54 protein-coding genes, 1 tRNA gene, 2 pseudogenes and 1 riboswitch (1 of these 58 only partly in view) are annotated in these 56,805 nt (G+C 42.1%); of the genes and pseudogenes, 46 read left to right on the top strand and 11 right to left on the bottom strand.

The window, feature by feature from the left end:
* Positions 1-587 carry the 3' portion of a 2-amino-4-hydroxy-6-hydroxymethyldihydropteridine diphosphokinase gene (gene folK, locus ACIY19_RS04670; RefSeq protein WP_070656913.1) on the top strand. The gene continues 235 nt to the left of window position 1, outside the view, so only the last 587 of its 822 coding nucleotides appear in the window; its start codon lies off the left edge, out of view; its stop codon occupies positions 585-587.
* The gene (locus ACIY19_RS04665; protein ID WP_061426603.1) at positions 580-1,863 is read left to right on the top strand and encodes a hypothetical protein; all 1,284 of its coding nucleotides are present in this window, start codon (positions 580-582) and stop codon (positions 1,861-1,863) included. Before folK ends, ACIY19_RS04665 begins: the two co-directional genes overlap by 8 nt.
* 50 nt (positions 1,864-1,913) lie before the next feature.
* On the opposite strand, the gene ACIY19_RS04660 is transcribed toward ACIY19_RS04665, so the two are convergent.
* The gene (locus ACIY19_RS04660) at positions 1,914-2,231 is read right to left on the bottom strand and encodes a DUF960 domain-containing protein (RefSeq protein WP_409002808.1); all 318 of its coding nucleotides are present in this window, start codon (positions 2,229-2,231) and stop codon (positions 1,914-1,916) included.
* A gap of 203 nt (positions 2,232-2,434) precedes the next feature.
* Between ACIY19_RS04660 and ccpA the strand changes: the two genes are divergently transcribed.
* Positions 2,435-3,445: a catabolite control protein A gene (gene ccpA, locus ACIY19_RS04655; protein WP_001090635.1), complete on the top strand. Its 1,011-nt coding sequence runs from the start codon at positions 2,435-2,437 to the stop codon at positions 3,443-3,445.
* A gap of 53 nt (positions 3,446-3,498) precedes the next feature.
* Here ccpA and ACIY19_RS04650 read toward each other — a convergent pair whose 3' ends face one another.
* Positions 3,499-4,461: an asparaginase gene (locus ACIY19_RS04650; protein ID WP_001124808.1), complete on the bottom strand. Its 963-nt coding sequence runs from the start codon at positions 4,459-4,461 to the stop codon at positions 3,499-3,501.
* A gap of 65 nt (positions 4,462-4,526) precedes the next feature.
* Here ACIY19_RS04650 and ACIY19_RS04645 point away from each other — a divergent pair, with 65 nt between their 5' ends.
* Together ACIY19_RS04645 and ACIY19_RS04640 are read left to right on the top strand one after the other, a co-directional pair.
* The gene (locus tag ACIY19_RS04645) at positions 4,527-5,918 is read left to right on the top strand and encodes a Cof-type HAD-IIB family hydrolase (RefSeq protein ID WP_409002807.1); all 1,392 of its coding nucleotides are present in this window, start codon (positions 4,527-4,529) and stop codon (positions 5,916-5,918) included.
* Positions 5,919-6,415: 497 nt separating this feature from the next.
* Positions 6,416-8,395 (top strand): CAP domain-containing protein, encoded by a 1,980-nt coding sequence (locus tag ACIY19_RS04640; RefSeq protein ID WP_409002806.1) that lies wholly within the window; start codon positions 6,416-6,418, stop codon positions 8,393-8,395.
* 121 nt (positions 8,396-8,516) lie between these two features.
* On the opposite strand, the gene ACIY19_RS04635 is transcribed toward ACIY19_RS04640, so the two are convergent.
* Positions 8,517-8,969: a universal stress protein gene (locus ACIY19_RS04635; RefSeq protein ID WP_000079162.1), complete on the bottom strand. Its 453-nt coding sequence runs from the start codon at positions 8,967-8,969 to the stop codon at positions 8,517-8,519.
* Between the two features lie 166 nt (positions 8,970-9,135).
* On the opposite strand from ACIY19_RS04635, the gene ACIY19_RS04630 reads away from it, so the two are divergent.
* The 3 genes from ACIY19_RS04630 to rpmH all read left to right on the top strand — a co-directional run bounded on the left by ACIY19_RS04630 (position 9,136) and on the right by rpmH (position 11,073).
* Positions 9,136-9,435 carry a hypothetical protein gene (locus ACIY19_RS04630; RefSeq protein ID WP_409002805.1) on the top strand — a complete coding sequence of 100 codons (300 nt, stop codon included), beginning with the start codon at positions 9,136-9,138 and terminating at the stop codon, positions 9,433-9,435.
* A 144-nt stretch (positions 9,436-9,579) separates the two neighbouring features.
* Positions 9,580-10,794 (top strand): pyridoxal phosphate-dependent aminotransferase, encoded by a 1,215-nt coding sequence (locus ACIY19_RS04625; RefSeq protein ID WP_000657745.1) that lies wholly within the window; start codon positions 9,580-9,582, stop codon positions 10,792-10,794.
* Positions 10,795-10,938: 144 nt separating this feature from the next.
* Positions 10,939-11,073: a 50S ribosomal protein L34 gene (rpmH, locus tag ACIY19_RS04620; protein WP_000831902.1), complete on the top strand. Its 135-nt coding sequence runs from the start codon at positions 10,939-10,941 to the stop codon at positions 11,071-11,073.
* A 181-nt stretch (positions 11,074-11,254) separates the two neighbouring features.
* On the opposite strand, the gene ACIY19_RS04615 is transcribed toward rpmH, so the two are convergent.
* The gene (locus ACIY19_RS04615) at positions 11,255-13,099 is read right to left on the bottom strand and encodes an APC family permease (RefSeq protein WP_409002804.1); all 1,845 of its coding nucleotides are present in this window, start codon (positions 13,097-13,099) and stop codon (positions 11,255-11,257) included.
* A gap of 151 nt (positions 13,100-13,250) precedes the next feature.
* Here ACIY19_RS04615 and ACIY19_RS04610 point away from each other — a divergent pair, with 151 nt between their 5' ends.
* The 13 genes from ACIY19_RS04610 (at position 13,251) to pflA (ending at position 24,404) form a co-directional block, all read left to right on the top strand.
* Positions 13,251-14,027: a TatD family hydrolase gene (locus ACIY19_RS04610; protein WP_409002815.1), complete on the top strand. Its 777-nt coding sequence runs from the start codon at positions 13,251-13,253 to the stop codon at positions 14,025-14,027.
* On the top strand, positions 14,024-14,587 hold the full coding sequence (rnmV, locus tag ACIY19_RS04605) for a ribonuclease M5 (RefSeq protein ID WP_409002803.1): 564 nt from the start codon (positions 14,024-14,026) through the stop codon (positions 14,585-14,587). Before ACIY19_RS04610 ends, rnmV begins: the two co-directional genes overlap by 4 nt.
* An 11-nt stretch (positions 14,588-14,598) precedes the next feature.
* Positions 14,599-15,453, top strand: a complete 855-nt coding sequence (locus ACIY19_RS04600; protein ID WP_409002802.1) for an SDR family NAD(P)-dependent oxidoreductase — start codon at positions 14,599-14,601, stop codon at positions 15,451-15,453.
* 215 nt (positions 15,454-15,668) lie between these two features.
* Positions 15,669-16,004, top strand: coding sequence for a hypothetical protein (locus ACIY19_RS04595; protein WP_409002801.1), 336 nt, complete (start codon positions 15,669-15,671; stop codon positions 16,002-16,004).
* The gene (gene rsmA / locus ACIY19_RS04590; protein WP_247931582.1) at positions 16,001-16,873 is read left to right on the top strand and encodes a 16S rRNA (adenine(1518)-N(6)/adenine(1519)-N(6))-dimethyltransferase RsmA; all 873 of its coding nucleotides are present in this window, start codon (positions 16,001-16,003) and stop codon (positions 16,871-16,873) included. The genes ACIY19_RS04595 and rsmA overlap by 4 nt, the downstream gene beginning before the upstream one ends.
* 1 nt (position 16,874) lies before the next feature.
* Complete coding sequence (gene rsgA / locus ACIY19_RS04585) at positions 16,875-17,753, top strand: ribosome small subunit-dependent GTPase A (protein WP_409002800.1); 879 nt, start codon at positions 16,875-16,877, stop codon at positions 17,751-17,753.
* Positions 17,754-17,763: 10 nt separating this feature from the next.
* On the top strand, positions 17,764-18,420 hold the full coding sequence (rpe, locus tag ACIY19_RS04580; protein WP_143989937.1) for a ribulose-phosphate 3-epimerase: 657 nt from the start codon (positions 17,764-17,766) through the stop codon (positions 18,418-18,420).
* Positions 18,383-19,045, top strand: a complete 663-nt coding sequence (locus ACIY19_RS04575) for a thiamine diphosphokinase (RefSeq protein WP_409002799.1) — start codon at positions 18,383-18,385, stop codon at positions 19,043-19,045. The genes rpe and ACIY19_RS04575 overlap by 38 nt, the downstream gene beginning before the upstream one ends.
* Before the next feature lies 1 nt (position 19,046).
* The gene (gene rmuC, locus ACIY19_RS04570; RefSeq protein WP_409002798.1) at positions 19,047-20,303 is read left to right on the top strand and encodes a DNA recombination protein RmuC; all 1,257 of its coding nucleotides are present in this window, start codon (positions 19,047-19,049) and stop codon (positions 20,301-20,303) included.
* Positions 20,293-21,234, top strand: coding sequence for a 3'-5' exoribonuclease YhaM family protein (locus ACIY19_RS04565; RefSeq protein WP_096405988.1), 942 nt, complete (start codon positions 20,293-20,295; stop codon positions 21,232-21,234). Before rmuC ends, ACIY19_RS04565 begins: the two co-directional genes overlap by 11 nt.
* A gap of 104 nt (positions 21,235-21,338) precedes the next feature.
* Positions 21,339-22,166 carry a pur operon repressor gene (gene purR / locus ACIY19_RS04560; protein WP_002874197.1) on the top strand — a complete coding sequence of 276 codons (828 nt, stop codon included), beginning with the start codon at positions 21,339-21,341 and terminating at the stop codon, positions 22,164-22,166.
* A gap of 66 nt (positions 22,167-22,232) precedes the next feature.
* A complete protein-coding gene (locus tag ACIY19_RS04555; protein WP_409002797.1) occupies positions 22,233-23,489 on the top strand; it encodes a diaminopimelate decarboxylase in 1,257 nt (418 codons plus the stop codon).
* A gap of 120 nt (positions 23,490-23,609) precedes the next feature.
* The gene (gene pflA, locus ACIY19_RS04550) at positions 23,610-24,404 is read left to right on the top strand and encodes a pyruvate formate-lyase-activating protein (protein ID WP_001288281.1); all 795 of its coding nucleotides are present in this window, start codon (positions 23,610-23,612) and stop codon (positions 24,402-24,404) included.
* Between the two features lie 72 nt (positions 24,405-24,476).
* Here pflA and yidC read toward each other — a convergent pair whose 3' ends face one another.
* Together yidC and ACIY19_RS04540 are read right to left on the bottom strand one after the other, a co-directional pair.
* Positions 24,477-25,406: a membrane protein insertase YidC gene (gene yidC / locus ACIY19_RS04545; RefSeq protein ID WP_409002796.1), complete on the bottom strand. Its 930-nt coding sequence runs from the start codon at positions 25,404-25,406 to the stop codon at positions 24,477-24,479.
* A 77-nt stretch (positions 25,407-25,483) separates the two neighbouring features.
* Positions 25,484-25,762, bottom strand: coding sequence for an acylphosphatase (locus ACIY19_RS04540; protein ID WP_001174612.1), 279 nt, complete (start codon positions 25,760-25,762; stop codon positions 25,484-25,486).
* Positions 25,763-25,795: 33 nt separating this feature from the next.
* Between ACIY19_RS04540 and ACIY19_RS04535 the strand changes: the two genes are divergently transcribed.
* From ACIY19_RS04535 to ACIY19_RS04485, 11 genes and pseudogenes are all read left to right on the top strand, one after another.
* Complete coding sequence (locus tag ACIY19_RS04535; RefSeq protein ID WP_409002795.1) at positions 25,796-26,536, top strand: TrmH family RNA methyltransferase; 741 nt, start codon at positions 25,796-25,798, stop codon at positions 26,534-26,536.
* 54 nt (positions 26,537-26,590) lie between these two features.
* Positions 26,591-27,274: a Bax inhibitor-1/YccA family protein gene (locus tag ACIY19_RS04530; RefSeq protein ID WP_409002794.1), complete on the top strand. Its 684-nt coding sequence runs from the start codon at positions 26,591-26,593 to the stop codon at positions 27,272-27,274.
* 109 nt (positions 27,275-27,383) lie between these two features.
* Entirely contained in the window at positions 27,384-28,376 is a 993-nt protein-coding gene (gene asnA / locus ACIY19_RS04525) for an aspartate--ammonia ligase (RefSeq protein ID WP_049537752.1), read from the top strand.
* 64 nt (positions 28,377-28,440) lie between these two features.
* Positions 28,441-28,980 carry a 16S rRNA (guanine(966)-N(2))-methyltransferase RsmD gene (gene rsmD, locus ACIY19_RS04520; protein ID WP_125441574.1) on the top strand — a complete coding sequence of 180 codons (540 nt, stop codon included), beginning with the start codon at positions 28,441-28,443 and terminating at the stop codon, positions 28,978-28,980.
* On the top strand, positions 28,970-29,458 hold the full coding sequence (gene coaD, locus ACIY19_RS04515) for a pantetheine-phosphate adenylyltransferase (protein WP_409002793.1): 489 nt from the start codon (positions 28,970-28,972) through the stop codon (positions 29,456-29,458). The genes rsmD and coaD overlap by 11 nt, the downstream gene beginning before the upstream one ends.
* Positions 29,442-30,479, top strand: a complete 1,038-nt coding sequence (locus ACIY19_RS04510) for a SepM family pheromone-processing serine protease (protein ID WP_409002792.1) — start codon at positions 29,442-29,444, stop codon at positions 30,477-30,479. The genes coaD and ACIY19_RS04510 overlap by 17 nt, the downstream gene beginning before the upstream one ends.
* Before the next feature lie 55 nt (positions 30,480-30,534).
* A complete protein-coding gene (locus ACIY19_RS04505; RefSeq protein ID WP_409002791.1) occupies positions 30,535-30,765 on the top strand; it encodes a DUF1146 family protein in 231 nt (76 codons plus the stop codon).
* 23 nt (positions 30,766-30,788) lie between these two features.
* Positions 30,789-32,071 (top strand): annotated as a pseudogene (murA, locus tag ACIY19_RS04500) (UDP-N-acetylglucosamine 1-carboxyvinyltransferase).
* Positions 32,058-32,252, top strand: coding sequence for a DNA-directed RNA polymerase subunit beta (locus tag ACIY19_RS04495; RefSeq protein WP_000739701.1), 195 nt, complete (start codon positions 32,058-32,060; stop codon positions 32,250-32,252). Before murA ends, ACIY19_RS04495 begins: the two are co-directional and overlap by 14 nt.
* Positions 32,253-32,292: 40 nt before the next feature.
* A complete protein-coding gene (locus ACIY19_RS04490) occupies positions 32,293-33,117 on the top strand; it encodes a DNA/RNA non-specific endonuclease (protein WP_084881324.1) in 825 nt (274 codons plus the stop codon).
* A 135-nt stretch (positions 33,118-33,252) separates the two neighbouring features.
* Positions 33,253-34,584: a hemolysin family protein gene (locus ACIY19_RS04485; protein WP_084944893.1), complete on the top strand. Its 1,332-nt coding sequence runs from the start codon at positions 33,253-33,255 to the stop codon at positions 34,582-34,584.
* Positions 34,585-34,718: 134 nt separating this feature from the next.
* Here ACIY19_RS04485 and ACIY19_RS04480 read toward each other — a convergent pair.
* Positions 34,719-34,789 (bottom strand) — tRNA-Cys (locus ACIY19_RS04480).
* A gap of 298 nt (positions 34,790-35,087) precedes the next feature.
* Here ACIY19_RS04480 and ACIY19_RS04475 point away from each other — a divergent pair.
* From ACIY19_RS04475 to ACIY19_RS04455, 5 genes are all read left to right on the top strand, one after another.
* The gene (locus ACIY19_RS04475; RefSeq protein ID WP_044020208.1) at positions 35,088-37,067 is read left to right on the top strand and encodes a peptide ABC transporter substrate-binding protein; all 1,980 of its coding nucleotides are present in this window, start codon (positions 35,088-35,090) and stop codon (positions 37,065-37,067) included.
* 66 nt (positions 37,068-37,133) lie between these two features.
* Positions 37,134-38,630: an ABC transporter permease gene (locus ACIY19_RS04470; RefSeq protein WP_000759891.1), complete on the top strand. Its 1,497-nt coding sequence runs from the start codon at positions 37,134-37,136 to the stop codon at positions 38,628-38,630.
* Positions 38,630-39,556 carry an oligopeptide ABC transporter permease OppC gene (gene oppC / locus ACIY19_RS04465; RefSeq protein ID WP_000103692.1) on the top strand — a complete coding sequence of 309 codons (927 nt, stop codon included), beginning with the start codon at positions 38,630-38,632 and terminating at the stop codon, positions 39,554-39,556. The genes ACIY19_RS04470 and oppC overlap by 1 nt, the downstream gene beginning before the upstream one ends.
* Positions 39,557-39,564: 8 nt before the next feature.
* The gene (locus tag ACIY19_RS04460; protein WP_409002790.1) at positions 39,565-40,632 is read left to right on the top strand and encodes an ABC transporter ATP-binding protein; all 1,068 of its coding nucleotides are present in this window, start codon (positions 39,565-39,567) and stop codon (positions 40,630-40,632) included.
* A 10-nt stretch (positions 40,633-40,642) separates the two neighbouring features.
* Positions 40,643-41,572: an ATP-binding cassette domain-containing protein gene (locus tag ACIY19_RS04455; RefSeq protein ID WP_001291308.1), complete on the top strand. Its 930-nt coding sequence runs from the start codon at positions 40,643-40,645 to the stop codon at positions 41,570-41,572.
* An 88-nt stretch (positions 41,573-41,660) separates the two neighbouring features.
* On the opposite strand, the gene ACIY19_RS04450 is transcribed toward ACIY19_RS04455, so the two are convergent.
* Positions 41,661-43,100, bottom strand: a complete 1,440-nt coding sequence (locus ACIY19_RS04450; RefSeq protein WP_049505181.1) for a TrkH family potassium uptake protein — start codon at positions 43,098-43,100, stop codon at positions 41,661-41,663.
* 3 nt (positions 43,101-43,103) lie between these two features.
* Positions 43,104-44,453 carry a Trk system potassium transporter TrkA gene (trkA, locus tag ACIY19_RS04445; RefSeq protein ID WP_049505180.1) on the bottom strand — a complete coding sequence of 450 codons (1,350 nt, stop codon included), beginning with the start codon at positions 44,451-44,453 and terminating at the stop codon, positions 43,104-43,106.
* 399 nt (positions 44,454-44,852) lie between these two features.
* Between trkA and ACIY19_RS04440 the strand changes: the two genes are divergently transcribed.
* From ACIY19_RS04440 to pheT, 5 genes are all read left to right on the top strand, one after another.
* On the top strand, positions 44,853-45,356 hold the full coding sequence (locus ACIY19_RS04440) for a tRNA (cytidine(34)-2'-O)-methyltransferase (RefSeq protein ID WP_049505179.1): 504 nt from the start codon (positions 44,853-44,855) through the stop codon (positions 45,354-45,356).
* Between the two features lie 40 nt (positions 45,357-45,396).
* Positions 45,397-45,631, top strand: a riboswitch (FMN riboswitch).
* A gap of 153 nt (positions 45,632-45,784) precedes the next feature.
* Positions 45,785-46,348: an ECF transporter S component gene (locus ACIY19_RS04435; protein ID WP_049505178.1), complete on the top strand. Its 564-nt coding sequence runs from the start codon at positions 45,785-45,787 to the stop codon at positions 46,346-46,348.
* A complete protein-coding gene (locus ACIY19_RS04430) occupies positions 46,338-46,988 on the top strand; it encodes a phosphatase PAP2 family protein (RefSeq protein ID WP_254734024.1) in 651 nt (216 codons plus the stop codon). Before ACIY19_RS04435 ends, ACIY19_RS04430 begins: the two co-directional genes overlap by 11 nt.
* A 272-nt stretch (positions 46,989-47,260) precedes the next feature.
* Complete coding sequence (gene pheS / locus ACIY19_RS04425) at positions 47,261-48,307, top strand: phenylalanine--tRNA ligase subunit alpha (RefSeq protein ID WP_000103743.1); 1,047 nt, start codon at positions 47,261-47,263, stop codon at positions 48,305-48,307.
* 117 nt (positions 48,308-48,424) lie between these two features.
* Complete coding sequence (pheT, locus tag ACIY19_RS04420) at positions 48,425-50,830, top strand: phenylalanine--tRNA ligase subunit beta (RefSeq protein WP_049505176.1); 2,406 nt, start codon at positions 48,425-48,427, stop codon at positions 50,828-50,830.
* A 117-nt stretch (positions 50,831-50,947) separates the two neighbouring features.
* Here the strand turns inward: pheT and ACIY19_RS04415 are convergent, their stop codons facing one another.
* Positions 50,948-51,853 carry an alpha/beta fold hydrolase gene (locus tag ACIY19_RS04415; protein ID WP_049505175.1) on the bottom strand — a complete coding sequence of 302 codons (906 nt, stop codon included), beginning with the start codon at positions 51,851-51,853 and terminating at the stop codon, positions 50,948-50,950.
* Positions 51,854-52,180: 327 nt separating this feature from the next.
* On the opposite strand from ACIY19_RS04415, the gene ACIY19_RS04410 reads away from it, so the two are divergent.
* The 4 genes from ACIY19_RS04410 (at position 52,181) to rpsI (ending at position 55,338) form a co-directional block, all read left to right on the top strand.
* The gene (locus ACIY19_RS04410; protein ID WP_409002789.1) at positions 52,181-53,074 is read left to right on the top strand and encodes an ABC transporter ATP-binding protein; all 894 of its coding nucleotides are present in this window, start codon (positions 52,181-52,183) and stop codon (positions 53,072-53,074) included.
* A complete protein-coding gene (locus ACIY19_RS04405; protein ID WP_049505173.1) occupies positions 53,071-54,270 on the top strand; it encodes an ABC transporter permease in 1,200 nt (399 codons plus the stop codon). Before ACIY19_RS04410 ends, ACIY19_RS04405 begins: the two co-directional genes overlap by 4 nt.
* A gap of 210 nt (positions 54,271-54,480) precedes the next feature.
* Complete coding sequence (gene rplM / locus ACIY19_RS04400; RefSeq protein ID WP_001044624.1) at positions 54,481-54,927, top strand: 50S ribosomal protein L13; 447 nt, start codon at positions 54,481-54,483, stop codon at positions 54,925-54,927.
* 18 nt (positions 54,928-54,945) lie between these two features.
* Positions 54,946-55,338, top strand: coding sequence for a 30S ribosomal protein S9 (gene rpsI / locus ACIY19_RS04395; protein WP_000075969.1), 393 nt, complete (start codon positions 54,946-54,948; stop codon positions 55,336-55,338).
* A gap of 262 nt (positions 55,339-55,600) precedes the next feature.
* Here the strand turns inward: rpsI and ACIY19_RS04390 are convergent.
* Positions 55,601-56,148, bottom strand: a pseudogene (locus ACIY19_RS04390) (tyrosine-type recombinase/integrase); the annotation flags it as partial.
* Between the last annotated feature and the right edge of the window lie 657 nt (positions 56,149-56,805).

Raw genomic sequence — 56,805 nt, 5'->3', positions numbered from 1 at the left:
TAGTTGAACGTACCTTTGAGACCTATCCTCTTGTCCAAGAGATTGAGTTGGAACTAAAAAAACCTTGGGCTCCAGTGCATTTGCCATTGGATACCTGCTCGGTGACCATTCGCCGTCGTAAGCAGCGAGCCTTTATCGCCCTAGGAAGTAATATGGGAGACAAGAAAGCGAACTTGGAACAAGCTATTGATAAACTGCGGACTCGAGGTATCCATATTCTCAAAGAGTCCAGTGTCTTGGCGACGGAGCCTTGGGGTGGTGTGGAACAAGATAGCTTTGCTAATCAGGTGATTGAAGTAGAAACCTGGCTACCAGCACCAGTCTTGTTAGAAACATTGTTAGCCATTGAGTCAGAAATGGGACGGGTTAGAGAAGTGCATTGGGGGCCTCGCTTGATTGATTTGGACTTGCTTTTTGTGGAGGACCAGATTATTTACACAGACGAGCTCATCTTGCCTCATCCTTATATAGCAGAACGCCTCTTTGTTCTTGAGCCGTTAGTGGAAATAGCTCCCCATTTTATCCATCCGATCCTAAAGCAACCAATTCGTTACTTGGTTGACCAGTTGGAGCAAGGAAATGCCTAAGCTTTCCGAGACCTATAGCAAGTGGAAGAGTATCGGGGAGGGACTGCTTGCTATTGTTTTAGGGCTTCTCTTGATTCGTTTTGGACAAGTTATTCCGCGAATGGGGTACCAGTTGCTGATGGGCTACTTTTCCTTGTCAGCAGTTTGGCACTTGTTGACTCGCTGGTTTCAAGATAAAAAACGTCGGGAAAATATCTTTGTAACCCTGGGCAAGCTGGTGGTTGCGGCTCTGGTGTTTGACTCTATCATCTTGCAAGACCTTGCCCTCTATCTCCTGGTTTTTATCATTGCGAGCTACCAGCTGTTTACGGGCATCATTAGTCTTGTGACTTGGTCTCTCTATCGAAAAAATGCCATTCATCCTCGGCTTCATCATCTCTTCGATGCTGTATGGATGATAGGATTCGGTCTTTATAGCATCTCTCCTTTTCACGATGCAGCGAATTTTGAATTGCTCTTGTTTGGATTTTACTTGCTCATGCTAGGAGCTAGTAGCCTCCGGGACGGTTTCTTTTTTGAAAGGATAGAAAACAATCCCAAGCTGAAACGACGTATGCGAATGACCTTGCCGATCTTTGTGACGGCTCTGATCCCTATCAGCACCTTGCGTAAACTGAATGAGTGGCTGTCAAATCATGAAAACCAAGAAGGAGAAGTTCATTCAGAAAGAAAAAACGATCAGGTGGTTGATCTAGAAATTTTTATTCATACCTCAGAAACCTCTTTCTTCCTTGCCATGGGGCATGTGGATATTTGCTATCAAGGGACGGTTATTTCCTATGGCTCGTATGATCCTCACTCGGAGCGCTTATTCGGCATGGTTGGAGACGGTGTCTTGTTTAAAGCCAATCGGGAAAAATACATCGAGCTCTGTAAGAGGGAAAGTCAGAAGACCTTGTTTGCTTATGGCCTGAGTTTGACGGACCAACAGAAAGCAGCTATCCAAGCGCGTTTAGCGGAGATAGAAGACCTGTTAATTCCTTGGGAACCAAGCTCGCAGTTGATGAAAAGAAGAGAGGGAGAGGTCAAGCATACCTACTCCTACCAACTGAAAGAGGAAGCAGATGCGACCCTCTATAAATTCAGCTCATCTGAGTTTAAGACCTACTTTGTTCTCAGTACCAATTGTGTTTTGCTGGCAGACTCTATCGTGGGAAAAGCTGGAACTGATATATTGAGTCCCCAAGGTTTCATTGTGCCAGGGACTTATCAGGATTACCTTGATTTAGAGTACACAAAACCCAATGGTCTAGTTGTTAGTCGCTCCATTTATTAGAAAAAGAAAACTCTAGTTCCTCAGCAGTTTACGCCAAGAAGCTAGAGTTTTTAAAATAGGTCATTTTCTTCAGGAAGGAGGATGGTTTCTCTGCCGTCCAAGTCTAAAATAAGGAGCCTAGGAGGGTAAAGCGGATCGAAAGGATGATTGAAGTCAAAATCAATGCTAGTCGGAAGGTGCTGGCTAGAAAAATGGAAGGTGATGGTCCCCTTATTGTTGAGCAGTTGAAACTCAAGTTCTTCTTCTAATTCAAAGACATTTTTCAGGAAATGATCGATAATGAACCATAAAGAGTCAATGACATCGTCAGGCAGGCTGGTCACGACGCCAAAACTAGCGGAACGTCTCTGTGTATTTGTAAAAGCCATGTTCTCCTCCCCCTTTATTTTCCTTATCATACAGCAAAATGTCTTAAAAATCAAGAAATCCTACTCGTTTTTTCAAAATGGGAATAAACTGTGAAATTTTTTCAAAGTTTCTCTAAAAAATACTTGAAAGTGTTTACAATAAGTGATAAAATGGAGTAAGTAGATGCGTGAAAGCGAAATTTTCATTATAGAAAGGAAACGGAATGAACACAGATGATACAGTAACGATTTATGACGTCGCCCGTGAAGCAGGAGTTTCAATGGCAACAGTTAGCCGTGTCGTTAATGGCAACAAGAATGTTAAAGAGAACACTCGAAAAAAAGTCCTAGAAGTGATTGATCGCTTGGACTATCGTCCAAATGCGGTAGCACGTGGTTTGGCTAGCAAGAAAACAACGACAGTCGGAGTTGTGATTCCTAACATTACCAATGGTTATTTCTCAACACTTGCTAAGGGGATTGACGACATTGCTGAAATGTACAAGTATAACATTGTCCTTGCAAATAGTGATGAGGATGATGAAAAGGAAGTTTCAGTGGTTAACACTCTCTTTTCAAAACAAGTCGATGGGATTATCTTTATGGGCTATCACTTGACTGAAAAGATTCGTTCAGAGTTTTCTCGTTCACGGACACCGGTTGTTCTTGCTGGTACTGTGGATGTAGAACACCAACTTCCAAGTGTCAATATCGACTACAAACAAGCAACGATTGATGCTGTAAGCTACCTTCTCAAAGAAAACGAAAAGATTGCTTTTGTGAGTGGACCACTCGTCGATGATATCAATGGCAAGGTTCGTTTGATCGGTTACAAGGAAGCCTTGAAAAAAGCAGGACATTCTTATAGCGAGGGATTGGTCTTTGAATCAAAATACAGCTATGACGATGGTTATGCCTTGGCAGAACGCTTGATTTCATCACAAGCTACAGCCGCAGTTGTAACAGGTGATGAATTGGCGGCAGGTGTGTTGAATGGTTTGGCTGACCATGGCGTATCTGTGCCAGAAGAGTTTGAAATCATCACGACAGATGACTCTCAGATTGCACGATTCACTCGTCCAAACTTGACGACTATTGCCCAACCTCTTTATGACTTAGGTGCTATCAGCATGCGTATGTTGACGAAGATTATGCATAAGGAAGAGTTGGAAGAACGTGAAGTTCTCTTGCCTCATGGTTTGACAGAACGTCGCTCTACACGAAAACGTAAATAGAAAAAATCAGGGAATCGTGAAGATTTCCTGATTTTGTGTTCTAGAGAAGAGGATTAGCCTTCCATATAGTCTTTCAAAGCTTGTCCTTTTAGTCCAGCATTAAGGGCAATTAATAATTTGAGGCGCGCTTTTTGAGCGTTGAGTTCTTTGACAAAGAAAACACCAGCTCGTTGCAACTGCACTCCTCCACCTGGGTAGGCGTAGACAGGTTCAGCAATGCCATTAAAGCATCGTGAGACCAAGGCGACTGGAATTCCTTTTTGGAGGAGATTTTCCAACTTTTGAGCTGTTTCTTTGGGAATATTGCCTGCTCCGAAGGCCTGAATAACTAAGCCATCCAGCTGTTCCAAGTCTAACATATCGATCAGCTCGTCTGTCATACCGGCATAGGCTGAGATGATGGGAACCAGACCTTGAATATGCTCAAGATCAAACCGGACACGAGGTTCAGCCGTTTTGAAGTAGAGGATTTCTTGCTTCATGATGAGGCCAAGTGGTCCATGTGTTGGGGTTTGAAAGGTGCTGACATTGGTCGTATGAGTTTTGGTAACATACTTGGCTGCGTGGATCTCGTCGTTCATGACGACCAGCACACCCTTGTCGGCTGCTTTGTCATCACTGGCAACTCGCAGCGCGCTCAGATAGTTATATACACCGTCGCTACCAAGTTCGTTTGAACTACGCATGGCCCCTGTTAGAACGATGGGGATGGGCGGAATTTTCATGGTATCAAGGAAGTAGGCTGTTTCTTCTAAGGTATCTGTACCATGTGTGATGACAACTCCATCATAGTTATCAGCTTCCTCTTTAATCTTATGATAGAGTGCAAGCATATGCTTGGGTTTGATATGAGGGCTTGGCAGATTAAAAAAGTCTAGGGCATGAACCTCAATCCCTTCAAGCGGATTGGAAACATGGTTCATGGGATTTTCCTGGCTAGTTACAACGGCACCAGTGGCGTCTGCTTGCATGGAAATAGTCCCACCTGTATGTAAAACAAGGATTTTCTTAGGCATGATTTAGTCACTCTTTCTGAAATGTGGTATAATCATTGTAACACAAAAGGGGAGAATGGGACAGGATGGAAGTCAAGGCTGTTTTTTTTGATATCGATGGAACGCTAGTCAACGATCGCAAGAGTGTTTTGAAATCCACTAAGGACGCGATTAAGATTGTCAAAGAGCAAGGAGTGCTTGTTGGAGTAGCGACAGGACGAGGGCCGTTTTTTGTCAAGGAATTGATGGAAGACTTGGACCTAGACTTTGCGGTGACCTACAATGGCCAATACATTTTTAATAAAGAAAAGGTGCTCTTTGCAAGTCCGATTGCTAAGTCAAGCCTGCGTCAACTGATTGCTTACGCTAAAAAGGAGCGTAAAGAAATCGCTCTTGGAACCGAGCATGCCGTTGTTGGTTCGAAGATTATGTCATTTGGTCTCGGCTCCTTTTCACAACTGGTTAGTCGTTTTATTCCGACTGTGCTGACAAGAACCGTTAGCCGTTCCTTTAATCGAATGGTTAGCAAGGCAGTTCCTCAAAAGGAAGACGACCTGCTTAACTTGATTAATCAACCCATTTATCAAGTTTTGATGCTGATGACGCCAGAGGAATCTGAGAAGGCAGCAGCTGATTTTGAAGATTTGAAATTAACTCGAAGCAATCCTTTTGCAGCAGATATCATCAACCAAGGAAATTCCAAACTAGAAGGCATTCGCCGAGTCGGGAAAGAATATGGATTTGATCTCAATCAAGTCATGGCCTTTGGTGATTCAGACAATGATCTAGAAATGTTGGCGGGTGTTGGGATGTCGGTTGCTATGGGAAATGGCAGTAGCAGTGTCAAAGAAGTCGCCAAGCATATTACGGCAAGTAATCAACAAGATGGTATCCACAAGGCGCTCGAGCACTTTGGTGTTTTGGCTTCAGAAAAAGTGTTTGTCAGTCGGGACTACCACTTTAATAAGGTCAAAACCTTCCACCACATGATGGATGAACGAACTCAAGAAGAGCCACAGGCATGGGATGCTGAAGGTGCAACCCACCGAGCAGATTTTAAAATTGAAGAATTAGTAGAGTTTGTTCGCGCAGCAAGTTCTTTGGAGGAAGAATTTCAAAACTCCCTTGCAAGCATGCATGAGGCACTTGATAAGGCGGCAGAGAAAGTGGCGAAAAAGACGCCTGCTAAGCAAAATCTGGTCGGTCAAGTGGATGCTTTGATTGACACACTGTATTTTACATACGGTAGTTTTGTTTTGATGGGAGTAGATCCAGAACGTATCTTTGACATTGTTCATGAGGCAAATATGGGGAAGGTTTTCCCTGATGGGAAAGCTCATTTTGATCCAGTTACACACAAGATTTTAAAACCAGAAGACTGGGAAGAAAAATATGCTCCAGAACCTGCCATCCGACAGGAACTACAACGTCAGTTTAAAGCTTATGAGCGACATAAAGAAAGAAAAAATAAAAAATAAGAGAAATTTCTTTTCCCTGGATGAAAAATTCGGGGATTTTTTGAGCTGAAAAACCGAACAATTTTATATATATCACTAATTATTATTAGCATATTTGTACTAGAAAAAGAAAAGAAAAAAATGAAAAGATAGTGAAAATAAAACAACGGGAAATTACATTGCTTACAAAGAATAGTTGAAAAGCTAGATACATTACTAATATATCTAGCTTTTCTTTTAAAAAAACATCAAAAAAAGACAAGTCAAATTATTTGACATTTGAAAGTTGATGTGTTAGAATAAATTCAGAAAGCGAATAAATATAAAATCCTCATACTACTACAATATGCTCTTTTTTAAGACAGAGAGTCAACTTGTTTATTTCAGGCCTGTTAACAAGTTGATGTGAGGAGTTCACTCTAGCTTTGAGGTTTAGTTATAAAATTGTGCACAATTGCTTTCCAAATTTTTATTATTTTAATTTTCAAGTTTAAAAATTAAAGAATTAAGAGGTTGAAATGAAGAAAAAATATACCTATTTGACAGCTTCTGTTTTAACAGCTGTAACAATGCTTCCAACTTTTGCACCAAGTGAAGCTCACGCTGCTTCTAACGGATATAGTAACAATAGATACTATACATCATCTAGTCGTCGTTCATCTTCTCGTAATACTAATCGTACTACTGCAAATCGTAGCCGTACATCAAACTATACTGTAAGAAGTTACGGCTACAATAGTTATTACCCAAGCTATAACTATGGCTACAATAGCTACTACCCAAGCTATAACTATGGATATGGTAGCTATTACCCAAGTTACAACTACGGTTACAATAATTGGAATAACTACTATGGCTATGACAACAGTAGCAACTACTATGGTTATAACTACTGGAATAATTACAACAACCTTGCTAGCGATGAAAACTATATTTACTGGAATGGCAATCACTACTACCGTATGAACGACGGTAGCTACCGTATTTATCGCAACGGTCAGTGGAAACCTTTGACAAACAACAGTAATAATAACTCATCTACTAACAACTTGGAAAACGATCCGCACTATCGTTACGAAAATGGTTACCATTACTATGTATTGGATAATGGTGATTATTACTACTACCAAAATGGTAAGTGGGTATTGGTGAAAGATTCTGCTGATACAACAACTCCAGAACAACCGGCAACACCGGCTGAACCAAAACCAGCACAACCAACAACTCCGGTTGAACCAGCACAACCAAGTCAACCTGAAGTTCCTGCTCCAACGCCAGCAGAACCAGAGACTCCAACACCAGCTCCTAGTGATAAACCTGAAGAGCCAACAACACCAGCTGAGCCACAACCAGCACAACCAGCAACTCCAAGTGTTGACCTACCAGAAAACCCACCAATTAATGGTGCTGATAGTGAATTTGATCCATTCAAACCATCTACAGAAACGCCAGCGGAACCAAAACCAGCAACACCAGCAACTCCAGCTATCCCAACAACACCAGGTTTGGTAACAACTGATGAACCAAGTGAAAATCAAATCCCTGATTATGTTGAAAAACCAGCTGAAGGATTGGAACACTTGGCTTGGGCACCAAATGGACAAACTCCAAAATTGGTTTACCCACCAGGTAAACCAGGTGATGCAGTCCTCAAAAATGATAAAAACTACTACTTCGACGGTAGTGCACATTACTACTATGTACCATCTAACTCAGAGCGTACAGGTTACTCAGCATACTGGAAGTGGCTTGGAGGAAAATGGAAACTTCAAGGGATGACTGATCCAAACGATCCAGCTCGTGATCCAAAACTTCACGAAAATACTGCTGATGACGAGTACATGTACAGTGACAAGAACTCAAGCGTGAAACTTTACTCAACTAACTTGGTAACGACTGCTAAAGCAGGTCAAGCATTGCCATTCAAGAATGTTGAAGAGTTCAAGAACTACGTTATCGAAAAGATGAATCCTAAGTTCCTTGATAACGCAGGATGGGATGCCAAAGTTGAATGGGAAATCGAAGATCCAGAAATCTTTGAAAAAACCAAAGAAAACCCATATGCTAAGGATTATGTCTTGATTGCAAATCTTAAGAGTGGTGTTGAGGATAAGAAATACAGTGATGTAGAATTTGGTTATGTTAAGTTTGTTTACCGTGTTGAAGCAACAAACGATACAAACTATGACTATGTTTCAAAAGCTAAAGAAGCTTTCGCTAAAATCAATGAAGAGCGTAAAGCTCAAGGCTTGAAAGAGTTGACATGGTCAGAAGACATTTATCAAAATCAAGCACTTCCAAAAGTAAATGAAATCTCACGTCAATACGATAGCTCAGGCTTTGTTGGACGTCGTGATGAAGATGCAGCTGTTGTCGTTAAGAAATGGGCAAACAGTGGTTTGAGAGACTTGCTTCTCGATCCAAATGTCACTGAAGGAGCTGTAGCAGCAGTAGTTGATGGAAACGGTGTATACTACTGGGCATACAGTTACAAATAATTCAATCTTTTGAGATTGACTACTTTCTAAATAAGATAGAGGCTTTAAACAATTGTTTAAAGCCTTTTTGTGACCCAATCAGGACAAACAAAAAGGAGCTCAAGGCTCCCTTTTTTAATGATTACAATGTTTTTTCACTTTCTCTCACGACCAGCAAATCGACTTTTGCATGGCGAAGAATATACTCAGATGAAGAGCCAACCAAGAGGCGTTCAAAGGCATTAAGCCCTGTTGCACCAACGAGAATCAGGTCAACATTTTCTGCGTCTGGAATAGTGCGGGCAAGGAGGGTTTTTGGATTTCCCATTTCGATGACGATGTGAATATCGGTCACACCAGCATCTCTTGCGCGTTTTTCGTACTCCTTCATCAGACTTTCAGCATCGACTTGGAGTTCTTCGTAAACTTCAGCATCAAAGGTAGACACGCTTTGAAGAGCGCGTGTGTCGATAACATGGGCAATGGTGAGCTTGGATTCGTTGCGTAGAGCAGTGTAAACACCTTTGACGAAAGCCAAGTCCGCTTCTTTAGAACCATCAATTGCGACCATAACATTTTGGTAACGTTGTGCCATAATGAAACCTCCTGAAATTTTCTTACTGTTATTGTAATCCTTTTCACTAAAGAAGTAAAGTAAAAATCATATTTCAATAAATATTATTGGAGATTCAATTTGGTGGAGATATGTTAAAATAAAAGAAAACGAGCTAGTAGGAAAGACAGCGAGGGGATGAGAAAGTATGAAAGATTTTGTTCAAGCTTCTAAAAAAATAAGTTTTCTTTATCATGGAATTATCCTTGCGTCACTTGTAGGTGAAGTAGTGATGCTTTGGCAGCTGGAAAGAGTCATGCCCGTTCTTTATCCAGGTTTTGTTGGATTTCTTTTCTTTCACCTAGTCTACCACATCATTTTATTTGTGATTGCAAAGAGAAGTGGTCGCTTGGACTATTTGGTCACGTGGGGGCTCTTTCTCATGTTTAATCTTTTGTATGATTCTTTTATAGCGCTGATCTTTCTAGGTTTGTCTTTTGGTATGTGAGAAAATGCTTCTGTATTCTAGTTGTTTAGACGGTGAAAACCTAGTCGTTGTGAGTTTTTTTCTTTGCTTGCTCATTTCAGGAAACTTGTCGCAATCCCTTTCTAGTGGTATAATGTTACTATCTCGATGAATTGAGGAAAAAAGATGAAAGAATTTAACAAGTCTAGCAAGCTAGAGCATGTTGCTTATGATATCCGTGGTCCTGTTTTGGAAGAAGCCATGCGTATGCGAGCAAACGGAGAAAAGATTTTGCGCCTGAACACAGGGAATCCAGCCGAATTTGGTTTTACAGCGCCAGATGAGGTCATTCATGACTTGATTATGAATGCGCGTGATAGTGAAGGTTACTCTGATTCTAAAGGGATTTTCTCAGCTCGTAAGGCTATCATGCAGTATTGCCAACTGAAGAAATTTCCAAATGTGGATATTGATGATATTTACCTTGGAAATGGTGTCAGTGAGTTGATTGTCATGTCCATGCAGGGGCTTTTGGACAATGGTGATGAGGTCTTGGTACCGATGCCAGACTATCCTCTCTGGACAGCAGCTGTCAGCCTAGCTGGAGGAAATGCCGTTCACTATATCTGTGATGAAGCTGCAGAATGGTACCCTGATATTGACGATATCAAGTCAAAAATCACTTCAAATACCAAGGCTATTATTCTCATCAATCCAAATAATCCGACAGGAGCTCTTTATCCCAAGGAACTCTTGTTAGAGATTATCGAGATTGCACGTCAAAACGACTTGATCATCTTTGCGGATGAAATTTACGACCGTATGGTCATGGATGGTCATGAGCATGTCTCAGTAGCTAGTCTGGCTCCAGATGTCTTCTGTGTCAGCATGAATGGTCTTTCAAAATCTCACCGTATCGCTGGTTTCCGTATAGGATGGATGGTCTTATCTGGACCTAAGACACATGTCAAGGGCTATATTGAAGGTCTCAATATGCTGTCCAACATGCGCCTTTGCTCTAACGTTTTGGCCCAGCAAGTCGTACAAACCTCGCTAGGTGGGCACCAGTCAGTGGACGAATTGCTCCTTCCTGGTGGACGGATCTACGAGCAAAGAAACTTCATTTACAATGCCATTCAAGATATTCCTGGTTTATCTGCTGTTAAACCCAAAGCCGGACTTTATATTTTCCCTAAAATTGACCGCAATATGTATCGCATCGATGATGATGAACAGTTCGTTCTTGATTTCTTGAAGCAGGAAAAGGTTCTCTTGGTTCATGGTCGCGGTTTTAACTGGCAAGAACCAGACCATTTCCGTATTGTTTACCTCCCTCGTGTAGATGAGTTAGCACAAATCCAAGAAAAGATGACTCGTTTCTTGAAACAGTATCGTAGATAGGGCTTACATTAGAAAAAGCTGGAAACATTTGCCTAGAGCTATTGACAAAAGTATCAGAATCAGATAGAATAGTAAAGTATGTTTAGTAACTGATCACTTTATAGCCGGCTAAACGAATACAAAATCTATGAGGAGGTATTCATCGTGAAACGTACTTATCAACCAAGTAAAATTCGTCGTGCGCGCAAACACGGATTCCGTAACCGTATGTCAACTAAAAACGGTCGTCGCGTATTGGCAGCTCGTCGTCGTAAAGGACGCAAAGTTTTGGCTGCATAATCCAAACGAATTCAACAAAGAAGTCAGTAGGAACTCGAGTCTACTGACTTTTCTTTTTATCTTAAAGAGTGAACTGTCTACGAAATCGGTCATTTTAGATGAAACTCATGGAGGGCTCATTTAAAAGGTCACATACAAAAAACTCAAAACCAGATAGAAGTTACTGATTTTGAGTTTTTGTTTATTCTTTTAAGTGATAAGAGTAGCTAGCGACAACGACGTCTTCGTGCCATCTGAGAGCGTATTTTAGTTTAAGGCTCATTTGATTGTGCAGGATATTTTGCCAAGGCTTGTTAGGAATAAATTGTGGTACAAGAACTGTAACGGTGTAGTTTTTTTGCTTAGCTTCTTGGGCGATTCGTTTGACATATTTAACGCTAGGGGTGATGATGTCGCGGTAGCTGGTATTGATATTCTTTAGAGTGATATTTGGGAAGTAATCGGCAAATTCCTGAAGAATTTCTTGGTCTTTTTCGGCCGTTTCTTTAGTAGAAATGTGCATGGCCAACACTTCATCACCGATACTTTGAGCGTAGTTAATGGCTCCGACACTTACTCGAGTAACATTTCCTACGAGGACGAGAACCAGATTGCCGTCATAAGTGCGTTTTTCAATTCCTTCGTAGAGTCGTAGTTGTTTTGCCACTTTTTGGTAATGGCTGTGAATGGACAAAAAGAGGAAAGTTAAAACTAGGATAATTGGGAAGAATGGCCAGATATCACCCAGTCTGAAGAGGAGTAAAATGAGGACAATGGCATAACAAATGATGGCCCCAAGGATATTAGCGAAGGCAGATTTTAAGAAGTTTGCTCCTTTTTCCTTTTTCCAATGGCGAATCATCCCAGTCTGAGAAAGGGCAAAGGGAACGAAGACTCCGATAGTATAAAGAGGAATCAAGCGCTCAGTATTCCCATTAAAAATGAGAAGAAGGATCATAGCTCCAAAAGCCAGAGTTAAGATACCGTTGGAGTAGCCAAGGCGATCCCCTTTTTCCATAAAGAGATGGGGCATGTACTTGTTTTTAGCCATATTGTAAGCCAGCATAGGGAAGGCTGAAAAGCCAGTATTTGCAGCTACAGCTAGAATCAAGGCTGTTGAGAACTGGAAGAGATAGTAGCTAGCATGACCAAAGAATGAATCACCAAGAATGCCCTTGGCCATTTGCGAGAGGATGGTTTCTCCGTGTTGAGGCGTGATACCCATCCAGTAGTTTAGGAAGGTAATGCCTGCAAAAAGAAATCCTAAAATCAGCGACATGATGGTCAAAGTCTGAGCAGCATTCTTTTCTTTCGGAGTTTTAAAAAATGGTACCGCATTTGAAATAGCTTCAACCCCTGTCAGAGAGGCAGAGCCACTGGTAAAGGCTCTTAGTAGGAGAACGATGGAAAGGCTCGGAACAGTTTGTCCAATGGTTGAAGTCGCCTGATAGTTTAGGGAACCTGTAAACAGTTGAAAGACCCCATAAAGCAAGAGAAAGACGGTACTGAAGATAAAGAGGTAGACGGGAATCATCAGAGAGCTGGCAGATTCTTTCAATCCTCTTAAATTCAAGAGCATGAGCAGGCAGACTAGGAAAATAGAGATATGAAGATTGTAGGGATGGAGGGCAGGTATGGCTGCTGTAATAGCATCAGCTCCAGAAGCGACGGATACGGCTACTGTCAGCATATAGTCAACAAGGAGACTGCCTCCTGCAATCAAGCCCAGTTCAGGGGAGAGATTTTCCCGAGTGACCATATAAGCCCCTCCTCCTTGAGGATAGGCATGAATGATTTGACGATAGGAAATGGTCAAACTAGCGAGCAGTAAGAGGACAAAAATACCGATAGGGAGGCTCCACCAAATAGCGAGAGGAGAGAGGCTGACTAAAACGAGAATGACTTGTTCAGGTCCATAGGCAATAGAAGACAGGGCATCACTGGATAACATTGCAAGTGCCTGCATTTTTCCCAACAATCCCCCTTCGCCGTCTGTGAGAGACTTGAGTGGTCGACCGATAAAGGTATATTTTAATTTTCTAAACATTTTCTTTTCCTTTGCTGAAAATTTCAATAAGTGTTATTATACTGCTTTGAAAAAGAGCAGTCAAGGGAGAATGATTGGTATTAGAATATTTTTACAAGCCGAGGGATGCTATTTTTGGTATAATAGATGGAAGAAAATGAGGTTAGAAGAGATGATTTTTGATACGCACACACATTTAAATGTGGAAGAATTTGCAGGACGTGAGGAGGAAGAACTTGCCTTGGCAGCTGAGATGGGCGTGACTCGGATGAACATTGTTGGTTTTGACAAGCCGACCATTGAACGTGCCCTAGAGTTAGCAGATGAGTATGAGCAACTCTGCGCAACTGTTGGCTGGCATCCGACTGAAGCAGGGACTTACACAGATGAGGTCGAAGCTTACTTGCTTGAAAAACTGAAACATCCCAAGGTTGTTGCCTTGGGTGAGATTGGTCTGGACTACCATTGGATGACAGCACCTAAGGAAGTGCAGGAACAGGTTTTTCGTCGTCAGATTCAGCTGTCTAAGGATTTGAACTTGCCCTTTGTGGTCCATACCCGTGATGCGCTAGAAGATACTTATGAGATTATCAAGAGCGAGGGCGTTGGTCCTCGTGGTGGAATTATGCACTCATTCTCAGGCTCTTTGGAGTGGGCTGAGAAGTTTGTCGAGCTTGGTATGACCATTTCCTTCTCAGGAGTGGTGACCTTTAAGAAAGCGACGGATATCCAAGAAGCTGCTAGAGAACTTCCTTTGGAAAAGATTTTGGTAGAAACAGATGCCCCTTACTTGGCACCAGTTCCTAAACGTGGTCGCGAAAACAAAACAGCCTATACTCGGTATGTGGTAGACTTTATTGCCGACTTGCGTGGTATGACGACAGAAGAGCTGGCAGCAGTAACGACTGGCAATGCTGAGCGGATTTTTGGATTGGAAAAACAATCATGAAAGAGAAAATTCCCCAAGTCGTCGTAGTCGAAGGTCGCGATGATACGGCCAATCTCAAACGTTACTTTGATGTAGAGACCTATGAAACACGAGGCTCCGCAATAAATGATCAAGATATAGAGCGGATTCGTCGCCTGCATGAACTGCATGGAGTGATTGTCTTTACAGATCCAGATTTTAACGGTGAGCGCATTCGTCGCATGATTATGACGGCCATTCCGACAGTGCAGCATGCCTTTCTCAAGCGAGATGAAGCGGTTCCCAAATCCAAGACTAAGGGACGTTCACTGGGAATCGAACACGCCAGCTATGAAGATCTAAAAACAGCGCTTGCTCAGGTGACAGAGCAATTTGAAAACGAGAACGAGTTTGACATTAGTCGTGGTGACTTGATTCGCCTAGGTTTCCTAGCGGGAGCAGACAGTCGTAAGCGCCGAGAGTATCTGGGGGAACAGCTTCGCATCGGCTATTCCAACGGCAAGCAGTTGCTCAAGCGCTTAGAGTTGTTTGGAGTGACCTTGGCAGAAGTGGAAGAAGCTATGCGCAAGTATTCAATCTAAAGGAGTAAGAAATGAAAAACGTAATTATTACGGGTGGCAATAGTGGTATTGGCTACCAGGCTGCTAAACAGTTAGCTGAAAAGGGCTGGTCGGTAACTCTCTTTTGTAGACGGAAAGAAGCTGCTGAGCAAGCCTGTGAGGAAATCTGCCAACAAACAGGAAATCCGCATGTAGATTATATCTTGGCTGATTTATCTGATTTGGAGAGTATCAAGAAAGCGGTAGAACAGTATATCCAAAAGGAAGAGACTTTAGATGTTTTAATGAACAATGCAGCTGACTTTGATTTGTCAGTCAAAAAGCCCATCCTGACTAGGGAGGGATTAGAAAAGCAATTTGCGACCAATGTTGTCGCCCCTTTCTTGCTTTCTATCTTGTTGAAAGGTTTGTTGGAAAAATCTGAGCGTGGCCGAATTATTAATATTTCTTCCCAAGGGCTGATGCTTTATCCTTTCATGAAGCTTGATTTTGAAAATTTAACTGGTCAAAAACATTATAGTCCTGCCAAGACCTATTATCAGAATAAACTGGCCTTGTTGATGCTGTCGCTTTATATGCGGAAACATTGGAAAGGTATCAAAATTCAGGCAATCCGTGTGACCAATGTCAAAGTTGATATGCGCCGCTATGATCACCTCAGCACTGTTATGAAAAATTTGTATAAAATCAAGTCAAGATTTTCAATTAGCCCGGAAGAAATGGCCAAAGTCTACACAGCCTTATCTACAGAAGATAGATATGACGGTTTTTTGTATGACGAGAAATGCAGGGAAGTAAGAGCAAATAAATCTGCTTACGAAGAAGAGGAGCAAGCAAAACTCTACTCCTTACTTGAACAACTGACATTTTCAAGAGACAATCTATAAAGAATTAGAAAAATAAATTTTATGCTTACTTCAATAGTGGAAAGAAATTTAGATATCGAAATCTGTTTGGAGTGATCTTGGCAGAAGTGAAGAGATTATGAAATCTTATGATAATAGTTGAGCAGACCTCAAAATGCATGGAGAATGTGTTACAATAGAGGTACTTAGATTTATTTTGATAGCGTTAAAATAGAAACTTATACGGACAGTGCGAAATGAAAATTCGAGTTGATAGAGATTCTGTATGTATGGGGGACGATGTATTGCCTCATGAGACAGAATTTGAGATTCCTGAAGATATGACGGTGAAAGAATTTTTTGACTTTCTAGAAAAGGAACGTTATTTGCCGTCTGTTCAAGGGAATAATGTTGCCTGGGAACTTCGTAATAGAAACGGGGAACACGGAGTTTATTTCACCAAAACACGAGAAATCATTCATCCAGATGCACTCCTAAAAGAGATGGTGGAAGGATTTGATGGAACACCCTTATTTGTTTTGCTCTATCATTCTACTCCAGAAGCTTACTATAATAGAAAAGAGAATAAATGAGAATTGCAGATTATAGCGTGACTAAGGCAGTGCTGGAGCGTCACGGTTTTACCTTTAAAAAGTCCTTCGGGCAAAATTTCCTGACGGATACCAATATCCTTCAAAAAATCGTGGATACAGCTGAAATTGATGATCAGGTTAATGTTATCGAAATCGGGCCAGGGATTGGTGCCTTGACAGAATTTTTGGCTGAGCGTGCGGCTCAAGTTATGGCATTTGAGATCGACCACCGTTTGGTGCCGATTTTAGCAGATACCCTGCGTGATTTTGACAATGTGACCGTAGTCAACGAGGACATTCTCAAAGTTGATTTGGCGCAGCATATCCAGAATTTCAAAAATCCAGAATTGCCGATTAAGGTAGTAGCCAACTTGCCTTACTACATTACGACTCCTATTCTCATGCACTTGATCGAGAGTGGCATTCCCTTTAGTGAGTTTGTCGTCATGATGCAAAAAGAAGTGGCGGATCGCATCTCAGCACAGCCAAATACTAAGGCTTATGGTAGTTTGTCGATTGCTGTGCAGTATTATATGACAGCCAAGGTTGCCTTCATCGTGCCTCGTACGGTCTTTGTGCCAGCCCCAAACGTGGACTCAGCCATCTTGAAAATGGTGCGTCGTCCAGAGCCAGCTGTAGCAGTGAAAGATGAGAACTTCTTCTTTAAAGTTTCTAAGGCTAGTTTTACTCATCGTCGCAAGACCTTGTGGAACAACTTAACTGGTTACTTTGGAAAGACAGAAGAAATCAAGGATAAATTGACTAAGGCTTTGGACCAAGCAGGCTTGTCACCAAGTGTACGTGGTGAAGCATTAAGCTTGGAAGAATTTGCCAGTCTAACCGATGCGCTTAAAGGACAAGGACTCTAAGATGCAGGGACAGATCATTAAAGCTTTGGCCGGCTTCTACTATGTGGAGAGCGATGACCAGGTTTATCAAACTCGCGCGCGTGGAAATTTTCGTAAAAAAGGCCATACGCCCTATGTTGGAGATTGGGTAGATTTTTCTGCAGAGGAGAACTCAGAAGGCTATATTTTGGAAATTTATGAGCGAAAAAATAGTTTGGTTCGCCCACCCATTGTCAATATTGACCAAGCTGTTGTCATTATGTCAGTTAAAGAACCTGACTTTAATAGCAATTTATTGGATCGCTTCTTGGTACTCTTAGAACATAAGGGCATTCATCCTATCGTTTATATTTCTAAAATGGACCTCTTGTCAGATCGACGAGAACTGGATTTTTATGAGCAGACCTATCGTGCTATTGGTTACGATTTTGTGACTAGTAAAGAGGAGCTCCTACCCTTGCTGACAGATAAGGTTACGGTCTTCATGGGGCAGACAGGTGTTGGAAAGTCAACCCTCCTTAATAAAATCGCACCTGACCTTAATCTAGAGACGGGAGAAATCTCTGATAGTCTAGGCCGTGGTCGTCATACCACTCGAGCTGTTAGTTTTTACAATCTCAATGGCGGGAAAATCGCAGACACACCAGGATTTTCATCTCTGGATTATGAAGTATCAACAGCAGAAGACCTTAATCAGGCCTTTCCAGAAATTGCCTCTGTAAGCCGAGACTGCAAGTTCCGCACTTGTATGCATACTCATGAGCCATCTTGTGCAGTGAAACCAGCAGTAGAAGAGGGCATCATTGCAAACTTCCGTTTCTACAACTATCTACAATTCCTCAGTGAGATTGAAAATCGCAGAGAAACCTATAAAAAAGTCAGCAAAAAAATTCCAAAATAAGGAGAAACCTATGTCTCAATACAAGATTGCTCCGTCAATTCTGGCAGCGGATTATGCCAACTTTGAACGTGAAATCAAACGCCTAGAAGCAACTGGGGCAGAATACGCCCATATCGATATCATGGATGGTCACTTTGTACCACAAATCAGTTTTGGTGCAGGTGTGGTTGAAGCTCTTCGCCCCCATAGCAAGATGGTCTTTGACTGCCACTTGATGGTAGCTAATCCGGAGCATCATCTAGAGGACTTTGCGCGTGCAGGAGCAGATATCATCAGCATCCATGTGGAAGCAACACCTCATATTCATGGAGCACTTCAAAAGATTCGCTCTCTTGGTGTCAAACCTTCTGTGGTTATCAATCCTGGTACGCCTGTGGAGGCAATCAAGCACGTTCTTCACCTAGTTGACCAAGTCCTAGTCATGACGGTTAACCCTGGTTTTGGTGGTCAAGCCTTTCTACCTGAAACCATGGATAAGATTCTCGAGTTGGTTACCCTTCGTGAGGAAAAAGGTTTGAACTTTGAAATTGAAGTCGATGGCGGTATTGATGACCAGACCATTGCTCAGGCCAAAGAAGCTGGTGCTACAGTTTTTGTAGCAGGGTCTTATGTCTTTAAGGGAGATGTCAATGAACGAGTGCAAACTCTCAGAAAACAATTGGACTAGGGTTGCCGTTTTTGCCGGCGGGGATCGCGGTCATTATCGGACGGATTTTGATTGCTTTGTCGGTGTGGATCGCGGTTCGCTCTGGGTCTTGGAAGAAGATCTGCCTCTCACTCTAGCAATTGGGGATTTTGATTCGGTGACTGCAGACGAACGCCAGTTGATTCAAAAACGTGCCCAACATTTTGTTCAAGCTCAGCCAGAAAAGGATGATACGGATCTGGAATTGGCTCTCTTGACCATCTTTGAGCAAAATCCTCAAGCCCAAGTGACCATTTTTGGGGCTTTGGGTGGTCGTATTGATCATATGCTGGCTAATGTCTTTCTGCCTAGCAATCCCAAGTTGGCACCCTATATGCACCAGATAGCGATTGAGGATGGGCAAAACTTGATTGCCTATTGTCCAGAAGGGACCAGTCAGCTTCAACCTCGTTCGGACTATGACTATCTTGCTTTTATGCCAGTTCGGGATAGTCAGTTGAGCATTATCGGAGCCAAGTACGAATTGACTGAGGAAAATTTTTTCTTTAAAAAAGTGTACGCTTCTAACGAATATATAGATAGGGAAGTTTCGGTGACTTGCCCTGATGGCTATGTGGTTGTCTTGCATAGCAAGGACAGGAGGTAGGATGGAGACTGTATTATTACTATTATTAATTGCCAACCTAGCTGGGCTCTTTCTCATTTGGCAAAGGCAGGATAAGCAAGACAAGTACCTAGCCAAGAGCTTGGAGGATCAGGCAGACAATCTTTCAGACCAACTGGATTACCGCTTTGAACAAGCCAGACAAGCCAGCCAGTTAGACCAAAAAGACTTGGAAGTGGCTGTCAGCGACCGTTTGCAAGAAGTGCGAATGGAGTTGCATCAAGGCCTGACTCAAGTTAGACAGGAGATGAACGAGAATCTCCTTCAAACCAGAGACAAGACTGACCAACGTCTCCAAGCCCTGCAGGAATCAAATGAGCAACGTTTGGAACAAATGCGCCAGACGGTCGAGGAAAAGCTAGAGAAGACCTTGCAGACGCGCTTGCAGGCTTCCTTCGAGACAGTTTCCAAGCAACTAGAGTCTGTCAATCGAGGTTTGGGAGAAATGCAGACAGTTGCCCGTGATGTCGGTGCCCTCAATAAGGTTCTCTCTGGAACCAAAACGAGAGGCATTCTGGGAGAATTGCAACTGGGGCAAATCATCGAAGACATCATGACTCCTGCCCAGTACGAACGAGAATATGCAACGGTTGAAAACTCCAGTGAACGAGTAGAGTATGCTATCAAGTTGCCTGGCCAAGGCGACCAGGAATACGTCTATCTACCAATTGACTCCAAGTTTCCACTGGCAGATTATTACCGCCTAGAAGAAGCCTATGAAGCAGGTGATAAGGACGAGATTGAACGCTGTCGTAAATCTCTCCTAGCAAGTGTTAAGCGTTTCGCCAAGGATATCAAGAGCAAGTATATAGCGCCGCCTCGGACGACTAATTTTGGAGTCTTGTTTGTTCCGACAGAAGGTCTTTATTCGGAAATCGTCCGCAATCCGATCTTCTTTGATGATTTGAGACGGGAGGAGCAGATTATTGTTGCTGGTCCAAGTACCCTATCAGCCCTGCTTAACTCCCTATCGGTTGGCTTCAAAACTCTCAATATCCAAAAGAGTGCCGACCATATCAGTAAGACCCTTGCTAGCGTTAAGACTGAGTTTGGCAAGTTCGGGGGGATTTTGGTTAAGGCACAAAAACATCTTCAACATGCCTCTGGCAATATTGATGAATTATTAAACCGTCGCACCACAGCTATTGAGCGGACGCTCCGTCACATTGAGTTATCAGAAGGTGAGCCTGCGCTTGATCTACTCCATTTCCAAGAAAATGAGGAAGAATATGAAGATTAGTCACATGAAAAAAGATGAGCTGTTTGAAGGCTTTTACCTGATCAAATCAGCTGACTTGAGACAGACGCGTGCTGGGAAAAACTACCTAGCCTTTACCTTCCAAGACGATAGTGGCGAGATTGAAGGAAAACTCTGGGATGCTCAGCCTCATAACGTTGAGGCCTTTACCGCAGGGAAAGTGGTCCACATGCAGGGGCGCAGAGAAGTTTATAATAATACTCCTCAAGTCAATCAAATTACTCTCCGCCTGCCTCAGCCTGGCGAACCCAACGATCCAGCTGATTTCAAGGTCAAGTCACCAGTCGATATCAAGGAAATTCGTGACTACATGTCGCAAATGATTTTCAAAATTGAAAATCCTGTCTGGCAACGTATCGTTCGCAGTCTCTACACCAAGTATGATAAGGAATTCTACTCCTATCCAGCTGCAAAAACCAACCACCATGCCTTTGAAACGGGTTTGGCTTTTCACACGGCAACCATGGTGCGCTTGGCAGATGCCATTAGCGACATCTATCCTCAGCTCAATAAGAGCTTGCTCTATGCCGGGATTATGTTGCACGACTTGGCCAAGGTTCTAGAACTCAGCGGTCCCGATCAGACGGAGTACACAGTGCGAGGCAATCTCATCGGTCATATCGCCCTAATCGATAGTGAAATCACTAAGGCAGTCATGGAGCTTGGCATCGATGATACCAGAGAAGAAGTGGTGCTACTACGCCATGTCATCCTCAGTCATCATGGCTTACTGGAGTATGGTAGTCCTGTTCGTCCTCGTGTGATGGAAGCTGAAATCATTCATATGATCGATAATCTCGATGCTAGCATGATGATGATGACAACAGCACTTGCTTTGGTGGATAAAGGAGAAATGACCAACAAAATCTTCGCCATGGACAATCGTTCCTTCTATAAACCAGATTTAGATTAATAAATTAAGAAAAACGAGCATTTTTTACACAAGAATGTTCGTTTTTTTATGTGAATGTGGTATAATGGATAAAATATCAAAATTAAATGGAATGGTAAATAAAAATGAAATTAAGAAGAAGTGATCGAATGGTTGTCATTTCCAACTATTTGATTAATAATCCATACAAACTAACCAGTCTTAATACCTTTGCGGAAAAGTACGAATCAGCTAAATCATCTATCTCAGAGGACATCGTGATTATCAAGCGTGCCTTTGAGGAAATCGAAATCGGCCATATTCAGACTGTGACTGGAGCAGGTGGTGGCGTTATCTTTACACCATCAATTTCGAGTCATGAAGCCAAAGAAATGATCGCAGACTTGCGTGACAAACTTTCAGAAAGCGACCGTATCTTGCCAGGTGGCTACATTTACCTGTCTGATTTGCTTAGTACGCCTGCCATTTTGAAAAATATTGGGCGTATTATTGCCAAGAGCTTTATGGACCAAAAAATCGATGCCGTTATGACAGTAGCAACAAAAGGTGTGCCACTCGCAAATGCAGTTGCCAATGTCCTCAACGTTCCATTTGTCATTGTGCGTCGTGACTTGAAAATTACCGAAGGTTCAACGGTCAGCGTCAACTATGTTTCAGGTTCCAGTGGTGACCGCATTGAGAAAATGTTCCTTTCAAAACGCAGTCTCAAGGCAGGCAGTCGTGTCTTGATTGTGGATGACTTCTTGAAAGGCGGCGGAACTGTCAACGGGATGATTAGTCTCTTGCGTGAATTCGATTCTGAACTAGCTGGTGTCGCAGTCTTTGCAGACAATGCCCAAGAAGAACGTGAAAAGCAGTTCGATTACAAGTCACTCTTGAAAGTAACCAATATTGATGTTAAGAACCAATCCATCGATGTTGAGATTGGAAATATCTTTGACGAAGACAAATAAGAGATAGAACTAAAGGTTGGAATGATTGTCCCAGCCTTTCTTTGCAAACAGAATAGAAGGATGCTTATGAAAACACCATTTATCAGCCGTGAAGATTTAGAAACAATCGTTGCAGAGTTCCCGACTCCCTTTCACTTGTATGATGAGAAGGGGATTCGTGAAAAAGCAAGAGCAGTCAACCAGGCCTTTTCTTGGAACAAGGGCTTTAAGGAATATTTTGCAGTCAAGGCCACTCCAACTCCAGCCATCTTGAAAATCCTCCAAGAGGAAGGTTGTGGTGTGGACTGTTCTAGTTATGTAGAGCTCTTGATGAGCCACAAACTGGATTTCCCCGGTTCTGAGATTATGTTCTCTTCTAACAATACCCCAGACCAAGAGTACGCTTATGCGCGTGAATTGGGTGCAACCATTAACTTGGATGCCTTTGAAGACATTGAACATCTGGAGCGAGCGGCAGGCATTCCAGAAATCATCTCTTGTCGTTACAATCCAGGTGGAGTTTTTGAGCTAGGAACAGATATCATGGACAATCCTGGGGAGGCCAAGTTTGGTATGACCAAGGACCAGCTCTTTGAAGCCTTTGCGGTTTTGAAGGAAAAAGGAGTCAAGACATTTGGGATTCACTCTTTCCTAGCATCCAATACCGTCACCCATCTCTACTACCCAGAGTTGGCTCGTCAGCTTTTTGAATTAGCCGTTGAAATCAAGGAAAAGTTGGGCATTTCGCTAGACTTTATCAATCTTTCTGGCGGTATTGGTGTCAATTACCGTCCAGACCAGGAGCCAAATGACATTGCTGTGATTGGTGAAGGGGTGCGTAAGGTTTATGAGGAAGTTCTTACACCTGCAGGACTTGGTCAGGTCAAGATTTTTACTGAATTGGGCCGTTTTATGTTGGCACCTCATGGAGCTCTCGTCACAAGAGTCACTCATAAGAAAAAAACCTATCGTACCTACCTGGGCGTGGACGCCTCAGCAGTCAACCTCATGCGCCCAGCCATGTATGGAGCCTACCACCATATCACTAATCTGACTCATCCAGATGGACCTATTGAGATGGTAGACGTGGTCGGTTCACTCTGCGAAAACAATGATAAATTTGCAGTGAACCGCGAACTACCTTATACAGAAATCGGTGATTTGCTAGTGATTCATGATACAGGTGCACATGGATTCTCCATGGGTTACCAGTACAATGCCAAACTACGCTCGGCAGAAATCCTCTATACCGAAGAAGGAAAAGCCCGCCAAATCCGCCGTGCAGAGCGTCCTGAGGACTATTTCGCAACCTTATATGGTTTTGATTTTGAACCAGATCACTAAAAGGGAATGAAAATGAAAGTGAAAAACAGATTGCTTTCTAAAAAATAGACAAAAAACCTTGTTTTTCACCTTACTCGTGATATAATAAAACTATAAAACGGTTTCAAGGAAGGTGACGATATGTCTGAAGAAACAATTGACTATGGACAAGTGACAGGAATGGTGCATTCGACAGAGAGTTTTGGGGCGGTAGATGGCCCTGGGATTCGGTTTATTGTCTTTTTGCAGGGTTGTCACATGCGTTGCCAGTACTGTCATAACCCTGATACATGGGCTATGGAAACCAATAAATCACGCGAACGGACAGTAGACGATGTCTTGACAGAAGCCCTTCGCTACCGTGGTTTCTGGGGAGACAAGGGAGGAATCACTGTTAGTGGAGGAGAAGCCCTCTTACAGATTGATTTCCTAATTGCACTCTTTACCAAGGCCAAGGAAAAAGGAATCCACTGTACCTTGGACACCTGTGCCCTTCCATTCCGTAACAAGCCACGTTATCTCGAAAAGTTTAATAAACTCATGGCGGTGACAGACTTGGTTCTTCTGGATATCAAGGAAATCAACGAAGAACAGCACAAGATTGTAACCAGCCAAACCAATAAAAACATCTTGGCCTGTGCCCAGTACCTATCAGATATTGGGAAGCCTGTTTGGATTCGCCACGTGCTGGTTCCAGGTTTGACGGACAGAGATGAGGACTTGATCGAACTCGGTAAGTTTGTCAAGACCCTTAAAAACGTTGACAAGTTTGAAATCTTGCCTTATCACACGATGGGTGAGTTCAAGTGGCGTGAACTTGGAATTCCTTATTCGCTCGAAGGGGTCAAACCTCCAACAGCAGACCGTGTCAAGAATGCCAAGGAATTGATGGATACAGAAAGCTACCAAGACTACATGAAACGTGTTCATGGATAAAAAAGAAGCCTGATGGAGACATCGGGCTTTTGTGATGCATAAAAAGCCTAGCCTTTCAGCTAAGCTTTTTTCTTATTTTCTAGAATGTTGTTTACCAGCATTGCGTTTTTTATGTTTCTTATTAGTCATGATCGCAGTTGCTTGGTTTGGAGTGACATCTTTGCGTCCGCCTCCAGTTGAAAATGAGCTTGCTTTTGGTGGATTTTTAGCAAATTCTTCACGTACTTTTTGACGGAGTTTTGGACGGACAACATAGTTGACGATGAACTGTTGAAGAATCATCATGAAACCACCGACAACCCAGTAAAGTGTGACACTGGCTGGTGAGAAGAGGGAGAAGACGACGATCATGAGTGGGCTCATGTAAATCATTTTCTTGATCTGTTCTCTTTGCATTTCATCTTCTACTCCGTGAAGTGAAAGGAGCGATTGAAGATAGTAAAGGACACCTGCGCAGGCAACCAAAATCATACTTGGAGAACCTAGAGGAATTCCTAGGTAGCTTGCTTGAGCAACACCTTCAGTATGTTGGGCAGCAAAGTAGATAGCTGAGAAGAAAGGCATTTGAAGGAGGATAGGAAAACATCCTACACCACCAAACATGCTGATGCCGTGCTCTTTTTGAGCTGCAAAGAGAGCTTGTTGGGCTTCGAGTTTTTCTTCTTGAGTAGTTGCTTCTTTGAGACGTGTTTGGTGTGGCTCAAGGACGTGCTTGAGGGCGTTCATCTTTTCAGAGTGAAGCGTTGCCTTCCATGATTGGTAGATACCAAGTGGCAAGATAATCAAGCGCACGATAATGGTTACGATAATGATAGCGACACCAAAGCCTAGCCCTTTATCAGTAGCGAAGTACTTGATAGCTTCTCCCATCGGGGCACCCAAGAAATCCCAAACGGGACCAATTGGCTTACCTGTTGCTTTATCAATCTGAACGCAACCTGCCAAAACTAGCAACATAGCCACTCCCATAGCTGAGAGTGCAAAACGTTTAATAGATTTCACTGTTTTTATTCCTTCTTTAAAAATTATACCTTTCTATTCTACTGTTTTTTTACAAAATATACAATAGTTCTAGAGACCTAATTTGCGATTTTAAAGTCAGGGTAGGGAGGAAAGTTGCTTAGTTTGACATCTAAGTAGCTGACTTTTGAAAAAGGTGTGGGTCCTTTGCGGATTTCTTGGATAAATTTTGCCATGATAGCAGATGAGTCTGCTTGGGCTAAGATTTCCACTGTGCCATCGTCGTTATTCCATACCCGACCTGTGATGCCACCAATTTCAAGCGCCAAGCTGTAAACACCCCAACGAAAGCCGACTCCCTGTACCCTACCTTGGGCAATCATTCTAACCTTTTGCATACCAAACCCCTTTGATTGTGTTATAATATTTCTATGACTATTATAACCTCAAAAGCCAATTCTGTGGTAAAAAATGCCAAGAAATTACACCAAAAAAAATACCGCAAGTCTGCTTATTTGATTGAAGGCTGGCACTTGTTTGAAGAAGCTGTTCAAGCTGGAGTGAGGATTGAGAAGATTTTTGCTCTGGAAAGTTACCAAGATCAGTTAGCTGCTTTTCCTCAAACGGTCTGGGTTTCAGAGGAGATTTTGCGAGATTTAGCCGATACGCAAACCCCTCAAGGCATTGTCGCTGTTCTTCAAAAAGAAGAAGTGGGTCTGCCTGATTTTAGTCAAGGTAAGTTTCTATTTTTAGAAGATGTCCAAGATCCTGGTAATGTGGGTACCATGATTCGGACTGCGGACGCTGCAGGTTTTACAGGGGTCATTGTTTCAGATAAGTCAGCAGATATCTACAGTCTTAAGACTCTGCGTTCCATGCAAGGAAGTCATTTTCACTTGCCCATCTATCGGATGACTCCTGCTGACTTTGTAGAAGAGGCAAAGAAGAGCAATTTGCCCATTCTTGCAACGACCTTATCCAAAGAATCCAAGGACTATCGTGAGCTTTCTCCCTTAGAAAACTTTGCTTTAGTCATGGGAAATGAAGGGCAGGGGATTAGTTCTATCATGGCTGAGAGTGCTGATCAGCTGGTTCATATTGGCATGAAAGGCCGAGCAGAAAGTCTCAATGTGGCAGTTGCAGCAGGCATTTTGATGTTTTATTTCAGCTAATTTATAAAATCTTTGTTATAATCAAGACATATTTATAGAAAAAGGAGAATCAAAATGAATCAATCGATTATTCAAGAACGTTCAGGTCTCAATCAATTTTACGCTAAGGTTTACGCCTTTGTGGGACTGGGGATTGGTCTATCAGCTCTCGTGTCAGCTTTGATGTTGACAGTCTTTCAGTCCCAATTGGTCTACTTTTTAATGCATGGCCGTCTCTGGTTGATGATTGCAACTTTTGCAGAACTTGCTCTAGTCTTTGTTGCAAGTAGCATGGCTGCCAAAAATAGCCCAGCAGCTCTCCCAGTATTTTTAGTTTATTCTGTTTTAAATGGATTTACGCTCAGCTTTGTCGTAGCCTTCTATACACCTGGGACCGTCTTATCAGCCTTTGTATCCAGTGCCCTTCTCTTCTTTGTCATGGCGGCAATCGGAATTTTCACCAAGAAAGATTTGAGTGGAATGGGACGAGCTTTGATGGCGGCGCTTGTTGGTCTCATCATTGCTATGGTTGTGAATCTATTTTTAGCCAATAGTTTCTTTGACTACATGATTAGTATTGCCATGGTCTTGGTTTTCTCAGGTTTGATTGCTTGGGACAACCAAAAGATTCGCTATGTTTATGAGCAGTCACGAGGGCAAGTAGCGACAGGATGGGTCATCTCAATGGCGCTCAGCATTTACCTAGACTTCATAAACCTCTTCCTTGGCATCTTACGAATTTTTGGTCGAAACGATTAAAAATCTATAGAGTCAGTGTTCCAAAGAGCACTGACTTTTTCTTATTTACTCTTTTCTTTTCTTGGAAATAGGTGTATAATGCTTTTAACTAATTTTTGAGGAGCCGTTTATGAAGAAAAGTTTTATTCATCAGCAAGAAGAAATTTCCTTTGTGAAGAACACTTTTACCCAGTATTTGAAAGATAAACTAGAAGTCGTTGAAGTTCAGGGACCTATCTTGAGTAAGGTCGGCGATGGGATGCAGGACAACCTTTCAGGTGTTGAAAATCCAGTATCTGTGAAGGTCTTGCAAATCCCGAATGAAACCTATGAGGTCGTTCATTCACTTGCTAAATGGAAACGCCACACCTTGGCTCGTTTTGGTTTCGGTGATGGGGAAGGTTTGTTTGTCCATATGAAGGCTCTTCGCCCAGATGAAGATTCGCTAGATGCGACCCACTCTGTTTATGTAGACCAGTGGGACTGGGAAAAAGTGATTCCAAATGGAAAACGCAATATCGCCTATCTTAAAGAAACAGTTGAAAAGATTTACAAGGCTATTCGTCTGACAGAGTTAGCCGTAGAAGCTCGCTATGATATCGAATCCATCTTGCCAAAACAAATTACCTTTATCCATACAGAAGAGTTGGTAGAACGTTACCCAGACTTGACACCAAAAGAGCGTGAAAATGCAATCTGTAAAGAATTCGGTGCTGTCTTCTTGATTGGTATTGGTGGTGAGTTGCCTGACGGAAAACCTCATGACGGCCGCGCACCTGACTATGATGACTGGACAACAGAGTCTGAAAATGGCTACAAAGGATTAAATGGGGATATTCTAGTTTGGAACGAATCTCTTGGTTGTGCCTTTGAACTTTCATCAATGGGGATTCGGGTAGATGAAGATACCCTTCGCCGCCAAGTGGCTCTTACAGGAGACGAAGATCGTCTGGAGTTGGAATGGCATAAAGCCCTGCTCAACGGCCTTTTCCCATTGACAATCGGTGGGGGTATCGGACAGTCTCGGATGGCCATGTTCCTTCTTCGTAAGAAACACATCGGAGAGGTTCAGACCAGTGTTTGGCCTCAAGAAGTTCGCGATACGTACGAAAATATTTTGTAGAGAATCGAACCGCAAGGTTCGGTTTTCTTTCTCTTTTTGCCCATAATTTGGTATAATAAACGATATGAAAATCGTATCAGGAATCTACGGGGGACGACCCCTCAAGACGCTAGAAGGCAAGACGACTAGGCCGACATCGGATAAGGTGCGTGGAGCTATCTTTAACATGATAGGTCCCTATTTTGAGGGTGGTCGTGTCTTGGATCTCTATGCTGGCAGTGGCGGTCTGTCTATTGAAGCTGTGTCAAGAGGGATGTCCAGTGCTGTCTTAGTGGAACGGGAGCGAAAGGCACAAGCAGTCATCGCTGAAAATATCCAGATGACCAAGGAAGTTTCTAAATTTCAGCTCTTAAAGATGGAAGCTGACCGTGCTCTAGAGCAAGTCGGAGGGACATTTGATCTGGTCTTTTTAGACCCTCCCTATGCAAAAGAACAAATCGTTGCAGATATCGAAAAAATGGCAGAAAGAAATCTCTTCTCCCAAGAAGTCATGGTTGTCTGCGAAACCGATAAGTCTGTAGAACTACCAGAAGAAATCGCCTGCTTAGGCATCTGGAAGGAAAAAATATATGGGATTAGTAAGGTGACAGTCTATGTCAGATAAAATTGGATTATTTACAGGATCATTTGATCCGATGACAAATGGACATCTGGACATCATTGAACGTGCCAGCAAACTCTTTGATAAGCTCTATGTCGGGGTGTTCTACAATCCCCACAAACAAGGTTTTCTCCCCGTTGAAAACCGCAAACGAGCAGTTGAAAAAGCCATAGCACATTTAGAAAATGTAGAAGTCATGTCTTCTCACGACCAATTAGTTGTTGATGTTGCAAGAAGACTGGGAGCTAAAACTCTTGTCCGTGGCTTGCGAAATGCCACCGACTTGCAATATGAGTCTAGTTTTGACTACTACAATCATCAACTGGCTCCAGAAATCGAAACCATTTACCTATATAGCCGCCCAGAGCATCTTTATATTAGCTCTTCGGCCGTGAGAGAACTTCTGAAGTTTGGTCAGGAGATTCAGCAATATGTTCCAAACAGTGTTGTGGAGGAATTAGAACATGAAGAAAAAAACTAGATGGCCCTTATATGCCATCCTAGCACTAGTATTGACTTTTTTAGCCTTTGTAGTACCTTTGCCCTACTACATAGAAGTTCCAGGTGGAGCGGAAGATATTCGTCGCGTTTTGAAAGTCAATGAAACAGAGGATACGGAAGCAGGAGCTTACCAGTTTGTAACAGTCGGCATTCGACACGCAACTCTGTCGCATCTTGTCTATGCTTGGTTAACACCTTTCACAGATATTAGAAGTGCCAAGGAGACTACGGGTGGCTCTACGGATGCAGAGTTTATGCGGATCAATCAGTTCTACATGCAAACTTCTCAAAATATGGCCAAGTATCAAGGACTGAAGACAGCTGGTAAGGATATCGAACTCAAGTACTTGGGAGTTTATGTCTTAACTGTGACGGATAATTCAACTTTTAAGGGCATTCTGAATATTGCAGATACCGTGACGGCTGTTAATGACAAAACATTTGATAGTTCAAAAGACTTGGTCGACTATGTCAACTCTCAACAATTAGGGGACACGGTCAAGGTAACCTATGAAGAAGACGGAAAAGTCAAGTCTGCAGAAGGTAAAATTATCACTCTCGAAAACGGAAAAAACGGGATTGGGATTGGCTTGATTGACCGTACAGAAGTGACCAGTGACGTTCCTATTCGCTTTTCAACAGCTGGTATCGGCGGGCCAAGTGCTGGTCTTATGTTTAGTCTAGCTATTTACACCCAGATAGCAGATCCAGGACTTCGTAATGGCCGCATCGTTGCGGGAACGGGAACCATTGATCGGGACGGAAATGTTGGCGACATTGGTGGAATTGACAAAAAAGTAGTTGCAGCCTCTCGTCAGGGAGCCAACGTCTTTTTTGCTCCTGATAATCCAGTCACCGAGGAAGCAAAAAAAGCAGATCCCAATGCGAAAAGCAACTATGAAACAGCCCTAGAAGCTGCCAAAACGATCAAGACAGAGATGAAAATCGTTCCCGTTAAAACCTTGCAGGATGCGATTGATTACCTTAAAAACAACCCCTAATTCGTAGAAAAATCGAAAACTAGCGCGCAAGCGGATAAGATGGTATAATAGTCAAATGGTTCAATTATTATTCACTCTAAGTAGTCATATACTCTTTATCTATTTGAGTTTTTACCTTTTAAAGGATCTTGTGAGATGGGAAAAGGTTTTAAAAGCAACTGCTATTAACACAAAAAAAGTTCGTTTGTTGGTAGGCTTCTTTAGTATTGTAATGGGCTACATCTTGAGTTCATTCTTTATCAGTTTGTACCAACTGTGGCAAGAAGCACTTAGAGGATTATTATAAAATCAAAAGTAAAGGAAGCAACTATGGAAAAAATTGTGGTTCAAGGCGGTGATAATCGTCTGGTCGGGAGTGTGACCATCGAGGGGGCAAAGAATGCCGTCTTGCCCTTGTTGGCAGCGACTATTCTAGCAAGCAAGGGTAAGACAGTCTTGCAGAACGTCCCAATCTTGTCAGATGTTTTCACCATGAATCAAGTAGTTCGTGGTCTGAATGCCAAGGTTGACTTTGATGAGGAAGCTCATCTTGTCGAAGTCGATGCGACTGGTGACATCACAGAGGAGGCTCCTTACAAGTATGTCAGCAAGATGCGTGCATCAATCGTTGTCTTGGGCCAATCCTTGCTCGTGTAGGACATGCCAAGGTATCCATGCCAGGTGGCTGTACCATTGGGAGTCGTCCAATCGATCTCCACCTCAAGGGCTTGGAAGCTATGGGAGCTAAGATTAGCCAGACAGCTGGTTACATCGAAGCCAAGGCAGAACACTTGCATGGCGCTCATATCTATATGGACTTCCCTAGTGTCGGCGCGACACAAAACCTGATGATGGCAGCGACGTTAGCTGATGGTGTGACTGTTATTGAAAATGCTGCGCGTGAGCCGGAAATTGTTGACCTTGCTATCCTTCTTAATGAAATGGGAGCCAAGGTCAAGGGAGCTGGTATTGAAACAATTACAGTGACTGGTGTCGAGGAACTCCATGGAACAACTCATAATGTGGTACAGGACCGTATTGAAGCTGGAACCTTTATGGTGGCGGCAGCCATGACTGGCGGTGATGTCCTCATTCGAGATGCAGTCTGGGAGCATAATCGTCCCTTGATTGCTAAACTCCTTGAAATGGGAGTTGAGGTGACGGAGGAGTCGGAAGGCATTCGTGTCCGTTCTCAACTGGAAAATCTTAAAGCTGTTCATGTAAAAACCTTGCCACATCCAGGATTTCCGACAGATATGCAGGCACAATTTACAGCTCTGATGACAGTCGCAAAAGGGGAATCCACCATGGTGGAAACGGTGTTTGAGAATCGCTTCCAACACTTAGAGGAAATGCGCCGTATGGGCTTGCATTCAGAGATTATCCGTGACACGGCTCGTATTGTTGGGGGACAGGCTTTACAGGGGGCTGAAGTTCTTTCAACGGATCTTCGCGCTAGTGCTGCCTTGATTTTGACAGGTCTGGTAGCGCAGGGAGAAACAGTTGTCGGTAAGTTAGTCCACCTTGATAGAGGTTGCTACCGTTTCCATGAGAAATTGGCTCAGCTAGGAGCGAAGATTCAGCGAATCGAGGCAAATGATGAAGAAGAATAAAAACTTACGCTATGTACTCCGTCGTTTACTGTTGATTTTTATCGTCCTACTGCTTGGCTTTCTGGCTTTAGGAATCGGCTTGATGGTTGGCTATGGTATTCTAGGAAAGGGACAGGATCCATGGGCTATATTGTCTCCAGCAAAGTGGCAGGAATTGATTAGCAAATTTACAGGAAATTAGACTGGGAGACCAGTCTTTTTCTAAAGAAATAAGGAGAAAAATGGACAAAAAAACAAGACAAGCTCTGATAGGGTTACTTCTATTCTTACTCTTGGCTGCTGGAAGCTATTACATCAAGCAGATGCAGACAGCGCCAAACACCCCTAGAACCAAGGTTAGTCAGAAAAAACAAGCTTCAGAAGCTCCCGGTCAGGAGCTAGCTGAAAGTGTCTTAACTGAGTCAATCAAAAACCAAATCAAGGGTGATCTTGAGTGGAATGGAGCAGGGGCCTTCATTGTCAATGGCAATAAAACCAATCTAGATGCCAAGGTTTCCAGCAAACCCTATGCGGATAATAAAACAAAGATAGTTGGAAAAGAAACAGTCCCAACTGTTGCCAATGCCATCTTATCCAAAGCGACTCGGCAGTATAAAAATCGTGAAGAAACAGGCAACGGCTCAACCTCCTGGACGCCACCAGGATGGCATCAGGTCAAGAATCTAAAGGGAGTCTATACACATGCAGTTGATAGAGGACACCTGCTGGGCTATGCCTTGATAGGTGGTTTGGACGGTTTTGATGCCTCTACCAGCAACCCCAAGAACATTGCAGTCCAGACAGCTTGGGCCAACCAAGCACAGGCTGAGGATTCGACAGGTCAGAACTACTATGAGAGTTTGGTCAGAAAAGCCTTGGACCAAAATAAGAGGGTCCGTTATCGCGTGACGCTCCACTATGCGACAAATGAGGACCTAGTTCCATCCGCTTCACAAATCGAAGCCAAGTCTTCAGATGGCGAATTGGAATTCAATGTCCTAATCCCCAATGTTCAAAAGGGAATCCAGCTTGATTACCAAACGGGTCAAGTAACAGTGACGGATTAGAAACAATAGATACAATAAAAATAGCTCCTTTGTCTTCTAGAGGCAGGGGAGTTGTTCTTTAAATGAAAAATAATGTGAATCCTGATGGATTTTATGATATAATGGAACACAAGATACTATTTTAGGAGAAGGACTATGGAAGACCCGAGCAGTCAGAATTTGTTGCTACAGTTTGTATTGTTATTTATCTTGACCCTGTTAAATGCTTTTTTCTCAGCCACTGAAATGGCGATGGTGTCACTAAACCGTTCCCGAGTGGAGCAAAAGGCAGAAGAGGGAGACAAACGTTACATTCGTTTGTTAAAGGTACTTGAAAATCCTAACCACTTTTTATCAACCATTCAAGTCGGTATCACCTTGATCACGATCTTGTCAGGGGCAAAATTGGCAGATACACTTGGACAAGTAATTGCCTCTTGGATGGGGAATGGAGAAACAACTTATGCCATTGCAAGTTTCCTCTCTTTGGCATTCTTGACCTACATCTCTATTGTTTTTGGTGAACTCTATCCTAAACGGATTGCCCTTAATCTAAAAGATGCCTTAGCCATTCGCTCTGTTCCGATTATCATTGGGCTTGGGAAGATTGTCAGTCCCTTTGTCTGGTTGTTATCTGCTTCAACCAATCTCTTGAGTCGTTTAACGCCAATGACCTTTGATGATGCGGATGAAAAAATGACTCGAGATGAAATTGAGTACATGTTGACCAAAAGTGAGGAAACTTTGGATGCAGACGAAATCGAGATGTTACAAGGGATTTTCTCTCTAGATGAGCTGATGGCGAGAGAAGTCATGGTTCCTCGGACGGATGCCTTTATGGTGGATATTCAGGATGATAGTCAAACCATTATCCAAAGTATTCTAAAGCAAAATTTCTCACGTATCCCTGTTTATGATGGGGATAAGGACAATGTGATTGGTTTGATTCATACCAAGCGTTTGCTAAACGCTGCCTATGCAGATGGCTTTGAAAATATTGTCTGGAAGAAGATCTTACAAGATCCACTCTTTGTTCCTGAAACTATTTTTGTGGATGACTTGCTAAAAGAATTGCGAAATACCCAAAGACAAATGGCCATTTTGCTCGATGAATATGGTGGTATGGCTGGTTTGGTAACTCTGGAAGATCTTTTAGAAGAGATTGTCGGTGAGATTGATGACGAGACCGATAGGGCAGAAATCGAAGTCCATCAAATCGGTGAGGACACCTATATTGTACAGGGAACCATGAATCTTAACGACTTCAATAACTACTTTGGTGTCGAACTAGAAAGCGATGATGTGGATACCATCGCCGGTTATTATTTGACGGGTGTTGGTACGATTCCAACAACTGAAAAAATCAGTTATGAACTGGTCAGTCAAAACAAGCAAATCGTCCTGACCAACGATAAGGTGAAAAATGGACGTGTTACCAAGGTAAAAGTTCAAATCACAGAACTAGAACTTGAAGAAGAAACAGAATAAAGCAGTGACTTGAGTCACTGCTTTTTGTAAATCTAGATGGTAGGTTCAGTTATACCCCATTTATTAGGAATAATAAAAAAGCCCGGTTTTACGAGCTTTTCATTTGGTTAATTCCTGTTAATTCAGGTACTGAAAGGCGGTAGACGGATTTGAACCGACGATCAAGCTTTTGCAGAGCCGTGCCTTACCACTTGGCTATACCGCCTCAACGTTTATTATTATACCTTGAAAATCATTTCCCGTCAATAGTTTCTTATTCTAAAATCCAATTTAAGAAAACAGATGATGATTGAGGAAGTGAGAAAAATCTTGTAAAAATCCCGTTCTAAAGAGGGTCAGACTAGAAAATATTTCTTGCAGAAACAAACAAAGAATGTAGAAATTTTGACAAATAGAAGTTTTTTGAGGAAATGCGCCTAAATATTCTGAAAATTCGTTTACTTTTTAAAAAATATATGTTATAATTTCCAATAAGCCTAAATTTTTCAAGAGGAGTTAAAAACATGAAAAAAAGTAGAGTATTTGTTGCAGCAGGAGTTGCTTTATTAGCGGCAGGAGTACTAGCTGCTTGTGGTTCTTCAAAATCATCTGATTCAACAGCGCCAAAAAATTATGGCTATGTTTATTCAGCTGACCCAGAAACGTTGGATTACCTCATTTCAGGGAAACAAAGTACTAAGATTGCCACTTCAAATGGTATCGATGGTCTCTTCACAAACGACAAGTATGGGAATCTAGTCCCTGCAGTTGCAGAAGACTGGTCCGTTTCAAAAGACGGTTTGACTTATACCTACAAGATTCGTAAAGGTGTTAAATGGATGACATCAGATGGTGAAGAGTATGCTGAAGTAACAGCCAAAGACTTTGTAAATGGCTTGAAACACGCAGCTGATAAAAAATCAGAAGCAATTTACCTAGCAGAAAATTCTGTTAAAGGATTGTCTGATTATTTAGCAGGTAATACAAAAGACTTTTCTTCAGTAGGTGTGAAAGCAGTTGATGATTATACTCTTGAGTATACTTTGAACCAACCAGAACCATACTGGAACTCTAAGATGGCCTACGCAATCTTCTGGCCATTGAACGAAGAATTTGAAAAATCAAAAGGATCTGACTTTGCTAAAGCGACTGACCCTACATCATTGCTTTACAATGGTCCGTTCTTACTGAAAGGTTTGACTGCTAAGTCTTCTATTGAGTTCGCTAAGAATGAAAATTACTGGGACAAAGATAATGTTCACATTGATAAAGTAACCCTTGCTTACTATGATGGTTCAGACCAAGAGTCAATTGAACGTAACTTTACAAGTGGAGCTTATAGCTATGCCCGTCTTTATCCAACAAGTTCAAACTACTCTAAAGTAGAAGAAACCTACAAGGAAAATATCTTCTACACCCCATCAGGACCTGGTATTGGTGGTTTGGGTGTGAATATTGACCGCCAAGGTTACAAATACACTTCTAAGACAACTGACGAAGAGAAGACTTCTACTAAGAAAGCCCTTCTTAACAAGGACTTCCGTCAAGCCTTGAACTTTGCCTTTGACCGTACGTCTTATTCAGCTCAAGTAAATGGTAAAGAAGGTGCTCCTCGTGCCGTTCGTAACCTCTTTGTAAAACCTGACTTTGTCTCTGCAGGTGAAAAAACTTTTGGTGACTTGGTAACTGAAAAGATGGCTGCTTACGGTGATGAGTGGAAGAATGTAAACTTTGCGGATGGTCAAGATGGACTCTTCAACGCCGATAAAGCTAAAGCTGAATTTGCCAAAGCCAAAACAGCATTGGAAGCAGAAGGTGTAAAATTCCCTATCCATTTGGATGTTCCAGTAGACCAAACAGCTAAAAACTATATCGCACGTATTCAATCCTTCAAACAATCCGTTGAAACAGTGCTTGGAGAGGGCAATGTAGTCATCGATATCCAACAAGTTTCTAAAGATGAGTTTAATAATATTACCTACTATGCGGCGAATGCAGCAGCAGAAGACTGGGATCTCTCAGGTGCCGTTGGATGGAACCCTGACTATGAAGATCCATCAACTTACCTTGATATCTTGAAGACAACGAATGCTGAACAAACAAAAACATACATGGGTTACGAAGGTGCAGATAATGCTGCAGCAGCTCAAGTTGGTTTGAAAGAATACGATAAGCTAGTTGATGAAGCTGCTAAAGAAACCAACGACTTGAATGTTCGTTATGAAAAATACGCGGCTGCTCAAGCTTGGTTGACAGATAGCTCACTCATCTTGCCAGCTATGTCATCAACTGGTGCTGCACCATTCATTTCTCGTGTTGTACCATTCACAGCATCATACAGCCAATCTGGAGATAAGGGCTCAGACGTATACTTCAAGTATATTCAGTTACAAGACAAGGTTGTAACAAAAGCTGACTATGAACAAGCTCGTGAAAAATGGCTCAAAGAGAAAAAAGAATCAAACGAAAAAGTTCAAAAAGAATTGGCTAATCACGTTAAATAAATAACTCTCAAGAGAACTTTCTCTCCATGAGGAGAAGGTTCTTTTGGGATTTTAAAAGGAAACGATATGAAGAAATATATTTTTATGCGTGTATTACGTTCATTGTTGTCCATTTTCTTGGTGACAACCTTGACCTACACAATTATCTATACGATGGTTCCTCGAAAATTGATTTTCAAGCAGGATACCAACTATAACAAGATTGCAACGACGCCGGACAAGCGGGATAATTATGAAAATACCGTTTATGAACGGATGGGCTATATCGAGTACTACGATACCAAAGAGTTGCAAGAAAGAGCGAGCACAATGGACTCATCTGTAACAGTGGATGCCAATGATACCAATAAGGCAATCTACGAAAAATACATCAACCAACTAGGAAATGGTTGGACACTTGGTGTGTTCTCAGAAAGTGGTCAATTCTATGCTACGCGTGAAATTCCGATTTTTGAACGTGTTTTCAAATTCTATGCGAACTTGATTGATATTGATCATCCAAACAAAATTCAAGACCCTGAAAATCCAAACTTGCAACGTTATCTTCGTTTTGAAAATGACCCTGCTATCGGTTGGTCATTGGTTGGTTCAGGTACAAAACACAAATACCTTTTGTATTTCAACAATCAATTCCCATTTGTACACCAAAACTTTGTGAACATTAACTTGGGAGATTCTTACCCAACTTATGCAAACACACCAGTGCTTCAAGTTATCACACAAGGTCAGGGACAAACTAAGACATCAGAAGTTCAATTCCCTACAGGTAAAAAGACTTCATCTGTAGATATTTACTCTCGTACTTACAAATCTCCAAGTCAAGCAGATGCGCGTGAAGTAGCCAACTATGGTAAAGACGATCCATATACAGCTACAGAAAGCAATTATCAATATCCTTCAATGATTGCAAGCTCAGCGGTTGCTGGTTTGATTGGTTTGATTATTTCGTATGCGATTGCGATTCCACTTGGATCTGCTATGGCTCGCCACAAGAATACTTGGATTGATAGCTTCTCGACAGGTGCTCTAACCTTCTTGCTTGCCCTTCCAACGATTGCCTTGGTTTATATCGTGCGCTTGATTGGATCATCTATCGGTCTGCCAGATTCATTTCCTATCTTGGGAGCAGGGGACTGGCGTTCATATGTCTTGCCAGCAGTCATTCTAGGTTTGCTGGGTGCACCAAGTACAGCTATCTGGATTCGTCGTTACATGATCGACTTGCAATCTCAGGACTTCGTACGTTTTGCTCGTGCAAAAGGTTTGTCTGAAAAAGAAATTTCAAATAAACACATCTTTAAAAATGCCATGGTTCCTTTGGTTTCAGGTATTCCTGGTGCCGTAATCGGAGTTATCGGTGGTGCAACATTGACAGAAACGGTCTTCGCTTTCCCAGGTATGGGTAAAATGTTGATTGACTCTGTTAAGGCATCAAACAACTCAATGGTAGTTGGTCTTGTCTTCATCTTCACATGTATTTCTATCTTCTCACTCTTTGTAGGTGATATCTGGATGACCATGCTTGACCCACGTATTAAATTGACAGAGAAAGGAGGCAAATAATGTCAACAATCGATAAAGAAAAATTTCAGTTCGTAAAACGTGACGATTTTGCCTCTGAAACAATTGATGCTCCTGCCTATTCATACTGGGGTTCTGTATTTAGACAATTTCTAAAGAAAAAATCAACCGTCTTTATGCTAGGAATTTTGGTTGCTATTATCTTGATGAGCTTTATTTACCCAATGTTCTCAGATTTTGACTTCAACGATGTAAGTAAGGTCAATGACTTCTCTGCTCGTTTTATCAAGCCCAATGCTGAACATTGGTTTGGTACAGATAGCAATGGTAAATCCTTGTTTGACGGGGTTTGGTTTGGTGCGCGTAACTCTATCCTCATCTCTGTAATTGCAACTTTTATCAACCTTGTAATTGGGGTTATTGTTGGTGGAATTTGGGGAATTTCAAAATCCGTTGACCGTGTCATGATGGAAGTTTATAACATTATTTCAAACATTCCATCTCTCTTGATTGTCATTGTCTTGACTTACTCAATCGGTGCTGGTTTCTGGAATTTGATTTTTGCAATGAGTGTGACAACTTGGATTGGGATTGCTTATATGATTCGTATCCAAATCATGCGTTACCGTGACTTGGAATACAACCTTGCTTCTCAAACACTTGGAACACCAACCTTTAAAATCATCGTTAAAAACATCATGCCACAATTGGTATCTGTTATTGTTTCTACAATGACCTTGATGTTGCCAAGCTTCATCTCTTATGAAGCCTTCCTTTCCTTCTTTGGATTGGGATTGCCTGTAACAGTGCCAAGTTTGGGACGTTTGATCTCAGATTACTCACAAAACGTTACGACCAACGCTTACTTATTCTGGATTCCGTTGACAACCTTGATCTTGGTATCCCTATCTCTTTTCGTTGTTGGTCAAAATCTAGCGGATGCTAGTGATCCACGTACACATAGATAGGAGTAGACATGATAAAAGGAAAAAATGTAATTTTGACTGCTCGTGATATTGTCGTGGAATTTGACGTTCGTGACAAAGTTCTGACGGCTATCCGAGGAGTTTCTCTGGACCTGATCGAAGGAGAAGTTCTTGCCTTGGTAGGTGAGTCCGGTTCTGGTAAATCTGTTTTAACAAAAACCTTTACAGGGATGTTGGAAGACAATGGACGTATTGCTCAAGGAAGCATCGACTATCGTGGACAAGACTTGACCGCTCTTACTTCTAACAAGGAATGGGAGAAGATTCGTGGTGCTAAAATTGCGACCATCTTCCAAGATCCTATGACAAGTTTGGACCCAATCAATACAATCGGTAGCCAAATCACTGAAGTTATCGTTAAACACCAAGGGAAAACAGCTAAGGAAGCCAAAGAGATGGCAATCGACTATATGAACAAGGTCGGAATCCCAGATGCTGAAAAACGTTTTGAAGAGTATCCTTTCCAATATTCTGGAGGGATGCGCCAACGTATCGTTATTGCGATTGCCCTTGCCTGTCGTCCAGATATCTTGATCTGTGACGAGCCAACAACGGCTCTTGATGTAACCATTCAAGCACAAATCATTGATTTGCTTAAAACTTTACAGAACGAGTACCACTTTACCATTGTCTTTATCACCCATGACCTTGGTGTGGTAGCAAGTATTGCCGATAAGGTAGCGGTTATGTATGCTGGAGAAATTGTAGAATACGGTACTGTTGAGGAAGTTTTCTACGACCCACGTCATCCATATACTTGGAGTCTCTTGTCTAGCTTGCCTCAGCTTGCTGATGATAAAGGGGAATTGTACTCTATCCCAGGAACACCACCGTCTCTTTATACTGAGTTGAAAGGTGATGCCTTTGCCCTTCGTTCAGATTATGCGATGCAAATTGACTTTGAACAGAAAGCACCTCAGTTTTCAGTCACTGATACTCACTGGGCTAAGACTTGGTTGCTTCATGAGAATGCTCCTAAAGTTGAAAAACCTGGGGTCATCGCAGATTTGCATGACAAAATTCGTGATAAAATGGGCTTTGCTCATCTAGAAGACTAGGAGGAAGGAAATGTCTGAAAAATTAGTAGAAATTAAAGATTTAGAAATTTCCTTCGGTGAAGGAAGTAAGAAGTTTGTCGCGGTTAAAAACGCCAACTTCTTTATCAACAAGGGGGAAACTTTCTCTCTTGTAGGAGAGTCTGGTAGTGGGAAAACAACGATTGGTCGTGCTATTATTGGTCTAAATAATACCAGTAAAGGTGAGATCATCTTTGATGGTCATAAGATCAATGGAAAAAAATCTCATAAGGAATCCTCAGACTTGATCCGTCGTATCCAGATGATTTTCCAGGACCCTGCAGCCAGCTTGAATGAGCGTGCGACGGTTGACTATATCATCTCTGAAGGTCTTTACAACTATCACTTGTTCAAAGACGAAGAAGATCGTAAAGAAAAAGTTCAAAAGATGATTCATGAAGTTGGACTTTTGAAAGAACACTTGACCCGTTATCCACACGAGTTTTCTGGTGGTCAACGTCAGCGTATCGGGATTGCCCGTGCCCTTGTGATGGAACCTGATTTCGTTATTGCGGATGAGCCAATTTCAGCCTTGGACGTATCAGTGCGTGCGCAAGTCTTGAACTTGCTCAAGAAGTTCCAAAAAGAGTTGGGCTTGACCTATCTCTTTATCGCGCATGATTTGTCAGTTGTTCGCTTTATCTCAGATCGTATCGCGGTTATCTATAAGGGAGTTATCGTCGAAGTGGCGGAGACAGAGGAGTTGTTTAACAATCCTGTCCACCCATACACTCAAGCACTTCTATCTGCTGTACCGATTCCAGATCCAATCTTGGAACGCAAGAAGGTCTTGAAAGTTTACGATCCTGACCAACATGACTATGAGACAGACAAGCCATCTATGGTAGAAATTCGTCCAGGTCACTATGTTTGGGCTAATCAAGCAGAACTTGCTCGTTACAAGAAAGCTCTTAAAGAATAAACAAATTAGGAGAGGACCGAAAGGTCTTCTCATTTTTAATAGAAAAATGCCCCTTCTACTAGCTTGTAAAAGGGGAATTGTATTATCATTAACGTTTAGACCAAGTGCGTTTCATAAAGAGTAGCAAAATTGGGTATATCTCTAAGCGACCTGCAATCATTGCAAAGGAGAGGAGGATTTTAGAGATGGGACTAAAGATGGCAAAACTTGAGGTTGTACCTAGAATAGGTCCGATATTGTTAAAACAGCTGAAGACCGCACTGGTTACGACTAGAAAATCATTGCTATCAAGACTGACGATAAAGATGAGAGAAAGAATAATCATCATATAGATGGCAAAATATTTAAGAATCTTGTGCTGGGTATCCTTATCAATCACAGTTTTATTGACGTGTAGAGTCAAAACACGGTGAGGGGATAAAGTGGACAAAATCTGATTTTTTGCGATTTTAGAGAGGATAAGTCCTCTGATTACCTTAAGACCACCTGCAGTTGAGCCTGCTGATCCACCGATTCCCATGAGGAAGAGGAGGATAAATTGGGAGAAGAGGGGCCAGTTGGTAATATCTCCGTAACCAAAACCTGTTGTCGTGATGATATTGGAAACCTGGAAGAAGGCCATTTCAACACTTTTAGAGACCCCTTGGTAGAGGTGGAGTGTATTAAGAGTAATCAAGCCTGTAGAAACTAGGACAATGATGATATATGCTCGTAGTTCTTCATCTCCAAAGAAAGCCTTAACCCGACGGAGCATGAGGTAGTAGTAGAGATTGAAGTTAACCCCAAAAACCAGAACTCCGATACTAACTAGATAGGTGATGAGTGAGCTACCGTAGTGGGCAATTCCGTCGTTATAGACGGTAAAGCCCCCAGTTCCTGCTGTTCCCATAGCGATGACAAAACTATCATAGAGAGGCATGCCTGCTAGGTAGTAGATAACCACAAAAAGGGAGAAGAGAGCCAGATAAAGCAGATAGAGAATCTGGGCAGTGTTTTTTAGCTTGGATACGACCTTGCCAAAGACAGGTCCAGGGACCTCAGCCTTCATCACCTCCAAGTGACTATTCTTGGCATTGTCCATAATGGCAAGCGCAAAGACGAGTACCCCCATCCCTCCGATTAAGTGGGTGAAACTTCGCCAGAAGAGGAGGGAACGAGTGAGAACGGAAACATCGTTCAGGATAGTTGCTCCTGTAGTCGTAAATCCAGAACTGATTTCAAAGAAGGCATCGATGACGCTGGGGATTTGTCCTGAAAAGACAAAGGGGAGGCCACCAAAGAAAGACCATAGAATCCAACAGAGGGCAACAATTAAGACCCCTTCCTTGGCATAAATCCGTTGATTTTTCGGTTTCTGTAAAACGCCTAGACCACCGAGAAGGACTAAAATTCCAATCGTAGAAAAGAGAGCGATAAATACTTGACTGGATTCTTGGTAATAGATCGCTACACTAACAGGGACTAGGAGAAGAACAGCTTCAATCAAGAGAAGTTTTGAGAGGAGGTAACGAATCATACTTTTATTCATTTTTTACCTCTCAATCAAATCATAAATTTTGGTGATGTTTGGCAATAAGGTCGTCACGAGTAACTTGTCTCCCACCTCAAGCATATCCTCTCCAGTAGGGAAGATTGTTTTTCCTTTTCGGATAATGGCTGCGATGAGAACCCCTTTTTTCAATTTCAACTGTGATAGAGGTTTGGCAGTCATTTTATTAGCTTCCTTGATTTGGAATTGGAGAGTTTCAATTTGACCGTTTGCTAGATGGTGCATGGCTTGAAGATCTGAATACTGAGCGTTTACTCGACCACGGATAAAGTGCATAATGGTATCCACTGCGATGCTTTTTGGTGTGATGATACTCGAAAAATCAGGCGCGTGGATAATCTCTAGAAGGCTTGTTCGGTTGACCTTGGTGATATTCTTATCGACGCCAACACGGTCAAGGAACATGGAGGTGATAATGTTTTCTTCGTCCACCCCAGTCAAGGTTGCGACTGCATCATAGTGGGGGGCACTTTCTTCCAGCAAAATGTCTTTTGCAGTTCCATCTCCTTGGACAATATAGAGATTGGGAAACTTTTCACTGAAGAAACGAGCTCTTTCAGGATTGATCTCGATGACCTTGGTATCAATGCGACTGTCTTTTAAAATGCCGAGTAGATAATAAGCAATCTTTCCAGCTCCAACGATAAGCAAGCTTTTCACTGCACGAGATTTAAAATAGTTATGGAAAAGCATCATATCTACACGATTTCCCGTAACAAAAATCCTATCCTTGTCTTGAATAATAACATCACCGCTTGGAATCATCAGTTGATGATCTCTCTCCATAGCACAGACAATGACATTACCAAACTTTTTACGGAAGTCTGAGATTGGCATTTGACAAAGACCGCTAGAATCTTTGACAACAAACTCCATGAGACTGACCCGACCTCCAGCAAATCGTTCGACAGAGAGGGCATTAGGGAAATCAATGATATTTGAGATCGCACGCGCTGCTAGGAGTTCTGGGTTAACGATAAGTGAGAATCCAAGAATATTTTTCTCTTTAAAATAGGCATTGGAGTATTCAGGATTTCGTACCCGAACGATGGTTTCTTTAGCGCCCATTTTTTTAGCAAGTACCGCTGAAATCATATTCACTTCATCGTGTTCGGTTAGGGCGATAAAGATATCGCACTCTTGAACACCGGCTTGCTCCAAGATGGCAAAGTCAGCACCATTTCCAAGGAGACCTATGATATCAAAGCGACTGACAATGTGATTGAGAACAGCCTCATCTTGTTCGATGAGGACAACGTCATGGTTTTCTGCAACCAGTGAACGACAGAGGGCGAAACCAACTTTCCCTCCACCAACAAGGACAATTTTCATATAAAAAACCTACTTTTTCATGATGTAACTATCATACCCTTTTTTAGCAAAAAATGCACTTGCTAAGGCGATTTTTAGGGGAAGAAAGGCTTTTTTCAAGTTTTGAAGATACATTTGCTTAACTTCTATAACAATGTCTCTGATTTGAAGTAATTTGGTTCTTTTACCATACCTTTTCAGAAAGGAATGACCAAACATGAAAATATCATCAAAAAAAGTAAAAAAATCAAGTCGTTTCTATTGACAATGATTCTGAAAGTGTTATACTAAGGAAGTAGTTTCGCTGATTTACTTCAAACCTGTTGTGAGGTAAGTTAACGACACCTTAACCACGCTGTTTGCTGAGCTTGACTCCGGGCAGTGTGGCTATTTTTTTGCAATGATAAAAGGAAACCCGTCATGACAAATCACATTGTATTATTCGAGCCTCAGATTCCACAAAATACAGGTAACATTGCGCGTACTTGCGCTGCGACCAATTCTCCCCTCCATATTATCAAACCAATGGGCTTTCCCATTGACGACCGAAAGATGAAGCGGGCTGGTTTGGATTACTGGGATAAGCTTGAGATTTATTTTTATGACAGCTTGGAAGATTTCATGTCTCAGATGAAAGGACAAGTCTATCTGATTTCGAAATTTGCTGAGAAAGTGTATTCTGAGGTGGATTTATCGACTGACGAGGACCATTATTTTCTCTTTGGACGTGAAGACAAGGGCTTGCCAGAGGACTTTATGCGTGAACATCCTGAGACAGCTCTCCGCATTCCTATGAACGATGAACATGTCCGCAGTCTCAATGTTTCCAATACGGTCTGTATGATTGTCTATGAGGCTCTCCGTCAGCAACATTTTGCTGGTCTTGAGCTTGTTCACACCTATGAAGTAGATAAATTGAAATAATCAAAATGCTTGCACTTGCAAGCGTTTTTTGTTATGATTAAAGGGTCTTCAGGGCTGGGTGTAATTCCCGACCGGCGGTGACTTTAACTAGGAAATGATCTTTTCCTTTTATACTTTGTTGACAAGCTTTGCCTAACCAGAAGTTATGCCTACAGCTTGTCGCCTAGTCTAAAAGAAAAATCTCAATTTCCATTCTCTTAAAGAAGTCCGCGAGCGCAAGCTGATGTGGTGCGATTCCACAACCGACAGTATAGTCTGGATGGGAGAAGACGAGAGAATGGCTTTGTCTGTTCTGATGAGTTTATAGATGAATTGCAACCGCTTGCTCAACAGAGTGAGGGGGAACTTTTGGGATATAAAAAGTGAGAATAGATAGAGGGATCCTTTCCAACTTCTTCTGATTTTATAGAAAATTGGAGGAACCTGTTATGACAAACACACGTCGAATTTCGACCATTGCGATTTTATCAGCCATTTCATTTGTGCTGATGTACTTTGACTTTCCGCTCTTGCCAGCGGCAACCTTCCTCAAGATTGAGTTTAGTATCTTGCCAGTCCTTGTGGGCTTGGTGGTCATGGATTTGCCAGCTGCTCTAGGAATTCTCTTGATGCGCTCACTCTTGAAGTTGCTTCTGAATAGCCAAGGAGTGAACACTTACATTGGCTTGCCAATGAATATCGTAGCTCTGGGAGTTTTTGTTATCGTCTTTGGTTTGATTTGGAAAAAGGAACGTAGCACCCTTCGTTTCCTACTAGCATCTCTAGCGGGAACTGTCGGATTGACTGCGGCTATGTTGGTGCTCAACTATGTCTATGCGGTTCCTTTATACGCGCAGTTTGCCAACTTTGATATTGGAAAAATTTTGGGACTTTCCAACTACCTAATGACTATGGTATTACCTTTTAACTTGATTGAGGGTGTAATCTTTGCCGTTTCATTCTGGTTGTTATACGTCCTCTTGAAACCAACCTTAAAACATTATGAGAGATAAACAAACATTTTTAATGAAGGGCAGTTTTGCCCTTTTACTTTTCGTCCTTCTTGGCTATATGGTTAAGTTCTATCCTGAAACGCTGGTCGGTTTTGACCAACCGATTCAGACTGCCCTTCGTGGGGACTTGCCAGATTATTTGACTGTTCTGTTCCGTGCCCTTACACGCCTGATCGATATCCCAGTGATTATCACCTGGGTTGCCATCGCAGCCTTTGTCTTTTATCGTAGGCAGTGGAAGATAGAAAGCTACTTCATGGCGGGCAATTTAGCCTTAGCCGGTCTTTTGATTGTGACCTTTAAAAATATTTACCAGCGCCCACGACCAGCTATCTTACACTTGGTAGAGGAGAAGGGATTTTCCTTCCCAAGCGGGCATTCTCTGGCAGTGACTCTGATGGTAGGGACTTTGATTGTCATTCTCAGTCAACGGATTAAAGATCCGGTTTGGAGAAAAATTGTGCAAATCGTCCTTGGGGTCTACCTAGTCAGTGTGCTGCTATCTCGGGTCTATCTGGGAGTTCACTACCCATCAGACGTCCTTGCCAGTCTCTGTGTGGGCCTGGGAGTCTTGTTTATCGAATTTCCCTTCTATGACAAGCTTCGCTTCCAATGGCGATTTAAAGGCAAGCAGAAGTGAGATAGGTCTTGCAAGAATGGTAAAAATCTGATAAACTAAGTAGTAATTGAATAGGAATCCGCAAGACTAGTAACTCAAGGGAAGTATGACAGGGAGGAGAGCCGTGACTGCAAGCTCTCTATATGAAAGTTGGGTGAATTCACTTGCGCATGGATTTAGAAATGAAGGTCTGACTTGTCAGATGAAAACGGATGGTACCGCGTGTCAACGCTCCGAGTGGAGTTTTTGGCATGTGGTTTTCTTTTTATCTACGAGAGACTGATGGAGGAATTATGTCAACTATTGAAGAACAATTAAAAGCGCTTCGCGAAGAAACGCTGGCTAGCTTGAAGCAGATTACTGCTGAAAATGAAAAAGAGATGCAAGACTTGCGTGTCTCTGTCCTTGGTAAAAAAGGGTCGCTTACGGAAATCCTCAAAGGGATGAAAGATGTCTCTGCTGAGATGCGCCCAATCATCGGGAAACACGTCAATGAAGCGCGTGATGTCTTGACAGCGGCCTTTGAAGAAACAGCTAAGCTCTTGGAAGAAAAGAAAGTCGCAGCTCAACTAGCAAGTGAGAGCATCGATGTGACGCTTCCAGGTCGCCCAGTTGCGACTGGTCACCGTCATGTCCTTACACAAACCAGTGAAGAAATCGAAGATATTTTCATTGGGATGGGTTACCAAGTCGTGGATGGTTTTGAAGTAGAGCAAGACTACTATAACTTTGAGCGTATGAACCTTCCAAAAGACCACCCAGCCCGTGATATGCAGGATACTTTCTACATCACAGAAGAAATCTTGCTTCGTACTCACACGTCTCCAGTACAGGCGCGTGCTATGGATGCTCATGATTTCTCTAAAGGCCCTTTGAAAATGATCTCACCGGGGCGTGTGTTCCGTCGTGATACGGACGATGCAACCCACAGTCACCAATTCCACCAAATCGAAGGATTGGTTGTTGGGAAAAATATCTCTATGGCAGACCTTCAAGGAACCCTTCAGTTGATTGTCCAAAAAATGTTTGGCGAAGAACGTCAAATCCGTCTGCGTCCATCTTATTTCCCATTCACAGAGCCATCTGTTGAGGTGGATGTTTCTTGCTTCAAGTGTGGTGGAGAAGGCTGTAACGTATGTAAGAAAACAGGTTGGATCGAAATTATGGGTGCCGGTATGGTTCACCCACGTGTTCTCGAAATGAGTGGAATTGATGCAACGGTCTATTCTGGTTTTGCCTTTGGTCTTGGTCAAGAACGTGTAGCTATGCTCCGTTACGGAATCAACGATATCCGTGGGTTCTACCAAGGCGATGTCCGCTTCTCAGAACAGTTTAAATAAGATTGAAACCTGAAACACAGTCTAGTTATTTTCTCTTGATGAGAATGGTAAGGACTGACTCGAAGAAAAAGAAAGGAATTGAAAAGAACTTACTTGTGGGTTCTTGCAATCAGAATTATGTTAGTATCTTATAAATGGTTAAAAGAATTGGTGGACATTGATGTGCCATCACAAGAGTTGGCTGAAAAAATGTCAACTACAGGGATTGAGGTCGAAGGTGTGGAATCACCGGCTGCTGGTCTCTCAAAAATTGTCGTCGGTGAGGTCTTGTCTTGCGAAGATGTGCCAGAAACTCACCTTCATGTTTGTCAGGTTAACGTTGGCGAAGAAGAAGCTCGTCAAATCGTTTGTGGTGCACCGAATGTACGTGCTGGTATCAAGGTCATGGTGGCACTTCCAGGAGCTCGTATCGCTGACAATTACAAGATCAAAAAAGGGAAAATCCGTGGTTTAGAGTCTCTCGGAATGATTTGTTCCCTTGGTGAATTGGGAATTTCTGACTCAGTTGTACCGAAGGAATTCGCAGATGGTATTCAAATCTTGCATCAAGATGCAGTACCAGGTGAGGAAGTCTTCTCATATCTAGACTTGGATGATGAGATCATCGAACTTTCTATCACGCCAAACCGTGCAGACGCTCTATCTATGCGTGGAGTAGCGCACGAAGTGGCAGCCATCTATGACAAGGCAGTTAGCTTTAAAGAATTCAGTTTAACAGAAACAAATGAAGCTGCAGCAGACGCCCTTTCTGTAGACATTGAAACAGATAAGGCGCCTTACTATGCAGCCCGTATCTTGGATAATGTGACCATCGCACCAAGTCCACAATGGTTGCAAAATATCCTCATGAATGAAGGCATCCGTCCGATCAATAACGTAGTTGACGTAACCAACTACATCCTGCTTTACTTTGGTCAACCGATGCATGCCTTTGACTTGGATACCTTTGAAGGGACTGACATCCGTGTGCGTGAAGCGCGTGCTGGTGAAAAATTGGTGCCCTTAGATGGTGAAGAGCGTGACTTGGAAACAAATGACTTAGTCATCACTGTCGCTGACAAACCAGTAGCCCTTGCAGGTGTCATGGGGGGTCAAGCAACAGAAATATCTGAAAATTCTAGTCGTGTTGTCCTTGAAGCGGCTGTTTTCAATGGTAAATCCATCCGCAAGACTAGCGGACGCCTTAACCTTCGTTCGGAATCATCTTCTCGCTTTGAAAAAGGGATCAACGTGGCAACTGTTAATGAAGCCCTTGATGCGGCGGCTAGCATGATTGCTAATCTTGCAGGTGCGACAGTGCGTAAGGGCATCGTTTCAGCAGGAGCGCTTGATACTTCTGATGTGGAAGTTTCTTCGACTCTTGCAGACGTCAACCGTGTCCTTGGTACGGAACTTTCATATGCTGATGTCGAAGATGTCTTCCGTCGTCTTGGCTTTGGCCTTTCTGGCAATGCTGAAGCCTTTACAGTCAGCGTACCCCGTCGTCGTTGGGATATCACCATCGAAGCGGACCTCTTTGAAGAAATCGCCCGTATCTATGGTTATGATCGCTTGCCAACTAGTCTTCCAAAAGATGATGGTACAGCTGGCGAATTGACTGCGACACAAAAATTGCGCCGTCAAGTTCGTACCATCGCTGAAGGAGCAGGTTTGACAGAAATCATCACCTACGCTCTGACAACTCCTGAAAAAGCAGTTGAGTTTACGGCTCAACCAAGTAACCTTACAGAACTCATGTGGCCAATGACAGTGGACCGTTCTGTCCTCCGTCAAAATATGGTCTCAGGTATCCTTGATACCGTTGCCTACAACGTGGCTCGTAAGAACAAAAACTTGGCTCTTTACGAGATTGGAAAAGTTTTTGAACAAACAGGCGATCCAAAAGAAGAATTACCAAACGAAATCAACAGTTTTGCCCTCGCCTTGACAGGCTTGGTTGCTGAAAAAGACTTCCAAACAGCAGCAGTTCCAGTTGATTTCTTCTATGCTAAGGGAATCCTTGAAGCGCTCTTTACTCGCTTGGGACTAGAAGTGACTTATACAGCAACAGCTGAGATTGCTAGCCTTCACCCAGGACGTACAGCCGTGATTTCACTCGGTGACCAAGTTCTTGGTTTCCTTGGCCAAGTGCATCCGGTCACTGCCAAGGCTTATGATATTCCAGAAACGTATGTAGCGGAGCTCAACCTTTCAGCCATTGAAGCTGCCCTTCAACCAGCTGATCCATTTGTGGAAATCACAAAATTCCCAGCAGTCAGCCGTGACGTGGCCCTACTTCTCAAGGCAGAAGTCACTCACCAAGAAGTTGTAGACGCAATCCGAGCTGCCGGCGTGAAACGTTTGACAGATATCAAACTCTTTGACGTCTTCTCGGGCGAAAAACTGGGAGTTGGCATGAAGTCAATGGCCTATAGCTTGACCTTCCAAAATCCAGAAGACAGCTTAACGGACGAAGAAGTCGCACGCTATATGGAAAAAATCCAAGCATCACTCGAAGAAAAAGTCAATGCAGAAGTACGTTAACTCATCAATCCATCCTTCGGGGTGGGTTTTTTAGTAGAAAAAATCATCAAGCTTTAGCCTGATGATTGAATCAAATTGACGGGGAAACAACTCCTTTTTAATACTGTTACAAGATGATCAGACATCGATATTTTTTGTCATCCAATCAGCTATGAAGTGATAGGTATCGTTTCGATTATTCTCGTTTAGAATTTCGTGACGAGCCTCTTCAACTAATCGGAGACTTACTTTCGAATGTGAAGCCTTTAGGAGTTTTACAAATCTTTCTATACCTTTACCATTTTCGCCTAGAGGGTCTTCTTGTCCCGAAATCACAAGAATTGGGAGTTGGGTTGGAATCTCATCGATTACTTGTTTACTCGCTACTTGGTTAGAAAAGTAAAAAATAGATCGGTACATGGGAATAGTAGGTATGAATTGACAGAATGGATCCTTCAGATAAGCTTGGTTGGATTCTTCATTTTTTGAGAGCCAATCGACAGATGTTTTAGGATTTTTAATAGTTCGATTAAAGCTATCAGTTGATAGATAAGTCAAGAGTTTACTACGGTGTTTATTCCCTTTTATAAGTCGAATGCATTCTGTTAAGATAAGAGCGAATCGAGTCAGAAATTGAGGTTGTTGGCCAGTTCCCATGATGATCAAGGCATTGATAGGTGGTTTTCTTTTAGCTGCATAATAGCGACACATAAGAGACCCCATAGAATGCCCTAAAAGGACGATTGGGAGTCCTGTATAACTTTCTTGAATGAAGGAGGTCACTCTTTCAATATCATCGATGAGTTCCTCGGGAGATTCAGGAAAGACTCCGAGTTGACTTGGATTTTGAGCAGTATAGCCGTGGCCGAGATGATCATGGCCGATAACAGTAAAGCCTTCTTTATTCATAGCTAGAGCAAATTCTTCATATCGTTCTACGTATTCTACCATGCCATGTACAATCTGAAGAACGGCTTTTGGCTGTTCAGCTTCCCAAATGATTAAGTTATTGTTGTTTGGTTCGAGTTTAAGTCTTTTTTTCATATCAGATTCCTAGCCTATGATAATCTATAGTCTATCAAAATTATACAATAAAATAGTACGATAAGCTAGGCAGAATGATGAAGATTAGTAGCAACAATTCGGGACTAAAAATGAACATTTGAGGACATAGCCAACGGATTTATCAAGAAATGAGTATAATAAATTTATCACTTAAAATCTGGAGGACTAAAATGCTTGGTGATAAGCTAATAAAGTTCCTATCCAGAAAATATCCTTCTTGAAATCAAAATTTAAAAATGGACATAAATCGTTGTAAAGGCTATCAAAAAGGAGTATAATAAGTGCAACATATTTCGGAGGTGGAAGATGCTAGAAGTAAGAAATCTAGAGAAAAGTTTCGGTTCCAAGCAAGTCTTGTTTGGTGTCGATTTTCAGGCAAGTCCAGGACGAATTCTAGGGCTGGTCGGAAAAAATGGTGCTGGGAAAACAACGATTTTCCACAGTATTTTGAAATTTTTGGAGTACCAAGGAGAGATCAGTCTGGATGGGCAGGAGATTCGTCAGGAAACCTACGCTCGGATAGGTTATTTGCCTGAAGAACGCAGTCTCATGCCCAAGTTGACAGTCCTTGAGCAAGTTCGCTACCTGGCTACTCTGAAAGGCATAGATGCCAAGGAGGTCAAGGAAAAACTCCCTCAATGGATGGAAAAACTAGAAGTTAAGGGGAAATTAACAGACAAGATCAAGAGTCTCTCAAAAGGGAATCAGCAGAAAATCCAACTGATTATTACTCTAATCCATGAACCAGACTTGATTATTCTGGATGAGCCTTTTAGTGGACTGGATCCAGTCAATACTGAGTTGCTCAAGCAGGTCATCTTAAAAGAAAAAGAGCGTGGTGCAACCATTATCTTTTCAGACCATGTCATGACCAATGTCGAGGAGCTTTGCGATGATATTCTCATGATTCGAGATGGGCGTGTAGTCTTGCATGGACCGGTCCAAGAAGTTCGCAATCAATACGGGAAAACGCGTCTCTTTGTTTCAAGTGAACGAAGCAAGGAAGAATTGGAAAATCTTCCTCATGTCAAACAGGTGAGCTTGACCAAGCAAGGTAGTTGGAAATTGATCCTAGATGATGAAAGTGCTGGAAGGGAACTCTTCCCAATCCTCACTCAAGGTCAATATATTGCGACCTTTGACCAACAGGCTCCAACAATCGATGAAATCTTTAAACTAGAATCAGGGGTGGAAGTATGAGAAATATGTGGGTTGTAATGAAGGAAACCTATCTTCGACATGTCAAGTCGTGGAGTTTCTTCTTTATGGTGATTTCGCCGTTCCTCTTTTTAGCCTTATCTGTAGGAATCGGCTTTCTCCAAGGGTCTTCTATGGCCAAGAATAGCAAGATAGCAGTAGTAACAACTGTGCCATCTGTGGAAGAAGGGCTCAAGGGTACCAATGGTATCAACTTTGATTATAAGGATGAAGCCAGTGCCCAGGCTGCTATCAAGGATGAGAAAATCAAAGGTTACCTAACCATTGACCAAGAGGACAGTGTCCTCAAGGCCGTCTATCATGGTGAAACTTCTCTTGAAACAGGCATCAAACTAGCAGTAACCAATAAGTTAAACGAACTGCAATACCAACTCAATCGTTCGGCAGCCAATTTGTCTCAAGAACAGGAAAAACGCCTGAGTCAAACTGTTGATTTTACTGAGAAGATTGATGAATCTAAGGAAAACAAAAAAATTGTTCAAACCATTGCGGCCGCAGGGCTTGGTTTCTTCCTTTATATGATTTTGATTACCTATGCTAGTGTCACTGCTCAGGAAGTAGCTAGCGAGAAAGGAACCAAAATCATGGAGGTGGTCTTCTCTAGTATCCGAGCTAGTCATTATTTCTACGCTCGCATGCTAGCTCTACTTCTTGTGATTTTGACTCATATTGGCATTTACGTCGTAGGTGGACTTGCTGCCATTCTGCTCTTTAAAGATATCCCTATCTTGGCACAATCTGGGATTTTAAATCATCTAGGAGAGGCCTTCTCGCTCAATACCTTATTGTTTGTCTTGGTTAGCCTCTTTATGTACGTTGTTTTAGCAGCCTTTCTAGGCTCTATGGTTTCTCGCCCTGAGGATTCAGGAAAGGCCTTGTCGCCATTGATGATCTTGATTATAGCAGGATTTGTCGGAGTGACTGCTCTAGGTGCTGCTGGGGATAATTTAGTTCTGAAAATTGGTTCCTATATTCCTTTCATCTCGACCTTCTTTATGCCATTTAGAGCTATAAATGGGTATGCGAGTGGTCTAGAAGCTTGGATTTCCCTTGCTATAACGGTTGTCTTTGCAGTCACTGCGACAGCCTTTATCGGCCGCATGTATGCTAGTCTAGTCCTTCAAACAGATGATTTGGGAATCTGGAAAACCTTTAAACGTGCCTTAGCTTATAAATAGGAGATCCTCGCAAAAGCGAGGTTTTTCTAGATGTTAAACACTGAAATCGGCAAAAATATTTTTCATATCTATTGACTTTTAGTAGTAAAATTTGGTATGATAGTAGACGGTATTGTTTACCCCATTTGTAAGGCCCCGGAACCTTTCAAATACCCCGCGGACCGGAACATCCGCCCTGTAAACAAAAACGATATTCATATAGGAGAAATCATGAACAAAACTACATTCATGGCTAAACCAGGCCAAGTAGAACGCAAATGGTACGTTGTTGACGCAACTGATGTACCTCTTGGACGCCTTTCAGCAGTTGTTGCTAGCGTACTTCGCGGAAAAAACAAACCAACATTCACACCACACACTGATACAGGTGACTTCGTAATCGTTATCAATGCTGAAAAAGTTAAATTGACTGGTAAAAAAGCAACTGATAAGATCTACTACACTCACTCAAACCACCCAGGTGGATTGAAACAAATCTCTGCTGGTGAACTTCGTTCTAAAAATGCAGTACGTTTGATCGAAAAATCAGTTAAAGGTATGCTTCCACACAATACTCTTGGCCGCGCTCAAGGTATGAAATTGAAAGTATTCGTTGGAGCTGAGCACACTCACGCTGCACAACAACCAGAAGTTCTTGATATTTCAGGACTTATCTAAGGAAAGGAACAATAAAGTATGTCACAAGCACAATATGCAGGTACTGGACGTCGTAAAAACGCTGTTGCACGCGTTCGCCTTGTTCCAGGAACTGGTAAAATCACTGTTAACAAAAAAGATGTTGAAGAGTACATCCCGCACGCTGACCTTCGTCTTGTTATCAACCAACCATTCGCAGTTACTTCAACTGTAGGTTCATACGACGTTTTCGTTAACGTTGTAGGTGGTGGATACGCTGGTCAAGCAGGAGCTATCCGTCACGGTATCGCTCGTGCCCTTCTTCAAGTAGACCCAGACTTCCGCGATTCATTGAAACGCGCAGGACTTCTTACACGTGACTCACGTAAAGTTGAGCGTAAGAAGCCAGGTCTTAAGAAAGCTCGTAAAGCATCACAATTTAGTAAACGTTAATTCGAGAGAATTACTATACTTACAGAGAGCACCTTCCGAGGTGCTCTTTTTTTTATACTTTCTTACTAAATTGGTGCAATTGACACAGTTGTTGCGACTTTAGTCGCTTACAAATGTGGCTGCAATCTGACAAAGTCAGTTGCCTCAAAACGTTAATCAATACGATACTATCAACGTTTCAAAGCACTCAAAAGTTTACCTTATGGGTGCTTTTTTCGTGTTTTTTTTTAAAGTTTACCTCAAAGTTCACCTTATTTTTACCTTATTGTTTTAGAGACTTTAAAGCAAATTCACCAACTGCCATAGGAACTATATTAGAAGTATTGACATAAATCTGAGTTGTACCTGTATCGCTATGAGTTAGAGCTTCAGAAATAGTCTCTAGTGAGACACCAGCTCGTTTCGCTAAAGTAGCACCTGTGTGTCTCAATTTATGTGGAGATGCTTGGGCAAGTTTAGGATGTCTCTTTCTTACAGATTTCATTCGGTAGTTGAGATAGTCTGTATGGAGAGGAAGATTAATATTATTAGTACGATCATTATAAGTAAAAACAAACTGTTTTTGTGTTTGCTTCAGTCCGAAAAGTTTGAGTTCTTCTTGTTGTTTAACTTTCCAATTCGCTAGAAGTTCCATCAATTCAGTTGGTGCTTTAAAAAGAGTTTTTTGTTTCCTTTAGTTGATTTTACTTGTCCATATCTATCTAAAGCTTGAATTAGCTGAATCTGTGATTTTGAAAAATCGATATGTTTCCATTGAAGAGTATAGGATTCTGATTTTCTATCGCCTAAGAAAAAGGTGAGATAGAATATATGACTTTTTTCTACAACAAAATAGGCTCCATAATTTCTACAGTAGTTTTACCCATTACAGAAATTATAGAGCCAGATGATTTTCGTTAGTTCTTAGGAAGTAATTGGAAAGGAAATAGTCCAGAACAACTGTTCTGGACTATTTTTTTATCTTGAGAAATCAGTGACGCTTTTAAACGTTATTAAGAATCAATTTACATAATATTTATAAGTAATTTTTTCTATAAATAATAAAGTATGCCCTTGAACTTTTTTAGTATTCTAGCCTATAAAGCATAGGGTATTGATGGAGACTTGTCATCTGAAATGAAATAATAGATCGTTAAGGGATAACAATTGATTTGAGAAGTGTTTGTCCTACTAAGTGATGAATGTGAATTCTGTGAATGGAGATGGCTCGAGTAAGTTTTAGAGGAAACTATTTAAGTAGGAGGCTAGAAAAATATGTGCCTCCAGTACTGTGAATGTATAAAAAGTTCAATTAAATTTTGGGATCCTTTATGGATTTTTTCACACAAGGTTGATCGTGAAAAAAAGAGAAGACCAAATGGTCTTCTCAATGGGGGAACTGAATAATTAGGGCTCTATAATATTTGTAGTGGGTAAATCCTCTATAGATATTATGGAGCCTATTTTTGTATAGAAAAAAAGTCCCAT

Source organism: Streptococcus sp. ST14 (genome assembly GCF_046098195.1).
Taxonomy (GTDB): Bacteria; Bacillota; Bacilli; order Lactobacillales; family Streptococcaceae; genus Streptococcus.
This window is presented reverse-complemented; position numbering and strand designations above follow the sequence as displayed.

What these genes read in the sequence shown, in the direction of transcription:
- oppC (WP_000103692.1), top strand. Translation starts at nt 38,630, where the DNA reads ATGTCAACAATCGATAAAGAAAAATTTCAGTTCGTAAAACGTGACGAT.
- ccpA (WP_001090635.1), top strand. Translation starts at nt 2,435, where the DNA reads ATGAACACAGATGATACAGTAACGATTTATGACGTCGCCCGTGAAGCA.
- ACIY19_RS04505 (WP_409002791.1), top strand. Translation starts at nt 30,535, where the DNA reads ATGGTTCAATTATTATTCACTCTAAGTAGTCATATACTCTTTATCTAT.
- ACIY19_RS04415 (WP_049505175.1), bottom strand. Translation starts at nt 51,853, where the DNA reads ATGAAAAAAAGACTTAAACTCGAACCAAACAACAATAACTTAATCATT.
- ACIY19_RS04575 (WP_409002799.1), top strand. Translation starts at nt 18,383, where the DNA reads ATGAACGAGTGCAAACTCTCAGAAAACAATTGGACTAGGGTTGCCGTT.
- rmuC (WP_409002798.1), top strand. Translation starts at nt 19,047, where the DNA reads ATGGAGACTGTATTATTACTATTATTAATTGCCAACCTAGCTGGGCTC.
- rnmV (WP_409002803.1), top strand. Translation starts at nt 14,024, where the DNA reads ATGAAAGAGAAAATTCCCCAAGTCGTCGTAGTCGAAGGTCGCGATGAT.
- ACIY19_RS04495 (WP_000739701.1), top strand. Translation starts at nt 32,058, where the DNA reads ATGAAGAAGAATAAAAACTTACGCTATGTACTCCGTCGTTTACTGTTG.
- ACIY19_RS04430 (WP_254734024.1), top strand. Translation starts at nt 46,338, where the DNA reads ATGAGAGATAAACAAACATTTTTAATGAAGGGCAGTTTTGCCCTTTTA.
- ACIY19_RS04410 (WP_409002789.1), top strand. Translation starts at nt 52,181, where the DNA reads ATGCTAGAAGTAAGAAATCTAGAGAAAAGTTTCGGTTCCAAGCAAGTC.
- ACIY19_RS04625 (WP_000657745.1), top strand. Translation starts at nt 9,580, where the DNA reads ATGAAAGAATTTAACAAGTCTAGCAAGCTAGAGCATGTTGCTTATGAT.
- ACIY19_RS04485 (WP_084944893.1), top strand. Translation starts at nt 33,253, where the DNA reads ATGGAAGACCCGAGCAGTCAGAATTTGTTGCTACAGTTTGTATTGTTA.
- rsgA (WP_409002800.1), top strand. Translation starts at nt 16,875, where the DNA reads ATGCAGGGACAGATCATTAAAGCTTTGGCCGGCTTCTACTATGTGGAG.
- rsmA (WP_247931582.1), top strand. Translation starts at nt 16,001, where the DNA reads ATGAGAATTGCAGATTATAGCGTGACTAAGGCAGTGCTGGAGCGTCAC.
- rplM (WP_001044624.1), top strand. Translation starts at nt 54,481, where the DNA reads ATGAACAAAACTACATTCATGGCTAAACCAGGCCAAGTAGAACGCAAA.
- ACIY19_RS04440 (WP_049505179.1), top strand. Translation starts at nt 44,853, where the DNA reads ATGACAAATCACATTGTATTATTCGAGCCTCAGATTCCACAAAATACA.
- ACIY19_RS04645 (WP_409002807.1), top strand. Translation starts at nt 4,527, where the DNA reads ATGGAAGTCAAGGCTGTTTTTTTTGATATCGATGGAACGCTAGTCAAC.
- rpe (WP_143989937.1), top strand. Translation starts at nt 17,764, where the DNA reads ATGTCTCAATACAAGATTGCTCCGTCAATTCTGGCAGCGGATTATGCC.
- rpsI (WP_000075969.1), top strand. Translation starts at nt 54,946, where the DNA reads ATGTCACAAGCACAATATGCAGGTACTGGACGTCGTAAAAACGCTGTT.
- ACIY19_RS04435 (WP_049505178.1), top strand. Translation starts at nt 45,785, where the DNA reads ATGACAAACACACGTCGAATTTCGACCATTGCGATTTTATCAGCCATT.
- ACIY19_RS04460 (WP_409002790.1), top strand. Translation starts at nt 39,565, where the DNA reads ATGATAAAAGGAAAAAATGTAATTTTGACTGCTCGTGATATTGTCGTG.
- ACIY19_RS04615 (WP_409002804.1), bottom strand. Translation starts at nt 13,099, where the DNA reads ATGTTTAGAAAATTAAAATATACCTTTATCGGTCGACCACTCAAGTCT.
- ACIY19_RS04470 (WP_000759891.1), top strand. Translation starts at nt 37,134, where the DNA reads ATGAAGAAATATATTTTTATGCGTGTATTACGTTCATTGTTGTCCATT.
- ACIY19_RS04665 (WP_061426603.1), top strand. Translation starts at nt 580, where the DNA reads ATGCCTAAGCTTTCCGAGACCTATAGCAAGTGGAAGAGTATCGGGGAG.
- ACIY19_RS04450 (WP_049505181.1), bottom strand. Translation starts at nt 43,100, where the DNA reads ATGAATAAAAGTATGATTCGTTACCTCCTCTCAAAACTTCTCTTGATT.
- ACIY19_RS04455 (WP_001291308.1), top strand. Translation starts at nt 40,643, where the DNA reads ATGTCTGAAAAATTAGTAGAAATTAAAGATTTAGAAATTTCCTTCGGT.
- rsmD (WP_125441574.1), top strand. Translation starts at nt 28,441, where the DNA reads ATGAAAATCGTATCAGGAATCTACGGGGGACGACCCCTCAAGACGCTA.
- ACIY19_RS04660 (WP_409002808.1), bottom strand. Translation starts at nt 2,231, where the DNA reads ATGGCTTTTACAAATACACAGAGACGTTCCGCTAGTTTTGGCGTCGTG.
- ACIY19_RS04635 (WP_000079162.1), bottom strand. Translation starts at nt 8,969, where the DNA reads ATGGCACAACGTTACCAAAATGTTATGGTCGCAATTGATGGTTCTAAA.
- ACIY19_RS04405 (WP_049505173.1), top strand. Translation starts at nt 53,071, where the DNA reads ATGAGAAATATGTGGGTTGTAATGAAGGAAACCTATCTTCGACATGTC.
- ACIY19_RS04555 (WP_409002797.1), top strand. Translation starts at nt 22,233, where the DNA reads ATGAAAACACCATTTATCAGCCGTGAAGATTTAGAAACAATCGTTGCA.
- ACIY19_RS04600 (WP_409002802.1), top strand. Translation starts at nt 14,599, where the DNA reads ATGAAAAACGTAATTATTACGGGTGGCAATAGTGGTATTGGCTACCAG.
- ACIY19_RS04650 (WP_001124808.1), bottom strand. Translation starts at nt 4,461, where the DNA reads ATGCCTAAGAAAATCCTTGTTTTACATACAGGTGGGACTATTTCCATG.
- pheT (WP_049505176.1), top strand. Translation starts at nt 48,425, where the DNA reads ATGTTAGTATCTTATAAATGGTTAAAAGAATTGGTGGACATTGATGTG.
- trkA (WP_049505180.1), bottom strand. Translation starts at nt 44,453, where the DNA reads ATGAAAATTGTCCTTGTTGGTGGAGGGAAAGTTGGTTTCGCCCTCTGT.
- ACIY19_RS04510 (WP_409002792.1), top strand. Translation starts at nt 29,442, where the DNA reads ATGAAGAAAAAAACTAGATGGCCCTTATATGCCATCCTAGCACTAGTA.
- ACIY19_RS04630 (WP_409002805.1), top strand. Translation starts at nt 9,136, where the DNA reads ATGAAAGATTTTGTTCAAGCTTCTAAAAAAATAAGTTTTCTTTATCAT.
- ACIY19_RS04640 (WP_409002806.1), top strand. Translation starts at nt 6,416, where the DNA reads ATGAAGAAAAAATATACCTATTTGACAGCTTCTGTTTTAACAGCTGTA.
- purR (WP_002874197.1), top strand. Translation starts at nt 21,339, where the DNA reads ATGAAATTAAGAAGAAGTGATCGAATGGTTGTCATTTCCAACTATTTG.
- ACIY19_RS04530 (WP_409002794.1), top strand. Translation starts at nt 26,591, where the DNA reads ATGAATCAATCGATTATTCAAGAACGTTCAGGTCTCAATCAATTTTAC.
- asnA (WP_049537752.1), top strand. Translation starts at nt 27,384, where the DNA reads ATGAAGAAAAGTTTTATTCATCAGCAAGAAGAAATTTCCTTTGTGAAG.
- ACIY19_RS04535 (WP_409002795.1), top strand. Translation starts at nt 25,796, where the DNA reads ATGACTATTATAACCTCAAAAGCCAATTCTGTGGTAAAAAATGCCAAG.
- coaD (WP_409002793.1), top strand. Translation starts at nt 28,970, where the DNA reads ATGTCAGATAAAATTGGATTATTTACAGGATCATTTGATCCGATGACA.
- ACIY19_RS04475 (WP_044020208.1), top strand. Translation starts at nt 35,088, where the DNA reads ATGAAAAAAAGTAGAGTATTTGTTGCAGCAGGAGTTGCTTTATTAGCG.
- pflA (WP_001288281.1), top strand. Translation starts at nt 23,610, where the DNA reads ATGTCTGAAGAAACAATTGACTATGGACAAGTGACAGGAATGGTGCAT.
- ACIY19_RS04490 (WP_084881324.1), top strand. Translation starts at nt 32,293, where the DNA reads ATGGACAAAAAAACAAGACAAGCTCTGATAGGGTTACTTCTATTCTTA.
- ACIY19_RS04565 (WP_096405988.1), top strand. Translation starts at nt 20,293, where the DNA reads ATGAAGATTAGTCACATGAAAAAAGATGAGCTGTTTGAAGGCTTTTAC.
- ACIY19_RS04610 (WP_409002815.1), top strand. Translation starts at nt 13,251, where the DNA reads ATGATTTTTGATACGCACACACATTTAAATGTGGAAGAATTTGCAGGA.
- pheS (WP_000103743.1), top strand. Translation starts at nt 47,261, where the DNA reads ATGTCAACTATTGAAGAACAATTAAAAGCGCTTCGCGAAGAAACGCTG.
- ACIY19_RS04595 (WP_409002801.1), top strand. Translation starts at nt 15,669, where the DNA reads ATGAAAATTCGAGTTGATAGAGATTCTGTATGTATGGGGGACGATGTA.
- ACIY19_RS04540 (WP_001174612.1), bottom strand. Translation starts at nt 25,762, where the DNA reads ATGCAAAAGGTTAGAATGATTGCCCAAGGTAGGGTACAGGGAGTCGGC.